General features: G+C 67.1%; 55 protein-coding genes, 1 tRNA gene and 1 pseudogene (1 of these 57 cut by a window edge). 28 read left to right on the plus strand and 29 right to left on the minus strand.

What is annotated here, in order from left to right; genetic code table 11:
• Nucleotides 1–218, plus strand: a pseudogene (locus tag FPZ61_RS10530) (transposase); the annotation flags it as partial.
• Here FPZ61_RS10530 and FPZ61_RS10535 read toward each other — a convergent pair.
• The 7 genes from FPZ61_RS10535 to acpP all read right to left on the minus strand — a co-directional run bounded on the left by FPZ61_RS10535 (nt 201) and on the right by acpP (nt 6,570).
• Nucleotides 201–455, minus strand: coding sequence for a leucine zipper domain-containing protein (locus FPZ61_RS10535; protein ID WP_255441541.1), 255 nt, complete (start codon nt 453–455; stop codon nt 201–203). The pseudogene FPZ61_RS10530 and the gene FPZ61_RS10535 sit on opposite strands and share 18 nt — an antisense overlap.
• 79 nt (nt 456–534) lie before the next feature.
• Nucleotides 535–732 carry a GtrA family protein gene (locus FPZ61_RS15910; RefSeq protein ID WP_185466510.1) on the minus strand — a complete coding sequence of 66 codons (198 nt, stop codon included), beginning with the start codon at nt 730–732 and terminating at the stop codon, nt 535–537.
• The gene (locus tag FPZ61_RS10545) at nt 729–1,769 is read right to left on the minus strand and encodes a glycosyltransferase family 2 protein (RefSeq protein ID WP_221630024.1); all 1,041 of its coding nucleotides are present in this window, start codon (nt 1,767–1,769) and stop codon (nt 729–731) included. The genes FPZ61_RS15910 and FPZ61_RS10545 overlap by 4 nt, the downstream gene beginning before the upstream one ends.
• Before the next feature lie 88 nt (nt 1,770–1,857).
• Nucleotides 1,858–2,958: a glycosyltransferase family 2 protein gene (locus FPZ61_RS10550; protein ID WP_185474824.1), complete on the minus strand. Its 1,101-nt coding sequence runs from the start codon at nt 2,956–2,958 to the stop codon at nt 1,858–1,860.
• A gap of 35 nt (nt 2,959–2,993) precedes the next feature.
• Nucleotides 2,994–5,006, minus strand: coding sequence for a transketolase (tkt, locus tag FPZ61_RS10555; protein ID WP_185466513.1), 2,013 nt, complete (start codon nt 5,004–5,006; stop codon nt 2,994–2,996).
• Nucleotides 5,007–5,071: 65 nt separating this feature from the next.
• Entirely contained in the window at nt 5,072–6,319 is a 1,248-nt protein-coding gene (gene fabF / locus FPZ61_RS10560; protein WP_185466515.1) for a beta-ketoacyl-ACP synthase II, read from the minus strand.
• A gap of 8 nt (nt 6,320–6,327) precedes the next feature.
• Nucleotides 6,328–6,570 carry an acyl carrier protein gene (gene acpP / locus FPZ61_RS10565; protein ID WP_006172464.1) on the minus strand — a complete coding sequence of 81 codons (243 nt, stop codon included), beginning with the start codon at nt 6,568–6,570 and terminating at the stop codon, nt 6,328–6,330.
• A 149-nt stretch (nt 6,571–6,719) separates the two neighbouring features.
• On the opposite strand from acpP, the gene psaC reads away from it, so the two are divergent.
• The 4 genes from psaC (at nt 6,720) to FPZ61_RS10585 (ending at nt 11,441) form a co-directional block, all read left to right on the plus strand.
• Nucleotides 6,720–6,965, plus strand: coding sequence for a photosystem I iron-sulfur center protein PsaC (gene psaC, locus FPZ61_RS10570; protein ID WP_011934551.1), 246 nt, complete (start codon nt 6,720–6,722; stop codon nt 6,963–6,965).
• Between the two features lie 148 nt (nt 6,966–7,113).
• Entirely contained in the window at nt 7,114–9,039 is a 1,926-nt protein-coding gene (gene glmS, locus FPZ61_RS10575; protein ID WP_185466517.1) for a glutamine--fructose-6-phosphate transaminase (isomerizing), read from the plus strand.
• Nucleotides 9,040–9,068: 29 nt separating this feature from the next.
• Nucleotides 9,069–10,331 (plus strand): hemolysin family protein, encoded by a 1,263-nt coding sequence (locus FPZ61_RS10580; RefSeq protein WP_185466519.1) that lies wholly within the window; start codon nt 9,069–9,071, stop codon nt 10,329–10,331.
• A 102-nt stretch (nt 10,332–10,433) separates the two neighbouring features.
• Nucleotides 10,434–11,441 carry a Gfo/Idh/MocA family protein gene (locus FPZ61_RS10585; protein ID WP_185466521.1) on the plus strand — a complete coding sequence of 336 codons (1,008 nt, stop codon included), beginning with the start codon at nt 10,434–10,436 and terminating at the stop codon, nt 11,439–11,441.
• Here FPZ61_RS10585 and FPZ61_RS10590 read toward each other — a convergent pair.
• Nucleotides 11,402–14,716: a glycoside hydrolase family 15 protein gene (locus FPZ61_RS10590; RefSeq protein ID WP_185466523.1), complete on the minus strand. Its 3,315-nt coding sequence runs from the start codon at nt 14,714–14,716 to the stop codon at nt 11,402–11,404. The genes FPZ61_RS10585 and FPZ61_RS10590 overlap by 40 nt on opposite strands.
• Nucleotides 14,717–14,810: 94 nt before the next feature.
• Between FPZ61_RS10590 and FPZ61_RS10595 the strand changes: the two genes are divergently transcribed.
• Nucleotides 14,811–15,542: a WecB/TagA/CpsF family glycosyltransferase gene (locus FPZ61_RS10595; RefSeq protein WP_185466526.1), complete on the plus strand. Its 732-nt coding sequence runs from the start codon at nt 14,811–14,813 to the stop codon at nt 15,540–15,542.
• Between the two features lie 25 nt (nt 15,543–15,567).
• Here FPZ61_RS10595 and FPZ61_RS10600 read toward each other — a convergent pair whose 3' ends face one another.
• Nucleotides 15,568–15,720 (minus strand): photosystem II reaction center protein K, encoded by a 153-nt coding sequence (locus tag FPZ61_RS10600; RefSeq protein ID WP_185466528.1) that lies wholly within the window; start codon nt 15,718–15,720, stop codon nt 15,568–15,570.
• 34 nt (nt 15,721–15,754) lie between these two features.
• Nucleotides 15,755–16,900 carry a tRNA guanosine(34) transglycosylase Tgt gene (gene tgt / locus FPZ61_RS10605; RefSeq protein ID WP_185466530.1) on the minus strand — a complete coding sequence of 382 codons (1,146 nt, stop codon included), beginning with the start codon at nt 16,898–16,900 and terminating at the stop codon, nt 15,755–15,757.
• A 53-nt stretch (nt 16,901–16,953) separates the two neighbouring features.
• On the opposite strand from tgt, the gene cobS reads away from it, so the two are divergent.
• Nucleotides 16,954–17,733 carry an adenosylcobinamide-GDP ribazoletransferase gene (cobS, locus tag FPZ61_RS10610; protein ID WP_185466532.1) on the plus strand — a complete coding sequence of 260 codons (780 nt, stop codon included), beginning with the start codon at nt 16,954–16,956 and terminating at the stop codon, nt 17,731–17,733.
• Here the strand turns inward: cobS and FPZ61_RS10615 are convergent.
• Nucleotides 17,730–18,845, minus strand: coding sequence for a sensor histidine kinase KdpD (locus FPZ61_RS10615; protein ID WP_185466534.1), 1,116 nt, complete (start codon nt 18,843–18,845; stop codon nt 17,730–17,732). The genes cobS and FPZ61_RS10615 overlap by 4 nt on opposite strands.
• 403 nt (nt 18,846–19,248) lie before the next feature.
• Here FPZ61_RS10615 and FPZ61_RS10620 point away from each other — a divergent pair, with 403 nt between their 5' ends.
• Nucleotides 19,249–19,620 carry a DUF3155 domain-containing protein gene (locus FPZ61_RS10620; RefSeq protein ID WP_185466536.1) on the plus strand — a complete coding sequence of 124 codons (372 nt, stop codon included), beginning with the start codon at nt 19,249–19,251 and terminating at the stop codon, nt 19,618–19,620.
• Between the two features lie 64 nt (nt 19,621–19,684).
• Here FPZ61_RS10620 and FPZ61_RS10625 read toward each other — a convergent pair whose 3' ends face one another.
• The gene (locus tag FPZ61_RS10625) at nt 19,685–20,290 is read right to left on the minus strand and encodes an alpha/beta hydrolase (RefSeq protein WP_185466538.1); all 606 of its coding nucleotides are present in this window, start codon (nt 20,288–20,290) and stop codon (nt 19,685–19,687) included.
• Nucleotides 20,291–20,418: 128 nt separating this feature from the next.
• Between FPZ61_RS10625 and purH the strand changes: the two genes are divergently transcribed.
• Together purH and FPZ61_RS10635 are read left to right on the plus strand one after the other, a co-directional pair.
• Entirely contained in the window at nt 20,419–21,972 is a 1,554-nt protein-coding gene (purH, locus tag FPZ61_RS10630) for a bifunctional phosphoribosylaminoimidazolecarboxamide formyltransferase/IMP cyclohydrolase (protein ID WP_185466540.1), read from the plus strand.
• Between the two features lie 79 nt (nt 21,973–22,051).
• The gene (locus tag FPZ61_RS10635) at nt 22,052–22,510 is read left to right on the plus strand and encodes a DUF4079 domain-containing protein (protein WP_185466542.1); all 459 of its coding nucleotides are present in this window, start codon (nt 22,052–22,054) and stop codon (nt 22,508–22,510) included.
• 34 nt (nt 22,511–22,544) lie between these two features.
• On the opposite strand, the gene FPZ61_RS10640 is transcribed toward FPZ61_RS10635, so the two are convergent.
• The 4 genes from FPZ61_RS10640 to sfsA all read right to left on the minus strand — a co-directional run bounded on the left by FPZ61_RS10640 (nt 22,545) and on the right by sfsA (nt 27,109).
• Nucleotides 22,545–23,165, minus strand: a complete 621-nt coding sequence (locus tag FPZ61_RS10640) for a DUF1997 domain-containing protein (protein ID WP_185466631.1) — start codon at nt 23,163–23,165, stop codon at nt 22,545–22,547.
• A 224-nt stretch (nt 23,166–23,389) separates the two neighbouring features.
• The gene (locus tag FPZ61_RS10645; protein WP_185466544.1) at nt 23,390–24,586 is read right to left on the minus strand and encodes a 4-hydroxy-3-methylbut-2-enyl diphosphate reductase; all 1,197 of its coding nucleotides are present in this window, start codon (nt 24,584–24,586) and stop codon (nt 23,390–23,392) included.
• A gap of 125 nt (nt 24,587–24,711) precedes the next feature.
• Nucleotides 24,712–26,169 carry an ammonium transporter gene (locus FPZ61_RS10650; RefSeq protein WP_185466546.1) on the minus strand — a complete coding sequence of 486 codons (1,458 nt, stop codon included), beginning with the start codon at nt 26,167–26,169 and terminating at the stop codon, nt 24,712–24,714.
• A 106-nt stretch (nt 26,170–26,275) separates the two neighbouring features.
• Nucleotides 26,276–27,109 (minus strand): DNA/RNA nuclease SfsA, encoded by an 834-nt coding sequence (gene sfsA, locus FPZ61_RS10655; RefSeq protein WP_185466548.1) that lies wholly within the window; start codon nt 27,107–27,109, stop codon nt 26,276–26,278.
• A 71-nt stretch (nt 27,110–27,180) separates the two neighbouring features.
• Between sfsA and murJ the strand changes: the two genes are divergently transcribed.
• The gene (murJ, locus tag FPZ61_RS10660; protein WP_185466550.1) at nt 27,181–28,794 is read left to right on the plus strand and encodes a murein biosynthesis integral membrane protein MurJ; all 1,614 of its coding nucleotides are present in this window, start codon (nt 27,181–27,183) and stop codon (nt 28,792–28,794) included.
• Here the strand turns inward: murJ and FPZ61_RS10665 are convergent.
• The 3 genes from FPZ61_RS10665 to FPZ61_RS10675 form a co-directional block, all read right to left on the minus strand.
• Entirely contained in the window at nt 28,778–29,044 is a 267-nt protein-coding gene (locus FPZ61_RS10665) for a cytochrome-c oxidase (protein ID WP_185466551.1), read from the minus strand. The genes murJ and FPZ61_RS10665 overlap by 17 nt on opposite strands.
• 80 nt (nt 29,045–29,124) lie before the next feature.
• Nucleotides 29,125–29,415 (minus strand): DUF3181 family protein, encoded by a 291-nt coding sequence (locus FPZ61_RS10670; RefSeq protein ID WP_185466553.1) that lies wholly within the window; start codon nt 29,413–29,415, stop codon nt 29,125–29,127.
• A gap of 15 nt (nt 29,416–29,430) precedes the next feature.
• A complete protein-coding gene (locus FPZ61_RS10675) occupies nt 29,431–29,688 on the minus strand; it encodes a hypothetical protein (RefSeq protein WP_185474825.1) in 258 nt (85 codons plus the stop codon).
• 97 nt (nt 29,689–29,785) lie between these two features.
• On the opposite strand from FPZ61_RS10675, the gene FPZ61_RS10680 reads away from it, so the two are divergent.
• From FPZ61_RS10680 to FPZ61_RS10705, 6 genes are all read left to right on the plus strand, one after another.
• Nucleotides 29,786–29,859, plus strand: a tRNA-Arg gene (locus tag FPZ61_RS10680).
• Nucleotides 29,860–30,010: 151 nt separating this feature from the next.
• A complete protein-coding gene (glyA, locus tag FPZ61_RS10685) occupies nt 30,011–31,300 on the plus strand; it encodes a serine hydroxymethyltransferase (RefSeq protein WP_304623098.1) in 1,290 nt (429 codons plus the stop codon).
• Between the two features lie 143 nt (nt 31,301–31,443).
• On the plus strand, nt 31,444–32,604 hold the full coding sequence (locus FPZ61_RS10690; protein WP_185466633.1) for an MraY family glycosyltransferase: 1,161 nt from the start codon (nt 31,444–31,446) through the stop codon (nt 32,602–32,604).
• Nucleotides 32,579–33,925, plus strand: coding sequence for a competence/damage-inducible protein A (locus FPZ61_RS10695; RefSeq protein WP_185466557.1), 1,347 nt, complete (start codon nt 32,579–32,581; stop codon nt 33,923–33,925). Before FPZ61_RS10690 ends, FPZ61_RS10695 begins: the two co-directional genes overlap by 26 nt.
• Before the next feature lie 29 nt (nt 33,926–33,954).
• Nucleotides 33,955–35,430 (plus strand): 3-isopropylmalate dehydratase large subunit, encoded by a 1,476-nt coding sequence (gene leuC / locus FPZ61_RS10700; RefSeq protein WP_370593426.1) that lies wholly within the window; start codon nt 33,955–33,957, stop codon nt 35,428–35,430.
• Nucleotides 35,427–36,071 (plus strand): 3-isopropylmalate dehydratase small subunit 2, encoded by a 645-nt coding sequence (locus FPZ61_RS10705; protein WP_185466560.1) that lies wholly within the window; start codon nt 35,427–35,429, stop codon nt 36,069–36,071. The genes leuC and FPZ61_RS10705 overlap by 4 nt, the downstream gene beginning before the upstream one ends.
• Nucleotides 36,072–36,074: 3 nt before the next feature.
• Here the strand turns inward: FPZ61_RS10705 and FPZ61_RS10710 are convergent, their stop codons facing one another.
• Nucleotides 36,075–39,329: a DUF3769 domain-containing protein gene (locus FPZ61_RS10710; protein WP_370594285.1), complete on the minus strand. Its 3,255-nt coding sequence runs from the start codon at nt 39,327–39,329 to the stop codon at nt 36,075–36,077.
• Nucleotides 39,330–39,430: 101 nt separating this feature from the next.
• A complete protein-coding gene (locus FPZ61_RS10715; protein ID WP_006172424.1) occupies nt 39,431–39,550 on the minus strand; it encodes a photosystem II reaction center protein I in 120 nt (39 codons plus the stop codon).
• 101 nt (nt 39,551–39,651) lie between these two features.
• Between FPZ61_RS10715 and FPZ61_RS10720 the strand changes: the two genes are divergently transcribed.
• The gene (locus FPZ61_RS10720; RefSeq protein WP_185474826.1) at nt 39,652–42,651 is read left to right on the plus strand and encodes an alpha-mannosidase; all 3,000 of its coding nucleotides are present in this window, start codon (nt 39,652–39,654) and stop codon (nt 42,649–42,651) included.
• Here the strand turns inward: FPZ61_RS10720 and psbN are convergent.
• Nucleotides 42,620–42,760 carry a photosystem II reaction center protein PsbN gene (gene psbN, locus FPZ61_RS10725; protein WP_006172418.1) on the minus strand — a complete coding sequence of 47 codons (141 nt, stop codon included), beginning with the start codon at nt 42,758–42,760 and terminating at the stop codon, nt 42,620–42,622. The two genes, FPZ61_RS10720 and psbN, sit on opposite strands and share 32 nt — an antisense overlap.
• 190 nt (nt 42,761–42,950) lie before the next feature.
• On the opposite strand from psbN, the gene psbH reads away from it, so the two are divergent.
• Genes psbH through FPZ61_RS10745 form a run of 4 tightly spaced genes read left to right on the plus strand, consistent with a single transcriptional unit; the run spans nt 42,951 to nt 44,383 of the window.
• Nucleotides 42,951–43,151: a photosystem II reaction center phosphoprotein PsbH gene (gene psbH / locus FPZ61_RS10730; RefSeq protein ID WP_006172417.1), complete on the plus strand. Its 201-nt coding sequence runs from the start codon at nt 42,951–42,953 to the stop codon at nt 43,149–43,151.
• A gap of 50 nt (nt 43,152–43,201) precedes the next feature.
• A complete protein-coding gene (locus FPZ61_RS10735) occupies nt 43,202–43,465 on the plus strand; it encodes a TatA/E family twin arginine-targeting protein translocase (protein ID WP_185466566.1) in 264 nt (87 codons plus the stop codon).
• Between the two features lie 9 nt (nt 43,466–43,474).
• Nucleotides 43,475–44,089, plus strand: coding sequence for an aminoacyl-tRNA hydrolase (pth, locus tag FPZ61_RS10740; RefSeq protein WP_185466634.1), 615 nt, complete (start codon nt 43,475–43,477; stop codon nt 44,087–44,089).
• Nucleotides 44,090–44,125: 36 nt separating this feature from the next.
• A complete protein-coding gene (locus tag FPZ61_RS10745; RefSeq protein ID WP_185466568.1) occupies nt 44,126–44,383 on the plus strand; it encodes a DUF3146 family protein in 258 nt (85 codons plus the stop codon).
• Here FPZ61_RS10745 and FPZ61_RS10750 read toward each other — a convergent pair.
• The 3 genes from FPZ61_RS10750 to ntcA are packed head-to-tail and all read right to left on the minus strand — an operon-like array spanning nt 44,380 to nt 46,841.
• Nucleotides 44,380–44,829, minus strand: a complete 450-nt coding sequence (locus FPZ61_RS10750; protein WP_185466570.1) for a resolvase — start codon at nt 44,827–44,829, stop codon at nt 44,380–44,382. The two genes, FPZ61_RS10745 and FPZ61_RS10750, sit on opposite strands and share 4 nt — an antisense overlap.
• Nucleotides 44,826–46,067 (minus strand): DUF3084 domain-containing protein, encoded by a 1,242-nt coding sequence (locus FPZ61_RS10755; protein ID WP_185466572.1) that lies wholly within the window; start codon nt 46,065–46,067, stop codon nt 44,826–44,828. The genes FPZ61_RS10750 and FPZ61_RS10755 overlap by 4 nt, the downstream gene beginning before the upstream one ends.
• Nucleotides 46,068–46,112: 45 nt before the next feature.
• The gene (gene ntcA / locus FPZ61_RS10760) at nt 46,113–46,841 is read right to left on the minus strand and encodes a global nitrogen regulator NtcA (protein WP_185466574.1); all 729 of its coding nucleotides are present in this window, start codon (nt 46,839–46,841) and stop codon (nt 46,113–46,115) included.
• Between the two features lie 207 nt (nt 46,842–47,048).
• Here ntcA and FPZ61_RS10765 point away from each other — a divergent pair, with 207 nt between their 5' ends.
• Both FPZ61_RS10765 and dcd read left to right on the plus strand, forming a co-directional pair.
• The gene (locus FPZ61_RS10765) at nt 47,049–47,645 is read left to right on the plus strand and encodes a cob(I)yrinic acid a,c-diamide adenosyltransferase (RefSeq protein ID WP_185466635.1); all 597 of its coding nucleotides are present in this window, start codon (nt 47,049–47,051) and stop codon (nt 47,643–47,645) included.
• Nucleotides 47,639–48,232, plus strand: a complete 594-nt coding sequence (gene dcd / locus FPZ61_RS10770; protein ID WP_185466576.1) for a dCTP deaminase — start codon at nt 47,639–47,641, stop codon at nt 48,230–48,232. Before FPZ61_RS10765 ends, dcd begins: the two co-directional genes overlap by 7 nt.
• A gap of 24 nt (nt 48,233–48,256) precedes the next feature.
• Here dcd and FPZ61_RS10775 read toward each other — a convergent pair whose 3' ends face one another.
• From FPZ61_RS10775 to FPZ61_RS10785, 3 genes are read right to left on the minus strand one after another with little or no spacing between them, the layout of a single operon-like run.
• Entirely contained in the window at nt 48,257–48,610 is a 354-nt protein-coding gene (locus FPZ61_RS10775; protein ID WP_185466577.1) for a hypothetical protein, read from the minus strand.
• 36 nt (nt 48,611–48,646) lie between these two features.
• Entirely contained in the window at nt 48,647–49,369 is a 723-nt protein-coding gene (thyX, locus tag FPZ61_RS10780; RefSeq protein WP_185466579.1) for an FAD-dependent thymidylate synthase, read from the minus strand.
• A 32-nt stretch (nt 49,370–49,401) separates the two neighbouring features.
• Nucleotides 49,402–49,983: a thioredoxin domain-containing protein gene (locus tag FPZ61_RS10785; RefSeq protein WP_185466581.1), complete on the minus strand. Its 582-nt coding sequence runs from the start codon at nt 49,981–49,983 to the stop codon at nt 49,402–49,404.
• A gap of 86 nt (nt 49,984–50,069) precedes the next feature.
• Between FPZ61_RS10785 and FPZ61_RS10790 the strand changes: the two genes are divergently transcribed.
• Complete coding sequence (locus tag FPZ61_RS10790) at nt 50,070–50,483, plus strand: NIL domain-containing protein (protein WP_185466583.1); 414 nt, start codon at nt 50,070–50,072, stop codon at nt 50,481–50,483.
• Nucleotides 50,480–50,992: a hypothetical protein gene (locus FPZ61_RS10795; RefSeq protein WP_185466585.1), complete on the plus strand. Its 513-nt coding sequence runs from the start codon at nt 50,480–50,482 to the stop codon at nt 50,990–50,992. The genes FPZ61_RS10790 and FPZ61_RS10795 overlap by 4 nt, the downstream gene beginning before the upstream one ends.
• 13 nt (nt 50,993–51,005) lie before the next feature.
• Here the strand turns inward: FPZ61_RS10795 and FPZ61_RS10800 are convergent, their stop codons facing one another.
• Entirely contained in the window at nt 51,006–53,075 is a 2,070-nt protein-coding gene (locus tag FPZ61_RS10800) for a lytic transglycosylase domain-containing protein (protein WP_185466587.1), read from the minus strand.
• On the opposite strand from FPZ61_RS10800, the gene FPZ61_RS10805 reads away from it, so the two are divergent.
• Both FPZ61_RS10805 and glmM read left to right on the plus strand, forming a co-directional pair.
• Nucleotides 53,074–53,292, plus strand: a complete 219-nt coding sequence (locus FPZ61_RS10805; protein WP_185466589.1) for a hypothetical protein — start codon at nt 53,074–53,076, stop codon at nt 53,290–53,292. The two genes, FPZ61_RS10800 and FPZ61_RS10805, sit on opposite strands and share 2 nt — an antisense overlap.
• Before the next feature lie 56 nt (nt 53,293–53,348).
• A protein-coding gene (gene glmM / locus FPZ61_RS10810) for a phosphoglucosamine mutase (RefSeq protein ID WP_185466636.1) crosses the window boundary here: on the plus strand, nt 53,349–54,553 show its 5' portion. Its footprint extends 205 nt past the window's final position; only the first 1,205 of its 1,410 coding nucleotides appear in the window; it begins with the start codon at nt 53,349–53,351; its stop codon lies off the right edge, out of view.

Raw genomic sequence — 54,553 nt, forward strand, 5'->3', positions numbered from 1 at the left:
CCGAGCCCCAGCTCAGGGCCAAGACGCTGCTGGAGCGGCTGATCGATCACAACCCGGAGCGCTACAGCCCACGCCACCTGCGCACCCTGCAGCGGCGCCTGCGCGGTTACCGGCTGCAATGGATCGAGAACGAGATGGCCGCTCTGGCGGTGGCCGGGCCTCCAAGCCTGCAGGAAGGTGAAAGCGTGCAGAAGCCAGTGTTACCAGGCGTCAATTGAAATGGGTAACAAGTTGTTGATGCAAAGCGACCGGACAACTTCATTGTCGGCGAACAGTCGATCCGCCAGTGCCGCCAAACCGCCTGAACGGAATCGTGCCAGCCACTTGCGGGCGGTGCGTTCACTGATGCCGTGATCCGCAGCCAGATGAACGTGGCTCCTGCCCTCATCGAGATGCTGCCGGATCAGGCGTTCCTGACCAATCGGTGTCAGGCGGGCATTGGGGTGTGTATGCATGGTCTGAGGTCCAGGGCTGTTGGGTCGCACCACAACCCTGTCGGCCTCACACCCTGTCAGCCGGAACAACCTGGTGGCACTACACACCTAGCCGGTCTTTGAATGACAGCGCCTGTTGACCGAAGAACGAACAGATAAATGCAATCAGGAAGCCAGAGAAATTGGCAACGCTGTCGCCTACATTAAGGCTGATGAGTGCTGCAAGAATAGTGGCATGGATCCCGGTAGCGAACAGGCCTACCGCGCTGAATCTGCCCAGCCGTGAAAAGGTATTCAAGTCTCAAAAATATCGCTCACGATGAACCATGGTCGCCGTTTTGACTCCATGTAGGTGCGTCCAAGATACTCTCCAATGATCCCGATTCCGATCAACTGGAGCCCGCCAAGAAGGGTGACAGCTGCGAACAGGGAAGTGTAGCCAGGCGTTTCAATTCCAAAGAGAAGCGCCCTCACGACCGAAGTCATTCCAACGAAAAAGGCTGCAATGGTTACGATAAGGCCGACATAGCTCCAGATTCTCAATGGTGCTGTTGAGAAGCTGAAGATTCCGTCCAAGGCGTAGTTCCAGAGTTTCCATTGGTTCCATTTCCCTTTGCCGGCAGAGCGTTCCTGTCTTTTGTAATAAATCTCTTTTCTCCGAAAGCCTGCCCAGGCAAAGAAGCCTTTTGAGAACCTCACCCGTTCTTCGCAAGCCAGGATCGCAGTGACCACCTTTCGATCCAGAAGCCTAAAATCACTGGCGTTCAGTTGAATGTCAAGCTTGGAGAGTGAGAGAAATATCCGATAGAAGGATTTAGCGGTGAATCGTTTGATCCAGTTATCGTTGGAGCGATCACTTCTGACCGCGCTGACGATCTCATAGCCATCGAGCCACGAGGCAATCATGTCTGGAAACACCTCAGGTGGATCTTGTAAGTCAGCATCAATGGTGATGCATGCATCACCTGAACAATAGTGCAGTCCTGCCAGCAGTGCCGACTCTTTGCCGAAGTTTCGAGAGAAGCAGATGATCTTCCCGGAGGCCCAGTCTTGGCTTTGAATCAGGATCCTTTTTGCGCTTTCGACAGTCTGATCCTTGCTGCCATCATCAATGATGATAATTTCGAATTTCAGATTCGGTCTTGACTCGAGAGTGTATCTGGCCTGCTTGCGGATCTCTTTGAACAGAGTCTCTAGGCAATCTTCCTCGTTGAAGCATGGAATCACCAGGGAAATCGATGGGTTTTGCTGACTGCTTTGGGGCATGGAGTGCTCAATCCCAGCCTGACTTGTTCTGTCGGCAAAAGTGCTCATGATCTCCAGAAGGGCGTTCATGCCTCTTGCAATTTTCATGTTAACGCATCAGTGTGGCCCTGTCTGATGCCTTCATGGTGTGGAGCCTGATCACGTTGGGGTGATCCCTCTAAGGCGTGTTCCACACGAATCGCGAAGACGCCGCGTAATTCCAGACAAACACCACGAGGATGCCGGCCAGTTGGGCCAGGAAAGTGTTGCGGGAGACCAGGTTGTAGAAGCTGGAGGCCACACCCACGTTGGCCAGGACCGGCAGGGAGGCCACCAGCAGGAACTTGAGCAGGCCCTTCAGCAGCGCCGTTCCCTGCTGCCGCTGGAAGCGGAATGTGAGGGCATTGTTGATCAGATAGTTGGAGCTCGCGGCCACCACCACCGCGATCGGCAGGGCCTGTTTGAAGGCCAGCCCCGTTCCGCCCATCAATGCCTGTCCCGCCAGCATCTGAACCGCCACACCGCTGAGCCCCACAAGGGCGAAGCTGATGGCGCGCCGGGGAATCGAGCGCAGCAGAAGGGTGTGCAGGATCGAGACCCCCAGATCCCAGACGATCGCCAGATCCAGCTTGGAATCCCCAGCCACCCGGGCCTGGAAGCGCAGGGGAATTTCACTCACCCGCAGGGACCCGCGGCAGATCGAGAGCAGCTCGTAGAGAAACTTGAATCCATTCACATCCACCCGTCGCACATAGGGCAACGCGGCATCGGGCCGGAGGGCAAAGAAGCCGCTCATGTAGTCGGTCAGCCTGCGGTAGCTGGGCAGGCTGAAGCGGGCGATCGTGTTCGCCCAGGTGGAGTTGCGGGTGCGTTTCACACTCAGGCCATGAATGGCGGCGTCGGGGTGGAAGCGGCTGCCCACCACAAGATCGCTTCCCGTGCTCAGCAGGGCCTCCACCGCTGCCTCCACGGCGGCCGGCTCGTGCTGGCCATCGCAGTCCATCACCACGATCAGATCGCCTGTGGCATCGAGAATGCCTTCCTTGATGGCACTGGCGAGGCCAGCGCGCCCCACCCGGCGGATCAGGCGCACTCCTGATTGGCCATGGGCCAGCCGCTTGATCAGATTGGCTGTGCCATCCGCCGAGTCATCGTCGACAAAGAGGACTTCGAGATCGAAGCGCTGCTGCAGCGGCAGCAGTTCCTCCAGGATCCTGCCGACGTTCTGCCGTTCGTTGTAGGTCGGCAGAACGATCGACAGGCGTTCCGGTGCGCTCATCGCCCCTGGGGCCAGGGTGGCTGAAGGGGTGCGGCTCAGAGCGCCTTGGCCTTGGCGACCACGTTCTCCACGGTGAAACCGAACTTCTCCAGGCAGAGAGCGCCAGGAGCCGAGGCGCCGAAGCGGTCGACGGAAACTGTGTCACCGTCGAGGCCGACGTACTTGTGCCAGCCGAAGGACCCGGAGGCCTCCACCACCAGACGCTTGCGCACCGCGGCCGGCAGCACCGACTCGCGGTAGGCGGGGGCCTGCTCTTCGAACAGCTCCACGCAGGGCATCGAGACCACACGCACGTTGTGGCCTTCGCTGCTCAACACCTTCGCAGCTTTGACGCAGAGATCCAGTTCGGTGCCGGAGCCGATCAGGATCAGGTCGGGGCTGCCGTTGCTGTCTTCGAGGATGTAACCACCCTTGGCCACATGCTCGGGAGTGGAGCTGGGCTGGTTGACCATCGCCTGGCGGCTGAGGGCCAGCACCGTGGGTCGTTTGCGGTTGGTCACGGCCACCTGGTAGGCGCCACTGGTTTCGTTGCCATCGCCAGGGCGGATCACCAGCAGGTTGGGGATCGAGCGCAGCGAAGCCAGAGTTTCCACAGGCTGGTGGGTGGGTCCGTCTTCACCGAGGCCGATCGAGTCGTGGGTGAGCACGTAGATCACACCCAGCTCGGAGAGGGCCGAGAGGCGCATGGCGCCCACCATGTAGCCGGCGAACACCAGGAAGGTGCCGCCGTAGGGGATCAGGCCGCTGTCGTGATAGGCGATGCCATTGAGAACCGCCGCCATGGCGTGCTCGCGCACCCCGAAGTGCAGGTAGCGGTTGGCTTCGCTGCCCTTCTGAAAACTCTTCTCGCCCTTGATGTCGGTGAGGTTGGAGTGGGTGAGGTCGGCGGAGCCGCCGATCAGCTCTGGCAGGTCGGGGCCGATCGCATTGAGCACGTTGTAGGAGTACTGGCGGGTGGCCAGGCCCTTGTCCTCGGAGGTGAAACGGGGCAGATTCCGGTCCCAGCCCTGCGGCAGCTCACCGCGCAGCATCCGCTCGAATTCAGCCGCTTCCGCGGGGTGCTGGCTTCGGTAGGCGGCCAGGCTGTTGTTCCACTCGGCTTCCAGTGCCGCCCCGCGCTCGCGCGCCTTGCGCCAATGCTCATAGGCCTCCTCGGGCACCTCGAACGGTCCGTAGCTCCAACCCAGCGACTTGCGGGTGAGATCGGCTTCCTCGGCGCCCAGGGCCGCGCCGTGCACACCGGCGGTGTCGGCTTTGTTGGGGGAGCCGTAGCCGATGGTGGTGGTGACCTTGATCAGGCTGGGCCTGTCGGTGACGGCCTTCGCCGCTTCGATCGCCCTCCCGATCGCCTCGATGTCGGTGTTGCCATCGGCCACGTGCTGCACGTGCCAGCCGTAGGCCTCATAGCGCTTGAGCACATCCTCGGTGAACGACACCTTGGTGTTGCCGTCGATCGTGATGTGGTTGTCGTCGTAGAGGGCGATCAGCTTGCCCAGACCCAGGTGACCGGCCAGGGAGGCGGCTTCCCCGGAGATGCCCTCCTGGTGGCAGCCGTCGCCCATGATCACGTAGGTGTGGTGATCGACCAGGGAGACGTCGGGGCGGTTGAATTTCGCGGCCAGATGGGCCTCGGCGATCGCCAGACCAACGGCGTTGGAGATTCCCTGACCAAGGGGCCCGGTGGTGACTTCAACCCCGGGGGTTTCGAAGGTTTCGGGGTGGCCGGGAGTCTTGGAGCCCCACTGGCGGAACTGCTGGATGTCCTCGATCGAGACGCTGTCGTACCCGCTCAGGTGAAGCAGCGCATAGAGCAGCATGCAGCCGTGGCCGGCGGACAGCACGAAGCGGTCGCGGTTGAACCACTTGGGGTTGGCCGGGTTGTGGCGCAGGTGCTTGTCCCACAGGGCATAGGCCATCGGTGCCGCGCCCATCGGCAGGCCGGGGTGCCCCGAGTTGGACTTGTTGATCGCGTCGATCGCCAGGAAGCGAATGCTGTTGACGCAGAGGTTGTCGACGGACAGGGTGTCCACTGTGGGGGCGGCGACCATGGTTGGGGATAGGGGTTGGGAGAGTGAGGCGTTCCGGGCGGCGGATGGCTGGTGGTACCAGGCCCTCAGCGCATCCGACGGAAAGCGAGGCAGACGTTGTGACCGCCAAACCCGAACGAATTCGAGAGCACGACGTTCAGTTTCTGTTCCCGTGCCTGATTGGGCACGACATCCAGATCACAGGCCGGATCCGGATTTTGGTAATTGATGGTAGGTGGTACGAGGTTGTGGCCTATCGCCAGGACGGCGGCCACCGCCTCGATTCCGCCGCTCCCTCCCAGCAGGTGACCGGTCATCGACTTGGTGGAACTGACGGGGATGTGATGGGCGTGCTCGCCCAGGGCCGCCTTGATCGCCGCAGTTTCGTTGCTGTCGTTGGCCTGGGTGCTGGTGCCGTGGGCATTGACGTAGTCGACCTGCTCGGGTTCCAGTCCCGCATCGACCATCGCCAGCCGCATCGCTTCGGCGCCGCCGAGGCCCCCTGGGGTTGGTGATGTGATGTGGTGGGCGTCGCAGGTCATGCCGTAGCCCACCACCTCGGCCAGGATCTCGACGCCGCGGGCGCTGGCGTTCTCCAGGCTTTCCAGCACAAGAATCCCTGAGCCCTCGCCGATCACGAAGCCATTGCGCTCCGCATCGAAGGGGCGGCTGGCGGTGGCGGGGTCGTCGTTGCGAAAGGACAGAGCCTTGGCACTGGCGAAGCCCGCGACCCCAAGGGGTGTGATCGCCGATTCAGCTCCACCGCAGACCATGGCGTCGGCCAGGCCGAGCTGAATCAGGCGGAAGGCATCGCCGATGGCGTTGGATCCCGCTGCACAGGCCGTGGCCACCGCGCTGCTGGGACCCTTGGCACCGAGGGCGATGGCGGTCAGCCCGGCCGCCATGTTCGGGATCATCATCGGAACGCAGAACGGGCTGACCCGGTCAGGACCCCGTTCGGCGAGCACATGGGCCTGACTTTCCATCATCAGCAGACCGCCCACGCCGGAGCCGATGGCCACACCGATGCGGTGCTGGGTGCTCTCGTCGAAGACAAGCCGCGCCTGATTCACCGCCTGCTTGGAGGCCACCACACCGAATTGGCAGAAACGGTCCCAGCGCTTGGTCTCCTTGCGATCCAGCATTCCGCTCGGATCGAAATCCTTCACTTCGGCCGCGAACCTGCAGGCATGCCGTGAGGCATCGAAGAGGGTGATCGGTGCCACCCCGTTTCTGCCGAGCCGCAACCCCTCCCAGTACTGGGAGACGTCGTTGCCGATCGGTGTGACCGCGCCGAGGCCCGTGACCACGACACGGCGGAGACCCTCCACCATCGACACCCTCAGGCCTGCTTGTCCAGGATGTACTTCACGGCGTCACCCACGGTGGTGATTCCTTCGGCCGACTCGTCGGGAATCTCGATGTCGAAGGCCTCTTCCAGGGCCATGACCAGTTCCACCGTGTCGAGCGAGTCGGCACCCAGATCATTCTGGAAGTTCGACTCGGGCTTCACTTCAGCGGCATCGACGCTGAGCTGCTCGGCAACGATCGAACGGACTTTCTCGAAGATCGCTTCCTGTGACATGGCCGGTGTGTGGGAGGCCGCATCCTACGGGTCCGCCCTGAGCCGACCCCCGGCCCGTATGAAAAAGGATGACGGCATGGGGCCCGTGCCGGTGGGCTCCCGAACCGTTTGAGTACTTTGACCGGACGCCGTTCGCTTTCCGGCCGGGCATGTCCCATTCCGTCAAGATCTACGACACCTGCATCGGCTGCACCCAGTGCGTCCGTGCCTGCCCTCTCGACGTGCTCGAGATGGTTCCCTGGGACGGCTGCAAAGCTGGCCAGATCGCCTCATCGCCCCGAACCGAAGACTGTGTGGGTTGCAAGCGCTGCGAAACCGCTTGTCCCACTGATTTCCTCAGCATCCGTGTCTATCTCGGAGATGAAACCACCCGGAGCATGGGTCTGGCCTACTGAGGCCATCCCCCTGTTTCTCACCCTGAGCCCGGCCCTGCCGGGCTTTTTCATGGCCCGACCTCTGGCTCAGGCCTTCCGCTGCAGTGCCAGCAGGGTTTGCGGGCGGGCGGTGATCCTTTAGAAACAGCCGAAGTCCGGCCCCTCAGCCATGTGCGGCATCGTTGCGGTCATCGGCTCCCGTGAGGCGGCCCCCCTGCTGCTGGAAGGTCTGCGCCAGCTCGAGTATCGCGGCTACGACTCCGCGGGCATCGCCACCGTCCAGGCGCCTGGCGCCGGCAGCGGCATGTCATCCGGTCACCTCACCTGCCTGAGGGCCGAAGGCAAGCTCATCAATCTCACAGCCCGCTACGACGCGCTGGGAGCCGTGGGCCACTGCGGCATCGGCCACACCCGCTGGGCCACCCACGGCAAGCCGGAGGAGCGCAACGCCCACCCCCATCTCGATGGCAGCGGCGGCCTTGCCGTGGTTCAGAACGGCATCATCGAGAACCACCGCCCCCTGCGTGAGGCGCTGCAGTCCGAGGGGGTTCAGTTCCGCTCGGACACCGACACCGAGGTGATTCCCCACCTGATCGCCCGCCGGCTGATGGAGTTGCGCCAGGCCGGGGCTGAGGCCTCGCCCCAGCTGTTGCTCCAGGCGGTGCAGGAGGTGCTTCCACAGCTGCACGGGGCTTATGCCCTGGCCGTGATCTGGGCGGAGATCCCCGGAGCGGTGGTGGTGGCCCGCCGTCAGGCGCCGCTGGTGATCGGTCTGGGCGAGGGGGAATTCCTCTGCGCCAGTGATACGCCTGCCCTGGCGGGCTTCACGCGCACCATCCTTCCTCTTGAAGATGGCGAAACGGCCCTGCTCACCCCTCTGGGCATCGAGCTCTACGGGGCGGAAGGCGAGCGGGTGCAGCGCTCCCCCAGCTTGCTGCAGGGCACCGAGCACGTGGCGGACAAGCGCAGCTTCCGCCATTTCATGCACAAGGAGATTCATGAGCAGCCCGAGACGGCCGCGCTCTGGGTCGCCCGCCATCTGCCCACCCAGTCGATCGGCGCCCCCGGCACCCCTTCCCTGGTGGCCCTGCCTCTGCAGGATCAGCTGTTCGAGGGGGTGGAGCGGATCCAGATTCTGGCCTGCGGCACCAGCCGCCATGCGGCCCTGGTGGGGGCCTACCTGCTGGAGCAGCTGGCCGGTCTGCCCACGGCGGTGCATTACGCCAGTGAATTCCGCTATGCGCCGCCGCCCCTGGTGCCCCACACCCTCACCATCGGTGTGACCCAGTCGGGCGAGACCGCCGATACTCTCGCGGCCCTGCAGATGGAGCAGCAGCGGCGGGAGCTGATCGCCGATCCGGCTTTTGCCCCGAGGTTGCTGGGAATCACCAACCGGCAGGAAAGCTCCCTCGGTCGGCTGGTGCCCCACCTGCTGGACATCGGCGCCGGAATCGAGGTGGGCGTTGCTGCCACCAAGACTTTCCTCGGCCAGCTGCTCGCCTTCTACGGCCTGGCCCTGTCCTTCGCCGAGCGCCGCTCCAGCCGCTCCCCCGCGCAGTTGCTCGAGCTCGTGGCCGGACTGCGGGCCCTTCCTGCTCAGCTGCAGACGCTGCTCGAGGAGCAGGATCTGCTCTGCGCCGAGCTGGCCCACCAGTTTGCCGACACCCAGGATGTGATCTTCCTGGGACGGGGCATCAACGTCCCGATCGCCCTCGAAGGCGCCCTGAAGCTCAAGGAGATCAGTTACATCCACGCGGAGGGCTATCCGGCCGGTGAGATGAAGCACGGGCCCATCGCCCTGCTCGACGCACGGGTGCCTGTGGTGTCGATCGCGGTGCCAGGCAGCGTGTTCGACAAGGTGCTCTCCAATGCCCAGGAGGCCAAGGCCCGGGATGCGCGGCTGATCGGCGTGGCTCCCCGGGGACCCGACACGGAGATCTTCGATGTGCTGCTGCCGGTGCCGGAGGTGGATGAACTGCTCAGCCCTCTGTTGACGGTGATTCCGATGCAGTTGCTGAGCTATCACATCGCTGCCCACCGTGGCCTCGATGTGGATCAGCCCCGCAATCTGGCCAAGAGCGTCACCGTGGAGTGAACCTCAACCCGCTCGCTGTTCTTCTTCCGATGCGCCTGCTCGTTCTGCTGGTGGCCCTGCTGGCGTTGCTGGCCTTTTTTGCGGCCAGCGAGTTCGCCCTGATTCACCTGCGCCCCAGCCGGGTCAAGGTGCTCGCGGCCGATGGCCACCCCGGTGCACTTTCGGTGGAGCGACTGCAGCAGCGCCTGCGGCGGGTGCTGGTCGCCACCCAGCTGGGGGCGGCCCTGGCCCTGGTGGCCCTCGGCTGGGCCGGTCGCGGCCTGGCGGTGCGGTTCGATCCGATGGCGGAGCGCCTCTGGGTCGATGTGCTGGTGTTCCTGGCTCTGGTGGCCCTGGCCACGGTGCTGGGCGGTGTGGCCCCCAAGGCCTGGGTGCTCCACCGACCGGAGCGATCAGCCCTGCAGCTGGCGCCGCTGCTGGAGTGGGTGATCCGCACCCTCTTTCCCCTGCTGGTTCTGGTTGAGCGCTGTGCCAATGGCCTGTTGCGTCTCCTGGGCCTGCCCCGCAACTGGGACGAGCTGGTGCCTGCCCTCTCCGCCGGCGAGCTGGAAACACTGATCGAATCGAACAGCGTCACCGGTCTGCTGCCGGATGAACGCAGCATCCTCGAAGGGGTCTTTTCCCTGCGGGACACCCAGGTGCGTGAGGTGATGGTGCCCCGCTCCGGCATGGTCACCCTTCCCCTGGAGGTGACCTTCGCCGAGATGATGGAAGCCGTGCACGCCACTGCCCACGCCCGCTTCCCCGTCATCGGCCAGTCGCTCGATGATGTCCGGGGCGTGCTCGACCTGCGCCGCCTGGCCGAGCCGATCGCCCATGGGCTGCTGCAGGGCGACACGCCCCTGGCCCCCTACATCACACCGGTGGCACGGGTGCAGGAAACCGTGTCCCTGGCGGTGCTGCTGCCGTTGATCCGCAGTGGTCAGCCCCTGCTGGTGGTGGTGGATGAACACGGCGGCACCGAAGGTCTGGTCACTGTGGCCGATCTCACCAGCGAGATCGTCGGCGATGAGGACGATCTGGTCACGACCCGCCAGAACCTGCAGCGGCTTCAGGACGACACCTGGCTGGTGGCAGGGGATCTGGAAATTTTCGAGCTCAACCGCCAGCTGGACCTCTCCCTGCCGGAGGCCGACGGCCACCACACCCTGGCCGGCTTCATGCTCGAGCGGTTGCAGCACATTCCCGCACCCGGCGAGAGCCTGCGCTGGAAAGGGCATCAGTTCGAGATCAGCGCCATGGACGGCCCCCGCATCGAGCGGGTTCAGATCACCCGACGCGGCTCCGACTAGGACGGCTCAGCCTCCGGGCTGGAGCCGCCGGAGCGGGTGATCATTGATAATGCCTGCACTGGAGCGGCGGGAGTTCACGTTGGCGGGTGTGCTGGTGCGGCGATGAGCAGCGATCCCATCACCCCGGTCAAGGTGGGGGTCATCGGCATCGGCAACATGGGCTGGCACCACGCCAGGGTCCTGAGTCTGCTCAGGGATGCCGAGCTGGTGGGAGTGGCCGATCCAGATCAGCGCCGCGGCCAGCTGGCTGTTGAGCAGTTCGGTTGCCGCTGGTTTGAGAACTTCGACGACCTGCTCCCCGAGGTGGAGGCGGTCTGTATCGCCGTACCCACCCTGCTGCACCACCGGGTGGGCATGGCCTGCCTCCAGGCCGGGCTGCACGTGCTGATCGAGAAGCCGATCGCCGCCAGCCAGGAGGAGGCCAGCGAACTGATCCAGGCCGCCGAACAGGCCAGCCGGCAGCTCCAGGTGGGCCATATCGAGCGCTTCAACCCCGCCTTCCGCGAGCTGCTCAAGGTGGTGGCGAACGAGGAGGTGGTGGTGCTCGAAGCGCGCCGTCACAGCCCCCATGCCGATCGCGCCAACGACGTGTCTGTGGTGCTTGACCTGATGATTCACGACATCGACCTGGTGCTCGAACTCGCCGGTGCTCCCGTGGTGCGGCTCGCGGCGGCGGGCGGCCGCAGCGCGGAAGGCCCGATTGATTACGTCAATGCCACCCTCGGCTTCAGCAATGGTGTGGTCGCCAGCCTCACGGCCAGCAAGATGGCCCACCGCAAGATCCGCAGCCTCAGCGCCCACTGTCGCGCCAGCCTGGTGGAAACCGACTTCCTCAACCGCCGGCTCCATGTCCATCGCCGCGCCCATGAGTGGGTGTCGGCCGACCACGGCGAGCTGCTCTACCGCAACGACGGTTTCATCGAAGAGGTGAGCACCACCTCGATCGAGCCGCTCTATGCCGAGCTGGAGCATTTTCTGCTCTGCCTGCGCGGCCGGGAAGTGCCCGCCGTCGACGGGCAGCAGGCCTCCAGAGCGCTGATGCTGGCCAACCTGATCGAACTGGCGGTGGATCAGCCCTCGCTCTGCATGGCCCTCGAGGCACCGATCTGAGCCCCGACCTCCACGGTCTCCACGGTTTCGGTGAGGTCACGCAGGGCCATGATCTGCCAGCGGCGGCAGCTGGCCGGTGAGGAGGTGTAGAAGAGATCCCAGGCTGCCGCTTTGTGCTTGGCGTAATCCTCGCCGGCCAGTTCAGGGTGGGACAGCTGCCAGCCCACCCTCACCGCGTGGCCGATCACCACGTCAAGGGGCAGGTAGTCGTCGAAGCGCACCTGGGGGTTGGCCCCCACGAACACGACGAGGGAGAGGAGGGTCTCGGTGCAGAGCTGGCGGTATTCCGGCGCCTCGATCTTGCTGAGCAGGTGATCCACCAGGGCCGCGAAGTTGCGCTCTCCGGGCGTCTTCTCCGAGAGCAGGGGTTCGCTCTCCAGGCGGTTGCGACGCTCCAGCTTGTCGCCGATCACCAGGCCGCGGCAATGGTGGAGCAGGTCCCAGATGCCGGCGTAGAAATCGCGGGGCACCCGCTGCAGGGCCCCCAGACGCTGGCGGTGCTGCATCCATCCACAGCCACTTCCCAGCGGCAGGTCGTCGAGGGGATCGGGCACCTCCCAGCGCACGCGCCCGCTCAGATGAAGCTGTTCCTTGCGGCGCAGGGACTCGCGAGCATGATCCACATCCTCCAGCACCGAGCGCAGGCGCCGCCGGATGGCGTGGGGCGGCAGATCACAGAGCGATTCGAAGGCAGCGTCGGCGGTGAGATCCAGTTCAGCCGCCAGTTCACCGGTGAGCAGAAGCAGCAGCTGTCCCAGCTGGATCGTCAGACTGCCGCTGAGCAAAGTCGGCTCGGAGCGGGCCAGGCCGTCAAGGGCCAGCAGCAGTTCCTGCTGCAGCATCCACTCCCGGCCGTCCTCTCCGCTGAAGCGGCGGATCATGGCGCCGATCATCGCGCTGCCCTGGGGTTGGCTGATCAGCGATTCGTGGGTGTAGTTGCGGCCCACTGCCAGCTGTTTCTGGCGCACCAGAAGATCGGTGAGGGCATCTTCCAGCTGGGGATGCACCAGTTGCATCAGGCCGGCGCAGCGCCTCACCACGTTCCAGTCGCCCTCCACCAGGCCCCGGCGGTAGATCTCCTCCACCAACGCCTGAAGCTTCAACGGCCCTGCGCTCTCTGGACCCTGCAGGATCGCGCTCTGGCCCAGCCGCTGGACCAGCTGTTCCAGCACCTCCGCCTGCTCGGGCAGGGAGGTGCTGCGCCAGAGCAGATCCGCCAGAGCGGGAATGGCAATGTCCTCCAGTTCCTGTTCCTGCTGGATCGTCAGCGGCTTCTGGCTGGTGCTGCTGCGCAGCACCGGGGCCGCCGGCTGGCTGAGCCTCGGCGGGGCATGTCCCGGGGGTGGTGGCAGCTCTTCCCAGCAGACCTGATCGATCAGGCCCTCGAGGCGATCAAGCTGAACCGGGACTCCTTCCACCGTTCCGCTGCGAAGGGTTTCACCCAGGCGGATCAGGGCGGCGGGATCCCGCTGGAAAGGGCTGGCTGCCAGGGGGATCATCAGCAGGGGCAGGCCATCGCCCCGCCATTGCCTCTGCAGCAGCCTCAGTTCACTGGTTACCGCGTCGACCAGTTGCTCCGGGTCGTCCGCCAGGTAGAAGGTTCCCTCTTCCAGCACCGAGGGCAGAAAGGCCATCACCTCCTCGCCGCTGCCATCCGGCCCTCTGCCGGCGGGGCTGCGGTACAGCAGGGCTGTGGCCATGGTCTCCATCCGCACCGGCGGGTAGCCACTCAGACCGAGCCTGGTGTTGGCGCCCACCGAAGCCATGCGGTGTCCAAGCTCCCTGGAGCTGGCCACCCGCAACGGTCCGTGCGGATCGGTCACCGGCAGACCCGCCTGTTCCAGTGCAGCGGCGATGGCATCGTTTTCAGGCACGAGGGCAACGAGCACCCGCTCGGCCCCGAGGGCAGCCGGCAGGCGCCGGCCGCAAGGATCGATGTCCTCCGGGCTGAGCAGACCGTTGAGCAGCAGATCCCCCAGCCAGGTCAGACTCTGGGTCCAGAGCAGGGGGACATTCTCATTGGCGATCCGCGCCTGGGTGCCGGGATGGCGCCGCTCCGCTTCGATGGCATCGGCCGGCACCAGGTAGAGCTCGGGCAGCTCGGGCACTCCATCGATCTCCACGCTCACCGCTTCCAGGCGCCGCCGCCAGTGCCAGGCCTCGCCCCAGCGTTCCTCACAGCAGGCCGTGACCAGCTCATAGGCGAAGAACAGGGGCCATTCACATTCGATGCCCTCGAACTGAGCCAGTTCCTCGGGCTCGTAGTGCAGGCGTTCGTGGTCCTCCACCAGGGTCTGGTGCCCGTCGCGGCGAAAACGCTTGTAGCCGTAGGCGCCGCCCAGGTCACGGCGGATCTTGCGGCGTGTGCGCTCCACCAGCTCGGGGTCCTCCACGGCCCAGGCGGGGTAGCCGATCACCGAGAGACAGGCGCTGTCCACCTCCTTGCTGGCCGACTCCCGCGGCAGCAGGGCCTTGAGGGCCCGCCTCAGCCGCACGATCGCCGGGTGGGGGATGTGCAGGCAGCAGCTGCCGTCGCCGTGGGGGCCGTAGAGGTCGAGGCCCTCGAGGGCCTCCAGGGCCGCCTTGACCAGGCCGATGGAGCTGGCGTTGCGTTCCGGTTCTCCATGGTTGCCTTTGTCGCCCCGCTCCCAGATGCCGTAATCGGCAATGCGATAGGCCCTGGCCACGTAGTAGATGAGGTTCTGCAGGAAATCCCGCTCATGGCTGCTCTGTACCACCACCAGCCCGGCCCGGGTCAGCTGGGCCAGCTGGAGCAGATAGAGGGCCGTGGCGTCGAGCTGGAGGTGTCCCCAGCCGTCATCGGGCACCACCGGATTGCCCGTGCTGGTGTCGAATTTGGCGTGGATGGCGTCGAGTCGGTCGAGGCTGTGCTTGAAGCGCTCCACCTTGGCGGCCTGGCGCAGCATGGCCGTGAGCAGGCCACGCATCAGTTGCAGCACCCGCTGGTTCAGCTCATGGCTTCGGGTGCACGGGCCATTCAGGCGGCGGTGAGCCTGGGCCAGACCCCAGACGCACTGAATCGAGTAGACGCAATCCCGCACCCAGGCATCGCCGTAGTTGCCGTGCACCGTGTTGGCGGTGCTGGCAGGCAGCAGTCCGGTGATCGGGTGCTGACGCGCCAGCACCACCCGCTCGATCTGCTCATCGAGATGATGAAGCAGGTTACGGGCGTCCTCGTCGCTGAGCTGGAGCGGTCCCAGCTGCTCCCGCAGGGGTGGCTCCACGCTTGCGTCGCTCGTCCACTCGCTCGTCATCGTCGGCCTGGCTGCGAGGTTGATGGAGGAATCTGCGCTGCAGATGGGTACTCTCCCTAGATTCTCCCCTGCGGTCCGATTGGACCTGGCCGTGATGGTGACCGAAACTCAGGCTCCCGGGGGACTGCGCTCAAAGGTGCTCAGTCTGCCGGTCGACGTCTGCAGGGATGTGGCCGATGCCGCCCTGGCGCTCCATGCTCTCGGCGGCGGTCAGATCGTCACCCTCAACGCCGAGATGACGATGGCGGCGCTGGAGGATCCCGCCCTCGGGGATGTGATTCGTGCAGCCGAACTGGTCATCCCTGATGGTGCCGGGGTGGTCTGGGCTTTGCGGCGGCAGGGACATCGGGTGAGACGCAGCCCCGGCATCGAGCTGGCCGATCGGCTGCTGGTGGAGGCGGCCGATCGGGGTTGGCGGGTGGCCCTGGTGGGGGCGTCTCCGGCGGTGATGGAGCGCCTGCGGGAGCGCCTGCTGCAGCGGCTGCCGGCACTCAGGCTCGTTGCCACGGTCCACGGCTATCAGCCCGCTGAGGCCTGGGCGGGGCTGGAGGAGGCGTTGCAGGCCAGCCAGCCGGATCTGGTGCTGGCTGCGCTGGGAGTCCCCCGCCAGGAGACCTGGATCCAGCGGCTGCATCAGGGCCAGGGCGGGCTCTGGATGGGGGTGGGGGGCAGCTTCGACGTCTGGGCCGGGACGAAAAAAAGAGCTCCCAGCTGGATGGGAGCCCTGCAGATCGAATGGTTGTACCGCCTGATCCAGGAACCCAGCCGCTGGCGACGGATGCTTGCACTGCCCGCTTTCGCCTGGGCGGTGCTGCGGGAAGGCTGAGATCCGGAGGCTTGGGTTCAGAGGCTCAGCGGAAGCCGACAGAGGCCTGCCAGACGAAGGCCAGCAGCAGGAAGAACAGGGGGATGATCGGCAGGACATCGACCAGGGGACCGAAGGCCTGGTAGGCCTCAGGCAGCTCGGCCAGGGTGATGGCGGTGATCAGTGTGGAGAAGACCATCCCTGAAGGGCAAAATCGTTCGTTGGGCTGGACGCTACCACGTGTGAGCGGCCGGGGAGCCGGGCTCCCAGGGAGTGAAATCCTCTGCAAAGCAGCCGTCGGTGATTGCCCTGCCCATGGCCGTGCTGAAACGAATCAGCTGGGTGAGATTGTGCAGACTCAGCAGGATCCGGCCCAGCATTTCACCGCTGCGGATCAGGTGGTGCAGGTAGGCCCGGCTGTGACCGGCGCAGGCCTCACAGGCACAGCTTGGATCGAGTGGGCTGTGGTCGTGGCGGAAGCGGGCGTTGCGCAGGTTCCAGCGTTCGCCCGCCACCAGGGCGGTGCCGTGCCGGCCCAGCCGGGTGGGCAACACACAGTCGAAGAGGTCGACGCCCTGAGCCACGGCGATGGCCATCTCCCGCAGGCTGCCGACCCCCATCAGGTACCGGGGGCGATCCCTGGGCAGCAGCGGAGCCACCTGACGCACGATCCGGTGCATCGCCTCCATGGGTTCCCCCACGCTCACGCCGCCGATGGCGATGCCGGGCAGATCCATGGCGCTCACCGTCCGCGCCGCCTGCTCGCGCAGGTTGGGGTAGGTGCCCCCCTGAACGATGCCGAACAGCGCCTGGTCGCTGCGCGTATGGCTGGCCATGCAGCGCTCGAGCCAGGAGTGAGTGCGCCGGCAGGCCTCGGCCACATCGTTTTCGCTGGCGGGATAGGGCGGACACTGATCGAAGGCCATGGCGACGTCAGCCCCGAGCGCCATCTGGATCTGCATCGAACGCTCGGGTGTGAGGCTGATGCGTGAGCCGTCCCTCGGCGAGCGGAACACCACCCCCTCGTCGCTGATGGTGTTGATATCCCCGAGGCTGAACACCTGGAATCCACCCGAATCGGTCAGCAGAGGCCCTTGCCAGCCCATGAACCGGTGCAGCCCGCCCGCTTCGGCCACGATGGCCTCACCCGGCTGGAGGTGCAGGTGATAGGTGTTGGCCAGCACCATCTGGGCGCCGGTGGCCGCCAACTGGGCTGGTGTCACCCCCTTGACGGTGCCCAGTGTGCCCACGGGCATGAAGCGGGGCGTGTTGATGAAGCCGTGGGGGGTGTGAAACAGACCGCAGCGGGCCTGGGTTCTGGGGCAGTGGGCGGTGGTTTCGAACCGAAAAGGGCTGGCCGCTGTGCTGGAGCGGGTCACGGCGGCGGGAACGGTTCGGCAACGAAGCTAGAGGTTGCTCAGGGAGAGGGCCGATGAGACCTCTGGCGGCGCCCCCCTGGCTGCGTGATCTGGCCGGGGCCTGGATCTTCTACACCGTCTTGCCTGCCTGGCCCCAGCCCCAGCCACGCTTCGAGCGGATTGCCCGATTCGCCCCCTGGATCGGTCTCTTGCAGGGCTTGCTGCAGGGTCTGCTCTGGTGCTGGGCGGAACCCTGGTTACCGTCCGGCGCGCGGGTGGCCCTCGTGCTGGCCCTGGGCCTCTGGCTCACGGGCGGGATCCATGCCGATGGGGCGATGGACACGGCAGATGGCCTGGCCGCCGGAGAGCGGGCCCTCGAGGCGATGGACGACAGTCGGATCGGGGCCAGCGGGGTGCTGGCGCTGGTGCAGGTGCTGTTGCTGCGCGGGGCGGCGCTGCTCACCATGGCGGAGCTCAACCTCGGCCCCCTGGTGGCTCTCGCCCTGGTCTGGGCTGGAGTGTGGGGCCGCATCGCTCCGTTGCTGGCGATGCAGCACTTCCCCTACCTGCGCCCGGCCGGCACGGCCGCCTTCCACAAGCGGCACTGGCTTGGCCTCGGCCGAGAGCTCAGGCCATCACTGCTGTTGCTGGTGCCCCTCACCCTGGTGGGGGCGTCGATGGGTTGGCCCTGGCAAGGCTGGCTGGGCCTCCTGCCGGCATGGCTGGTGCCCCACCGACTGGGCCGTCGCCTGGGGGGGCACAGCGGTGACACCTACGGCGCCTGCGTGGAGTGGGTGGAGACCCTGACACTGTTGCTGCTGGCCCTGACCGTGCTCGTGTCTGGGGTCGGCTAAGCGCTGGGGGGAAGCTCGAGCAGGAAGGCGTTCCCGGAGTCGGGCAGGTCGCTGGCGACGAGGCTCGGGGGGCAGAGCAGGCTGAGCTCGCCGCCGAGGCTGCGGGCCAGATCTCTGGCCAGGGCCAGACCCAGGCCACTTCCGGGCAGGGCCTTGCCCCGCTCCCCCCGGATGCCCCGCGCGAAGATGGCCTCCCGTTCTTCTGGGGCGATCGCCACGCCGTCGTCCCAGACCGTGAGACGGGGGCGGCCGTTCGGGGCCAGTGTGCTGTGCAGGCCCACGCTGCTGCCCTCGGGGCTGTAGCGGAAGGCATTCTCCAGCAGGTTGGCCAGAATTTCGGCTACCGCGGCGCTGTCGCCCCGCCAGCCGGGCAGGGATTGTGGGCCCAGCCAGGGGCGCCCCTGCAGGGCAGCTGTGGCGGCGGCTCGCTGGAGCAGCGGTTCCACCCGTTCTCCCAACGGCGTGGCGTCGTCTGTTCTCAGGGACGGCGGCAGCAGCAGGGGGCCTGCCGCCAACAGCCCCGGTTGGATCGCGGCGGAATCCGTGAGCCCGTCGATCGCTTCGATGTAGCGGTGGAGCTGTTGCCCCTCCACCAGCAGGTTGTCGACCAGGGCGCTCTTCTCAGGATCTCCCTCCAGCCGTCGTTTGAGCAGCTGGGCGAAGGTGCGCAATGCGGCCAGTGGGTTGCGCATCTGGTGCACCAACAGGCGCAACTGCTGCTGTTGCCGCTCCAGCTGCTGGGCCAGCTGCTGGTGCTCCAGATCCAGGAGCAGCGCCTCCGTGAGGCCCTGGGCCACGGCCTGGAGGCGTGGATGCAGGCTGGGTGGCCAGGTGGTCCCCGCCAGCTCGACCCTCAGGGCGCCCAGCAGGCTGCTCTGATGGCGGAGGGGGAGCCAGCGGCGCTGCTCGCTGGGAAGCAGGAGGCTTCGGTCCTCATCGACGGCCGGCAGGACCCTGCGTTGTTGAGGCCAGTGGCCCATGGGCACGAGGGCTGGTTTGCCGTCGTCGCGTGGAATCGCCAGGTACACCACCAGGCTGCGGACGTCGCTGCGGTCAGAAAACTGCTCAAGCTGCAACTGCAGCAGGGTCAGAAAACGCGGCGACACCTGCATCGGGGACGGGCCGGGGGAGGCTGCGAAAAAAGTTCCGGGAACTGCGGTTGAAATCCGAGAATTAGCCTTAAGATTTACGTATCGACCACTACTTCGCGGTCCGCGAGCGGACCACCAGGAGGATGGGCGGTCGCGTCGGTTGCACTTTCCTGCAAACGAGGCTACAGCAGAGGGAGACCCGTTCCTCCTCTGTTCGGAGGCCCCCCTGAGGTGCCTCCGGGCTGCTTCCTGTCTGGCGATTCTTGGTGCAGCTGGCCGCAGCAGCTCCAGGACTTCCGCTCCCGGTAGCCAGATGTCTGGACGTGCCTGCGCTTCCCTCTGAAGCGCTCAGTCGGTTTGTCTCGTCCACCGAGACCTGCCCATCCTTCCCATCCCTCTCCATCTCCCCCTCGGGAGTTGTTTCATGTCCAAGAAGCGCAAGCGGATCAGTCGCCGTCGTCTCGCCGGTCAGCGCGTGCTCGCCCACGTGCCCACCCATCACCTTGAAACCGGACAGCACAAGCCGGTCACCGCGGCTCGCCGCTACATCGCCGAAACCGGCCTTGAGGCGCCCGCCCTGCTCAACGTCCGCCGCAACGAGCACACCACCGATCGCTTCTTCTGGGGTGAGAAGGGCCTGTTCAGCGCCCAGTACGCCGAGGAGAACCACTTTCTCTTTCCCTCCCTCCGCCTGATCGTCGATCAGATCGGTGAAGACAGTCTCTTCGCCGGCCTCGAAGCCAACGGCTCCGACGACTGGGAGGAGATGGAAGAGTACGAGTACGCCTTCGTCTGAGCCTTCCGCTCCCCGGACGGACCCGATCAACCCCCGCGGATCCTGGGATTCGACGGGGGTTTGTTCATCTTGAGGGTGTTGGCCAGTGCTGCTCCATGAAGCTGCGCAGGGCGGGAAACAGGGCCGTGTCGATGGTGTGCTCCCCTGGAAATCCCAGCAGCTGGCTGTCCCCACCTGCGTTCCGCCAGAGGCGCTGCAGCTCCTCGCTGGCGGCATAGGGCACCACTGGGTCCGCGCGGCCATGGGTGAGCAGGATCGGAGGCAAGGGAGCGCGCGGGTTCCAGCCGGGATGGGGATAGCCGCTGCAGCAGATCACGCCTGCCACAGGCAGGTCGCTGGCCACATCCAGGGCCATGGCAGCTCCCTGGGAGAAGCCGAGCACAACGGTCCGCTCCAGGGGCAGGCTCTCCGCCAGGGCCTCGAGCCGCAGCTTCAGCAGCTGCCGTGCCCCTGCCAGTCCTGGCCACTCGGGCTGCTGCAGGTCGTACCACTGGCGACCCACTCCACAGGGATGGGGTTCGGGGGCGCGCAGGCTCACCACACCCGTGCGACGGCCGGCCAGTTCCTCCCCCAGATCGAGCAGGTCATCGGCATCGGCGCCCCAGCCATGCAGCAACACCAGCCGCTGCTCGGCGTCGGCGGGTCCGCGGATCAGAAGGTCGTCCGTCATGGAGCTGGGTCCTGGTTCAGGGGGGTTCCGGCGGCAGGGCCGGAGCTGGGGACATGGTGCTGGGTGCCCGGGGCCGTTGGGGTGAGGCCGCTGCGTAAGTTGTGGCCAGCACGCTCTCACGACACCCCATGGCCCCCACTGCCCTGCTGAGCGTGTCGGACAAGCAGGGCGTGGTGGAACTCGCCACGGCCCTGCACCACCGGCATGGCTACAGCCTCCTATCCAGTGGTGGCACTGCCGCCGCCCTGGCTGCCGCCGGCCTGCCCGTGACCCGTGTGGCCGACCACACCGGAGCGCCCGAGATGCTCGGCGGCAGGGTCAAGACCCTGCATCCACGCATCCACGGCGGCATCCTCGCCCGCCGGGAGGATCCGGCCCACAGGGCCGATCTTGAGGCCCAGGCGATCACCCCCATCGATGTGGTGGTGGTGAACCTCTATCCCTTTCGCGAAACGGTGGCTGATCCCTCCGTCACCTGGGACAAGGCGGTGGAGACGATCGACATCGGTGGTCCGGCCATGGTGCGGGCCGCCGCCAAGAACCACGCCGATGTGGCGGTGCTCACCGATCCCAGCCAGTACGGCGACTTCCTCGCGGCCCTGGCGGCCGATCGGGTCGATGCCGGCCTGCGCCGCCAGCTCGCCCTGGAGGCGTTCCGCCACACCGCCGGCTACGACAGTGCCATCAGTGCCTGGCTGGAGGAGCGACTGGAGCCCTCCGCGGCGGGGCAGGCGGCACCACTGAGGCTGGAGTTGCCCTTGCGCCAGTCCCTGCGCTATGGCGAGAACCCCCACCAGCAGGCCGCCTGGTACAGCGAACCCGGAGCGGGCTGGGGCGGGGCCCGGCAGCTGCAGGGCAAGGAGCTCAGCTTCAACAACCTGCTCGATCTCGATGCCGCCCTGGCCACCGTCCGGGAGTTCGGCTATGGCGCCGATGTCCCACCAGCAGCTGTGGTGGTCAAGCACACCAACCCCTGCGGGGTGGCCGTGGGCAGTAGCGCCACCGAGGCTCTGCAGCGGGCCCTGGCGGCGGATTCCGTCTCGGCCTTCGGCGGGATCGTGGCCCTCAATACAGGGGTGGATGGCCCCAGCGCCGAGCAGCTCACCAGTCTGTTTCTGGAGTGTGTCGTGGCGCCTGGTTACAGCGAGGAGGCCCTGGCCCGTCTGGGAGCCAAGACCAACCTGAGGCTGCTGGAGCTGGCGCCTGAGGCCGCCGAGCGGGCACCCCGCCGCCAGTTACGGACCGTGCTGGGTGGCCTGCTGGACCAGGACCTCGACGATTGTCCGGCCAGCGAAGCCGACTGGCAGATCGTCACCCAGCGGGCGCCCAGCCCGGCTGAGCTCGATGATCTGCGCTTCGCCTGGCGTCTGGTGCGCCATGTCCGCTCCAATGCGATCGTGGTCGCCCGGGGCGGGGTCAGCCTGGGGATCGGTGCCGGTCAGATGAACCGGGTGGGCTCCGCCCGGCTGGCCCTCGAGGCGGCCGGCGAGGGCAGCCGGGGGGCGGTGCTCGCCAGTGATGGCTTCTTCCCCTTCGGCGACACCGTGCGCCTGGCGGCGGCCCATGGCATCACCGCCGTGATCCAGCCGGGCGGCAGCCTGCGGGATGGGGAGTCGATCCAGGCCTGTGATCAGCTCGACCTGGCCATGGTCTGCACCGGCCGCCGACACTTCCTGCACTGAGCCGACGCTTGGCTGTGCTGAACGGCGCGGGGAGGGGTTCGAGCAGTAGTTTCGCTGCCAACGGCCTCACCCCGTGACCATGCCCGACGCCCTCGCCTTCAACCTCAATTTCCTGCACCCACTGCTGATGTGGGTGTTGCTGGCTCTCTCCGGCTATGCCCTGTTCCTGGGCATCAAGGCCAAGAAGACCCGCACCGCCGATCCGGAGCAGCGCAAGGAGCTGATCAAAGGCAAATTCGCTCAGCGCCACTTTCAGATCGGCTCGATCGTGCTGGCGGTGATGGTGCTGGGCAGCTTCGGCGGCATGGCCGTCACCTACATCAACAACGACAAGTTGTTCGTGAGCCCGCATCTGCTGGTGGGCATCGCCATGGTCAGCCTGATCGCCTTGGCTGCTTCCCTCTCTCCGCTGATGCTCAAGGGCAACCTGATCGCCCGCAAGGCGCACGTGGGCCTGAACATGACCCTGATGACCCTCTTCCTCTGGCAGGCGGTCACCGGAATGCAGATCCTCAACAAGATCTGGACCAACCGCTGAGGCCTGGTGCGGCTGAGGATCGCTCAGGCGGTCCTCAAAAGGGCGCCCGCCTGCGCGGCGGGCAGGTCAGCTCGTGGGTGGCGTGAAAGTCTTCCTGGACCTTCCAGGTGAGCTTGCGTGAGATCTGTCGCACGATCTGGCGCAGCAGATGGTCGCCGCTGGATTGCACCAGCTTGTCGGGAAGCAGACCGATCACCGCCGGCAGCCGGATCCAGACACAGAGGTCGAGTTCCCAGCGCACCTGGGTGAGAGAGCCCTCAGCGGCGCCGTCAAGGTCAGGATCCGCCTCCGCAGGGGCCTCCTCGAGCTGCAGGGCGGCATTGAATTCGACGTCGTAGATCTCCTGCAGGTTGGTGTCGGGATCATTCAGCGCCGCTGTGACGATCCGGTAGACCCCTTCGCTCTGGGGCAGGAGCTCCAGGCCGATGGTGGGCTCCACCTCGAAACCGAAATTGCCGAAGCGCCCCAGGGTCAGGGCGTAGCCATTGGGGCCGAGCGGTTGCACCGTCATCGGCGCCGCACAGCGTCGGAACCAACCGTCGTGGTGATCCAGGTAATCGGCCACGGTGCGGGACGGCGCCCGCATCTCCATCACATCGGCGAAGCGGCTGCTGTAGCGGTTAACCCGGAGATCATCGCTGTGCCGCAGGGGCATGCCTGCGGCAGGGGAGCCCTGGTCAGACTCGGGATCATGGGCAGGGGCCACAGCTGTCGAGGCGTCGCGGGACAGGGCGGTGCTCAAAACTGTTCGATCTCCTCGATGCCCGAGCGGGAACCCCGTGGTTGCGGGAGCCGATGAACCAATGTAACTGCGGGCTGAGCGGGCGATCGCAGCGCTTGTGACAGCAACGGTGCTGAAGGATCAGGGCTTCTCGGCGCTCAGCTGCCGCAGAGTTCCATCAGGTGGCGGATCACGTCCTCCACCACCCGGTCAGGCGTGGAGGCGCCGGAGGTGATACCCACCCGCAGGGGACCTTCCGGCAGGAAGGGCGCCACCAGCTCCAGATCGCCCCCCAGGGGCATGTGCTCGATGCGGTTGCCCGGCCCGATTCGCTCGGGGGTGTCGATGTGGAAGGAGCGGATGCCGCGGCTGATGGCGATCTCCTGCAGGTGTGTGGTGTTCGAAGAGTTGTAGCCGCCGATGACCACCATCAGATCGAGCGGTTCATCCACCAGGGAGAACATGGCGTCCTGCCGCTCCTGGGTGGCGTCGCAGATGGTGTTGAAGGCCAGGAAGTGGTCGTTGAGCTCGGCAGGGCCGTAGCGCTGCAGCATGGTGCGCTCGAACAACCGGCCGATTTCCTCGGTTTCGCTCTTGAGCATCGTGGTCTGGTTCGCCACCCCGACACGAACCAGGTCGAGGTCGGGATCGAAGCCGGGCGAGGAGGCTTTGGCGAAATGAGACATGAAGGCCTGGCGATCACCCTTGCCCAGGATGTAGTCGCAGACCATCTGGGCCTCGGCCAGATCCAGAACCACCAGGTAAGTGCCGGCGAAGGAGCTGGTGGCGAGGGTTTCCTCGTGCTTCACCTTCCCGTGGATGATCGAGCTGAAGGCGTGCTTCTTGTGCTTCTCCACGGTGTTCCACACCTTCGACACCCAGGGGCAGGTGGTGTCGACGATGTGGCAGCCCCGCTCGTTCAGCAGCTGCATCTCCTGCACAGTGGCGCCGAAGGCCGGCAGGATCACCACGTCACCGGTCCCCACCTCGGAAAAGTCCTTCACTCCCTCCTCAACACGGATGAAGCGCACATTCATGTCGCGCAGGTGGGCGTTCACCGAGGGGTTGTGGATGATTTCGTTGGTGATCCAGATCCGCTCACTGGGGTAGTGACGTCGGGTTTCGTAGGCCATGGCCACGGCCCGCTCCACCCCCCAGCAGAACCCGAAGGCCTCAGCGAGACGAACGGTCAGGCGGCCATGCCGCAGCTCGTATCCATTCTCCCGGATCGTGGCGATCAGTTCGCTCTGGTAGGCCTGCTCCAGGCTGACCGCCACCTGCTCGCCGAGGCCGAAGCCGCGGCGGTTGTAGCGCTCGGAGTGGTGCAGCGAGCGTTTGAAGGCGCGGGTATCCATGGCGTCGCCGCAGGGCAGGCAGGTGCCGACTCTATGGGCTGGTGCCCATCGACGGGCGAAAAAAAGCCCCGGTCGAAACCGGGGCCAGAGGTGACCGTGGGGTCGGAATTGAAAGAGCTGAGGGGTCAGTTTGCCGTGGAGGCGAAGTCGGGGTAGGCCTCCATGCCGTGCTCGGAGATGTCGAGACCTTCGATCTCTTCCTGCTCGCTGACACGGATGCCCCCGAAGAGGGAACCGATGATCGACCAGAGGATCAGCGATGACACGGCAGCAAAGATGCCGTAAGCCAGAACCCCAACGATCTGGTAGCCAAACTGGCCTAAGCCATGGCCATAGAACAGACCTTTGTCCTGGTTGAACAGGCCAACGGCCAGGGTTCCCCACATGCCACAGGTGCCGTGTACCGAAAAGGCGCCTACAGGATCATCGATGTTCATCGAATCGAGAATCGCCACGGAGAAGACCACCAGACCACCACCGATGAAGCCGGCGACCCAGGAACCCGCCATGGAGAAGCCATCACAACCGGCGGTGACGCTCACCAGACCGGCAAGGATGCCGTTGATGGTCATGGTGAGATCAGGCTTGCTGCCGCGGATCTGGGAAACCAGAGTCCCTGAGATGGCACCACCGGCTGCACCGAGGGTGGTGGTGACAGCCACGTAGGGAACGGTCTCGTCCATCGCCAACACCGAACCGGGGTTGAAGCCATACCAGCCGATCCACAGAATCAGGCAGCCGAGGGTGGCCAGGGCCATGCTGTGGCCAGGCAGGGCCTGGGTCTTGCCACCGACGAATTTCCCGATCCGGGGGCCGAGAAGAATGGCGCCGACCAGGCCGGCCCAGGCACCGAAGGAGTGAACGATCGAGGAGCCGGCAAAGTCAATGAAGCCGCCGTTCTCACCACCGAGGGTGGAGAGCCAGCCTCCATTCCACTGCCAGGATCCGGAGATGGGATAGAGGAAGCCCACCAGCACCAGGGAGAACACCACGAACTCACCGAACTTGATCCGCTCAGCAACAAGACCGGAAACGATCGTTGCGGCGGTGGCGGCGAAGGCGACCTGGAAGAAGAAATCGACAGTCGGAACAAGTGAGGCTTCCGTGACCATGTCCGGGGTTACCGCTGGGTCGAAGAAGAGGCCCTTGAAGAACAGCCAGCCATCAACAACGGCATCGCCATACATGATGGAATACCCGACGAACCAGTAAGCCGTTGCGGCAAGCGCAAAAACAATCAGGTTCTTGAGAAGGATGTTGACGGCATTCTTCTGGCGACACATTCCTGATTCCACCATGGCGAAGCCCGCGTTCATGAAAACGACGAGGATCGCTGCGATGAAGATGAAAAGGTTGTTGATCAGAAAGGCTGGTGTCAGGTCAGGCAGCTCGGCGGCCCTGGCTGAGAGCGTGAATACGCCAAGGCCGAATAGGGCCAGGGGCACACAGGCCAGCCAGGTGAGCGTGCGGGGATTGGAGAGCCCACGGATGCTGCGGAGCAGCAGTTCGGGAGCCTCAAGCAAACTCGCCTCCTGGAGACGCCGCGGCCGGCGTCGCCCAGGGGCGTGAGGAGCAACTGTCATGGAGCGGAACGTCGCACAGAATTTTGCGGAAAGTGATGGATCACGCCCGGAAGCGTTCCTACAGGGCAAAAGTGCGCGAAGTGGAACCAACCGCTGGTGGCATCCGCTACAAAATTCCCGATCCGTTCACGCAGGGATGGGCCTCGGGCTCCTGAGGCACCAGTTCCGCCACGCCGATCCAGGTCACGGCCTCGGCGCTGAAGCGGTAGCGCAGAGGTAGCACCTCCACTCCCGCTGCCAGGGCCTGCCGGAACAGCTCGCCGTAGCGGGGATCGGCCGAATCCCCGGGCGCGAAGCGCGTGACGTCGGCGCGGCTGAGGCAGGGAACCAGCAGGCCCCTGGCTTCGGGGCCAACCGCCATCAGCTCGCGCAGGTGCTTCTGTCCCCTCTCGGTGACCGTATCCGGGAACAGGGCCAGATCCCCCCGGCTCCAGGTGGTGTTCTTGACCTCCAGGTAGATCGGCCGCGGATCGGTGGCCTCGGCTGCAGGGCTCAGGAGCAGATCGATCCGACTGCGACGGCCTTGGCCGTAGGCCACCTCGGCACGGATCGAGCCGATCGGTCCCAGCCATGGCTTCAGGCAGCCCGCTTCGATCGTGGCCCTCACCAGCCTGTTGGGCAGGGCCGTGTTCACCCCCACCCAGCAGGGCTCACCGTCGCTGCCGGGCACCAGGGCCTGCTCCCAGGTCCAGGCCAGCTTGCGTTCCGGTCTGGGGTCGTGGCGCAGGCGCACCCGCCCGCCCGGGTGGAGAACCCCGGTCATGGGACCGGTGTTGGGGCAATGGGCCGTCACCACCTGGCCATCGGGCAGTTCCACATCCGCCAGGAAGCGCTTGTACCGCCGCAGCAGCACGCCCTCCACCAGGTTCTGCAGCGGCAGGATCTGCGTTCCGTCGGCCTGGGCACCGGCACGGCCGTGGCTGTTCTGGGGGACCGGCATCGATTCAGGGGCTGGCCTTGGGCGGCAGGGTGGAGAATCCCACGGTGGATGGGGGCCGACGGCCTGACCGGATGGCGAAATCCCTGCGGCGCATCGCCCTGATCGTGGCGGTGGCGACCGGCCTGAGCAAGGTGGCGGGTCTGCTGCGCCAGCAGGTGATCGCCGCCGCCTTCGGGGTGGGGGCCGCCTACGACGCGTACAACTATGCCTATGTGCTGCCGGGATTCCTGCTGATCCTGCTGGGAGGCATCAACGGGCCCTTTCACAGCGCCATGGTCAGCGTGCTGGCCCGCCGCCCCCGCCAAGAGGGCGCCCACGTGCTGGCGGCCATCAACACGCTTGTGGGCGTGGGCCTGCTGGTGGTGACGGTGCTGCTGCTCGTTGCCGCTGATCCCCTGATCACCCTGGTGGGGCCTGGGCTGGATGCGGAGCGCCATGCCATCGCCGTGGTGCAGCTGCGCTGGATGGCGCCGATGGCCCTGTTCGCCGGGCTGATCGGCCTGGGCTTCGGGGCTCTCAATGCGGCCGATGTCTTCTGGCTGCCTTCGGTGAGCCCACTGGTGTCGAGCGTGGCGATGATCGCCGGCATCGGCCTGCTCTGGTTTCAGCTGGGTGCCGCGATTGCTCTGCCGGCCACGGCGGTGCTGGGGGGGATCGTGCTGGCGGCCTCCACCACCCTGGGGGCTGTGTTGCAGTGGCTGATCCAGTTACCGGCCCTGGCGAAGCAGGGCCTGCATCGCTTCCAGCTGGTGTGGGACTGGCAGCACCCGGGCGTGCGTGAGGTGCTGCAGGTGATGGGCCCGGCCACCCTCTCCTCGGGGATGCTGCAGATCAACGTCTTCACCGACCTGTTCTTCGCCTCCGGCATCGTCGGGGCCGCCGCTGGCCTGGGCTACGCGAACCTGCTGGTGCAGACGCCCCTCGGCCTGCTCTCCAACGCGTTGCTGGTGCCGCTGCTGCCGGTCTTCGCCCGACTCACGGCCCCGGCGGATCGCCCGGCCCTGGTGGACAGGATCCGCCAGGGCCTGATGCTCTCCACCGCCAGCATGATGCCGCTGGGGGCCCTGTTCGTGGCCCTGGCCGTTCCGATCGTGGCTGTGGTCTACGAGCGGGGGGCGTTCGATAGGGGAGCGGCGCTGCTGGTGGCCAGCCTGCTGATGGCCTACGGCGTGGGCATGCCGGCCTATCTGGGTCGGGACGTGCTCGTGCGGGTGTTCTACGCCCTTGGGGACGGCACGACGCCGTTCCGTTTCTCCATGGCCGGCATCGGCTTCAACGTGATCTTCGACTGGGTGCTGGTGGGCGGTCCCAGCCCCTGGGGGCTTCAGCTGCCTGGGCTCAACTTCGGGGCTCCAGGCCTGGTGCTGGCCACAGTGGGGGTCAACCTGCTCACCTGTGCCGGCTTGCTGCTGGCCCTGCAGCGACGTCTGGGACGCCTGCCCCTGAGGGTCTGGGGCCGCGACAGTCTGCTGCTGCTGCTGGCGGCCGTGGCCGGGGGGCTGGCCGCCTGGGCGCTCTCAGGACTTGTGGCCTGGCCGGACGGGCTGCTGGGCCAACTGCTGCAGTGCGGTCTGAGTGCCGGACTGGGACTGGGTCTCTACGGGCTGCTGGCGAGCTGGGCGGGTGTGCCGGAGGCCCGAGATCTGGCCCGACAGATGGCTGGCCGTCTCAGTCGGGGTTCGTGATGGTCACCCGTCGCTCCTCGCGCACCTGCACCGGGATCTCCAGGTGACTGCGTCCCAGCATCTGAGGGCCATCCACCGAGAAGATCCGCGCCTCGATGCCGAAGTCCCGAAAGGCGTTCTCCAGTTCCTGAATCAATGCCTTCTCCACCTGGGCCTCGGCGTCGACGACCTTGCCGATCAGGCGACCTCCCAGCGGGCCGATGCGCTGCCTGACCACCTCACGGGCATTGGTGACCTCGATGACCAGCATCCAACGCCTGCAACGGGTTTGACCTTATCCGCAGGTCAACGCCAAGGCCGGCACTGTCGTGCTTCTTCAGCCGGGCCGGCTCAGCGACCCACGTTCTCCAGCACGTCCTCGAGATCCCGCAACTGCCCTGGGGGCAGCAGGCGGGCCAGGGGCAGGCGGCCTGAGCCTCCACCGATCGGCACCTGCACCGCCTCGAGGGCCTGGCGGGCGCAGACCCCAGGCCCCTGATCGAGCCGGGCGGAGCATTCGATCGCCAGGGTCATCGCCAGACCCGCGTCACCCAGGTAGAGATGCCAGCCGGCCACCTGGATGTAGAGGCGATCCGCCAGGGCCAGGCTCAGCTCCTCGAGTTCGCTTGCCGTCAGGCTCACGGGGGTGGTGTGCGCTCAGCCTTCACCTTGCTCCAGCCCGTTGGCCTGTGGTCGCAACCGCAACACGATGATGAGGTGCAGCAGCCAGCCAGCCCCCCAGGCCAGAGTCAGCCAGCTCAGATGCTGCCAGGGATGGCGCAGCCGCTGCACGAACCAAAGACCACTGTTTACGGCAGCGAACAGGCCGCCATGGAGGCAGAGGTTCACGATCCGCTCGTAGTGGCGGTAGGTGGGATCGGAGGTGTCGGCGGGGCCGTACCAGCGGATCGGCATGGGGGAGGGGAGACGCAGCGTCTGCGGTGGCTGGCCCGATTGTGCCCGGACGACAGTTGACGGATGGCCCCCCCGTGCGGTGAGAATGAAACCGCAGGCGCTTGTAGCTCAGCGGATTAGAGCATCTGACTACGGATCAGAGGGTCGGGAGTTCGAATCTCTCCAGGCGCGCTTGTCAACCGTCCGTACAGGGCGGTTTTTTTTGGCAATTCATCCCCCCGGCTCCCCCCTGGTGATGCCCCTGCCGGCCAGGACACCCGGGCCAGCGGGCGCGCCGGGGTGATTTCTTACGATGCACTTCTCGCGCCTTTTCGTCGACGCCATGGTGGATGCCACCGGTACGCCCCTGAACCAGTCCCTGGCGGCCGGTGACCCAGCCATCGCCGCCCTGATCGGCCGGGAACTGGAGCGACAGCAGAGTCACCTCGAGCTGATTGCCAGCGAGAATTTCACCTCCAGGGCCGTGATGGAGGCCCAGGGGTCGGTGCTCACCAACAAGTACGCCGAAGGCCTGCCCCACAAGCGCTACTACGGAGGCTGCGAGCACGTCGACGCGATCGAGGAGCTGGCGATCGCCCGGGCCCGGCAGCTGTTCGGTGCCGCCTGGGCGAATGTGCAGCCCCACAGCGGCGCCCAGGCCAACTTCGCGGTGTTCCTGGCCCTGCTTCAGCCCGGCGACACGATCCTGGGCATGGACCTCTCCCATGGCGGCCATCTCACCCATGGCTCACCGGTGAATGTCTCTGGCAAGTGGTTCAAGGCCGTCCATTACGGCGTCGATCCCCACACCCACCAGCTCGACTACGACGCCATCCGGGCTCTGGCGGAGCAGCACCGCCCCAGGCTGATCATCTGCGGCTACTCCGCCTATCCCCGCACGATTGATTTCGCGGCCTTCCGCTCGATCGCCGATTCCGTTGATGCCTTCCTGCTGGCCGACATGGCCCACATCGCCGGCCTGGTGGCGACGGGAGCCCACCCCAGCCCCATCCCCCATTGCCATGTGGTCACCACCACCACCCACAAGACCCTGCGCGGCCCCCGCGGCGGCCTCATCCTCTGCAATGACGCAGAGTTCGGCAAGCGCTTCGACAAGGCCGTCTTCCCCGGCAGCCAGGGGGGGCCCCTGGAGCATGTGGTGGCGGCAAAGGCGGTGGCCTTCGGCGAGGCCCTGCAGCCGGCCTTCAGGGCCTACAGCCAGCAGGTGATCCGCAATGCCCAGGCCCTGGCCGCTCGGATCCAGGAGCGCGGCATCGCCGTGGTTTCCGGCGGCACCGACAATCACCTGGTGCTGCTCGATCTGCGCTCAATCGGCCTCACCGGCAAGGTGGCCGACCTTCTGGTGAGTGAGGTGAACATCACGGCCAACAAGAACACCGTGCCGTTCGACCCTGAATCGCCCTTCGTCACCAGTGGCCTGCGCCTCGGCACAGCCGCCCTCACCACCCGTGGCTTTGATGCCGAGGATTTCATTGAGGTGGCCGATGTGATCGCTGATCGCCTGCTCCATCCCGACGACAGCGTCATCGAGCTGCGCTGCCGTGAGCGGGTGCGTGCGCTCTGTCAGCGCCATCCGCTCTACGCACCCAGCCGCATACCCCTGCCCGCCTGACCCCGGCTGCCTAAGCTTCCTACTCGATCCGGTCCTTGCATGGCTCGCCCCGCGACGTTGCCACCAGCGTTGCCCAGCCCAGGGCCGTGCTCCCTTTTCAGGCTGCTGGCCGACCCTGGAGCCCCGATGCGGGGCCGAGGGGCGTGACGATGGCCTCCAGCCCGCTGGCCGCGGCCCTGCTGACCTTTGTGATCGCCGCCCTGCTCACGGCGCTGATCGTGCCACTGGTGCGCTGGATGGGGCTCCGCTACGGCCTGTTCGATCCACCCGATTCGCGCAAACAGCACGACATCCCGATGGTGCGGCTGGGAGGCATCGGCATGGTGGTTGGTTTTTCCCTGGCCCTGGCGATCACCTGGGCCCTGGGAGGGTTCGGCACCGTGGCTCCCGACCGGGATCAGCTGATCTGGACCACCCTGGCCGGCGCACTCTGTTATTTCGTGATCGGTCTGGCCGATGACCTCTTCGCCCTGCCGCCCCTGCCGCGCCTTGCCGGCCAGGTAGCCGTGGCCGTGGTGGTCTGGAGTGAGGGCGTACGGATCGGAGCAATCGATCTGCCGCTGGGCCTGTTCGGCCTGCCGTCCCTGGCCTTCCCCCTGCCCGATGGGCTCAGCCTGCTGGCCACGGTGATCTGGTTGGTGGGCATCACCAACGCCATCAACTGGATCGATGGACTCGATGGACTGGCCGCCGGCGTCGGTGGCATTGCCGCCGTCGGGCTGCTCTCGGTGAGTTTCAGCCTGCAGCAGAGCGCAGCCGGTCTGCTGGCGGCCTCCCTGGCCGGAGCCTGCCTCGGCTTCCTCCGCCACAATTTCAATCCCGCCCGCATCTTCATGGGCGATGGCGGGTCCTATTTCCTCGGCTTCGCCCTGGCGGCGATCAGCATCGTCGGCCCGGCCAAGGGCCTCACCACCGTCAGCCTGCTGTTCCCGCTGCTGATCCTGTCGCTGCCCCTGGCCGACATGTCGGCGGTGATCATGGGCCGTCTCAGCGAAGGTCATTCCCCCTTCTATCCCGACCGTCGCCACCTTCATCACCGCCTGCTACGGGCCGGCTTCAGCCATCGCCGCACGGTCCTGCTGATCTATGCCTTCACCCAGTGGCTGGCTGCCCTGGCCCTGGTGGCGGCCAACGTGGAAATGCGCTTCCTCTGGCTGGCCCTGGCCACCGCCGTGCTGATCGGAGCGGTGCTGGGATCCCGTCGCCAGCGCCACCTGCTGAGTGATCCCACCACCGGCTCAACCACCTCCACCGACTCCTCCCCGTCATTTCCCTGTGATGTCGGCCGTGACCCCCAGCCCTGAGATCGGGCCCCGCCACGGAGGCGACGTCCAGGGCCGCGAAACCCGCTGCACAGAAATCCTCTGCGTCGGCACGGAGCTGCTGCTGGGCAACATCCTCAATGGCAATGCCCGCTGGCTGGCGGAGCAGCTGGCCGGCCTTGGCCTGCCCCACTACCGCCAGACGGTGGTAGGGGACAACCGTGAGCGCCTGATCGCCGAGGTGCGGGAGGCCTCCCGCCGCTGCCGTGTGCTCATCTGCACAGGCGGCCTCGGTCCCACCCCCGATGACCTCACCACCGAGGCCCTGGCCGCCGCCTTCGACACTCCGCTCCAGGAGCGCCCCGAGGTGTGGGGCGACATCCAGACCAAATTCGCCGCCCTGGATCGGACCCCGTCGCCGAGCAACCGCAAGCAGGCCCTCCTACCGGTGGGGGCAGAGCTGTTGCCCAACCCGGTGGGCACGGCTCCCGGCATGATCTGGACCCCCAGGCCCGGTTTCACCCTGCTCACCTTCCCGGGGGTGCCCGCCGAGCTGCGGGCGATGTGGGCCGCCACGGCGGCGCCCTGGCTGAGGGGTCAGGGGCTTGTGGAGGGTGTGTTCTCCAGCCGGATCCTGCGCTTCTGGGGCGCCGGGGAATCACTCCTGGCCGAGCAGGTGGCCGACCTGCTGGAGCTGGAGAACCCCACCGTGGCCCCCTACGCCGGCACCGGCGAGGTGAAACTGCGGATCACGGCCCAGGCACCCACGCTCCAGCAGGCCGAGCAGCTTCTTGCCCCAGTGGAAGCCGAGCTGATCCAGCGGCTGGGGTCCTGGTTCTACGGGATCGATGACGACAGCCAGGCCTCTCTCTGCCTGGAGCTGTTGCGGCGGCGGGCGGAGACACTGGCGGTGGCGGAATCGTGCACGGGCGGGGGGCTGGGTGCGGCACTGACGGCGGTGCCCGGGGCTTCAGATGTGTTCCTCGGCGGGGTGATCGCCTACGCCAACGTCGTCAAGCAGCAGTTGCTGGAGGTGCCTGCCGCCATGCTCGAAGCCCATGGGGCCGTGAGCGATCCGGTCGCGATTGCCATGGCCGAAGGGGCGCGGCGGGTCACGGGCAGCACCTGGGCCCTGGCCCTGACCGGCGTGGCCGGCCCCGGTGGTGGCAGCCCCGGCAAGCCGGTGGGGTTGGTCCACATCGCCCTGGCGGGCCCCGGGGGCAGCACCAGTGAGGGGGTGCGTTTCGGTGGAGGCCGCAGCCGCGACTGGATTCAGACGGTCAGCGTCGGCGAAGCCCTCAACCGCCTCAGGCGTCGTCTGCTGGCGGAGACTGAGGCGAAGGGCCTGGCCCTTGCGCCCTAGGTTGGTCCGTCTTGGGCATCGGAGGCACGGTGAGCGCCGGCACGCTGTACGATAAGGTCTGGGACCTGCACCGCGTGGCGGAGCTGCCTGGAGGGTCCACCCAACTGTTCATCGGTCTGCACCTGATTCATGAGGTGACCAGCCCCCAGGCCTTCGCGGCCCTGAAGGAGCTTGGACTGGGCGTGCGTCATCCCGAGCGCACCGTGGCCACGGTTGATCACATCGTGCCCACCACCTCCCAGGCGCGTCCCTTCGCCGACCCCCTCGCTGAGGAGATGCTCGCCACGCTGGAGCGCAACTGCGCTGAGCACGGCATCACCCTCCATGCCCTCGGCAGCGGCCGTCAGGGGATCGTGCACGTGATTGCACCGGAGCTGGGCCTGAGTCAGCCGGGAATGACGATCGCCTGCGGTGATTCCCACACCTCCACCCATGGAGCCTTCGGGGCGATCGCCTTCGGCATCGGCACCAGCCAGGTGCGCGATGTGCTCGCCAGCCAGAGCCTGGCGATGAACAAGCTGAAAGTGCGCCGGATTCTGGTGGAGGGCACTCTGCAGCCGGGGGTATTCGCCAAGGACCTGATCCTCCACGTGATCCGCAGCCTGGGGGTGAAGGGGGGTGTGGGATTCGCCTATGAATTCGCCGGATCCTGCATCGAGTCCCTCTCGATGGAGGAACGCATGACCCTGTGCAACATGGCGATCGAGGGGGGCGCCCGCTGCGGTTACGTCAACCCCGACGCCACCACCTTCGCTTACATCAAAGGCAGGCCCTTCGCCCCGGAGGGGGCGGCCTGGGATCGGGCGGTGACCTGGTGGAGTGCCCTGGCCAGCGGCCCTGACGCCCGTTTCGACGACGAGGTGCGTTTTGAGGCCGCCACGATCCCCCCCACCATCACCTGGGGGATCACACCGGGTCAGGGGATCGGGGTCGATGAAGCTGTGCCCACCCCCGAGCAGATGCCCGCGGAGGAGCGCCCGATCGCCGAGGAGGCCTACCACTACATGGGCCTGGCGCCGGGAGCTCCGATCCTGGGACTGCCGGTGGATGTCTGTTTCATCGGCAGCTGCACCAATGGCCGCCTGAGTGATCTGCGAGCGGCGGCGGCGGTGGCTCTTGGTCGCCATGTGGCCCCGGGCATCAAGGCTTTTGTGGTGCCCGGCTCCGAGCAGGTGGCCGCCCTGGCCGAGGCCGAGGGGCTTGACACCCTGTTCGAGAAGGCGGGCTTCGAATGGCGTGAACCCGGCTGCTCGATGTGCCTGGCGATGAACCCTGACCGGCTCGAGGGTCGCCAGATCAGCGCCAGCTCCAGCAACCGCAATTTCAAGGGCCGCCAGGGCTCAGCCTCCGGCCGTACCCTGCTGATGAGCCCGGCGATGGTGGCCGCGGCGGCCGTCACCGGCCAGGTGAGCGATGTGCGGGAGCTGCTGGAGAGCCACCCCGTGGCTGGGTCCGCTTCGGCCGAGCCTCGGCCCGTTGCCATCTCCCCATCCCCGTTGCCATGAGCGCTTCGCCCTTTCCCTTCGGCCCGATCCCTGAGGTCGCTGGCCGCATCGTCGTCGTCGCCGGCGACGACATCGACACGGACCGGATCATTCCGGCCCGTTTCCTGAAGTGCGTCACTTTCGAGGGGCTGGCCGAGGGGGCCTTCGCAGACGACCGCCTCGAGCTGGCCGGCTCCCACCCCTTCGATCGCCCCGAGCATCAGGGGGCCACGATCCTGGTGGTCAATCGAAATTTCGGCTGCGGCTCCAGCCGGGAGCATGCGCCCCAGGCCCTGATGCGCTGGGGAATCCGAGCCGTGGTGGGCGAGAGTTTCGCCGAGATCTTCTTCGGCAACTGCCTGGCTTTGGGGATCCCCTGCCTCAGCGCTGATCACGCCACGATCCTTGCGCTGCAGCAGCAGGCGCTCGCCGATCCTGCCGCCTGCTTTCTGCTCGATCTGGCTTCGGCGGAGATCCGCGGCCAGGCTCCTGCAGCGGGCCTGGAGCCAGCGCAGCGATGGGACCTCTCCATGGCGGCTGGTCCACAACAGATGTTGCTCAGCGGCCAGTGGAATGCCACCGGCCAGCTGCTCTCCCACGAGGAGGAGCTGCAGCGGACGGCAGCACGGTTGCCCTATCTGGCCACCTTCGCCCTGGGCTGAGGCTCAGAACGGGGTCCGCCGTCCTGTTGCCCCTCGGAGCTCCGGTCGGTAAGGGGCAAACGGAACCCCCGTGCCCTTGAAGCCGAAGTCGTTGAGGCGCACCCGCACACCGCCGATGCCCTCGTAGGGGCTGTAGAAAACGCTGAAGGCATAGGAACGGCGCTGCCAGCGCAGCTCCACATAGGACCCGGTCACTTCGCCGTAGTTCTCGGAAGCTGGATCGACGTTGATGCCAACCCCCCCGTCGAACAGAAGCGGACCGGCGATCTGCTGGGTGAGACCGATGCCCACCGTGCCCAGATCCACAGCGGCGTCGAAGCTGAAGGGGCTGAGGCCGTCACGGAGGGTGATGCCGCCGGTGATCGTGAGCTGGGTGAAATCAAAGAAGCGCTTGTTGAAGTGCCCCAGGGTGAGGGTGGGCCCCCCGGAGAACGAGAAGGTGTTCTGGTAGGACCCGTCGCCGAAGTAAGCCGCACTGCCCGAGAGATTGGTGCTCAGGGTCAGGCCAGGCACGATCGGCTCGGGGGAGTAGCGCAGGGCGCCCTCCGGGGTGGATGGCAGTGCCTTGCCTCGCCAAAGCCGGAGGGAGCTGTTCAGCGACCCCACTGCATTGGCCCGCCAGAGCTGGGCGAAATTTCTGGATTCCTCCCCGCTGTTGAGGAATTCGTTGCTCTGGTAGTTGCCAAGGCCCAACCGCCAGAAGTAGCGGTTGGTCAGCCGGCCCCAGTTCGGCAGGTTGTCGTCTTTCTCCAGTGAGGCGCCGTAAGCCGAGTAGACGTCCTGCTCACCGAGTGTTCCATTCCAGATCCGGAAGCGATAGGCCCCGAACAGACGGGCCGTGGTGTTGCCCACCAGGGGCAGGGTGATGTTGCGGTCCAACTGGCCCCAGCTGCGGGTGCCGTTGGCGATGTTCTCGGGATTGAAGGTGGAGACATCCAGATTCAGGCTGGCGTCGAAACCCAGCAGCGGCGTCTTCAGCCTGGCCTCCAGACCGAAGAGGTCCCCCAGGGTGTTGTCCTGGCTGACGGAGGGTCCACCGGCCTGGCCGCCAGGGCGGGGGTAGCTGTCGGTGGTGCCCTGGTAAGCGCGCTCGAGCATGAACTGGGGCTCCAGTTCCAGGGTTCCTTTCTCCCCGATCCGGATCGGCTTCAGGCGCCGGCCCACGTAGAGGCCGTCACGGTCGTCCTGATCAACTCCCAGAACCCAGCGGTTCTCCACTTCCTGTTGCTTGCGGATGCGGGTTCGTGAGCTGACGGGAATGGCGAAACGGTCTTCGAGGATCAGCCGATTGCGCTTGGAGGTGATCAGGAGGTCGCCGTTGGTGTCCTGGTTGACCACCACCTGATCCGCATCCATCCACGACTGGGAGGGCGTGAAGGGGTCGTTGCTGAAACTGGCGCGGTCGCTGCGCCAGCCATTGGGGGTGAGCACGATCCGGGCCGCCTGATAGCGCAGGTGGGTGAGGGTTCCCTGCACCGCCTGGCGGTTCTTCTCCGAGCGCAGGCGCCGCACCTGGCGCGGCGTTGCAGGGCCGAAGTCGCTGTTCTGATCGGAGGTCAGGTCGTCGTTGCCGCCCACTTGCCCGCGACGCTCGATCACCAGCCCTTCGCGCTTTCGTACGTCGGAGATCCTTTGCTCGATGGTGGCGGCGGCGGCGGCCCGGCGTTGCTCCTGCTCGCGCATGGCCCGGAACGAGGGCCGCTCGTCCTGGGGTGGGTCCGTGCTGTCGTCTGGGGTTGGTGTTTCTTGCTCCCGTACCGGTGCCTCGCCGCCCATGGCCACCTGTTCGAGGGCCTCCGGCAGGGAGCGGGGGAGATCCGGCGGCTCCGCTCCGCGGTTGGGACATCCTTTGGCCGGCCGCAGGCTGGCCTGGGGATCATCCGTGGGCTCCGGATCCCCTCCGAAGCGATAGCGCAGGCCGAGCAGGTAGGCGTTGCTGCCTTCCCGGACACCGTTGTAGGTGCCGAAGGCGCCGGAGCGGTGATGAATTCTGCCCACCATCGACCACTGGGGCGAGAAGGAGCCCTCGATCTCAAAACCGAGGTAGTTCAGAAACCGGGCCGACCTCTCCCGGTAGGTGTCTTCGTAGTTGCTGAGGTTGGTGTTGAGACTCACCCCCTGCACGAACCCCAGGCTGAGCCAGGGCTGCAGCCAGGCTCTCAGCCCGATGCCTGCGGTGAATTCGCCGAAGGTCTGTGCCGAGGTGGAGAGGTTGGCCACCTCGCTGGCGGTGAAGGGTCTTGTGTAGCGACCGCCCCTCTGGGCCGAGGCCCAGTGGCCGAGGGCATTGAAGTCCAGTTCCAGGGCGAACGGTCCGGATTTGATCAACCGCTTCTGCAGGCCGGCGCCCAGCACCCGCTCCGGGCGGAAGACGCCCTGGCCGAAGAAGGTCTGGCCGAAATCGGAGTGGAACATCTGTCCGCCCCAGAGGGTGGCGCTCCAGGGGTGGGGGTGCCAGTCGGGAATCTCCGGCAGCACCGTCGGGCAGGCGATCGGCGCGGGCTCAGGCAGCGGGATGGAGGGGGCCTGCTCGGGGTCGAGGTCCTCCAGGCTGGTCTCCAGATCGAGAACGCCGTAGACGTCCTCCATCTCCCCTTCCCCTTCGATCAGGCTGTAGCGGAGCATGCTGGCCTGCACGTACTGCTGGCCGCGCCAGAAGCGCACGCTGCCCGTGGCATAGAGGGTGCGGGTGGTGGTGTCGTACTCGAGACGATCCGCCATCAACCGGCCTCCGGCCAGAACCGCTTTGGCGTTGCCGGTGGCCACATAGCGGTTGATCACCAGGTCGAACCCCTGCTGATCAGCGCTGATCTCCAGTTCCTTGGGAGGAGTCTTGTCGGGGGAGTTCAGCCCGTCGTCGTCGCCGGCGGCCTCGGGCGTGGGCGGTTCGGCTGGACTCGCGCTCGGTTCGGGCTCGAGCTCAGCAGGGCTGGTCTCGACGGTGCCGGAGTCAGTCTCCAGCTCGTCGATCTTGAGCGAGTTGCTTTCCAGAGAGTTCGTCTCAATGCCTCTGCCGTCGGCGGACACGGGCCCGGATTCCGCCCCCGCACGGTCCTGCGGGGGTGGCGGGGTCTGAGCGGGTGCGCCCTGGTGCTGGGCTTCAGCAGCGAGCGGGTCGGTAGCGCCGGCTCCCGCTTCACTGACGATGGCTGGGGTGGACTCTGACTCCAGGGTCCTGGCCCGGCTCACCGCCGGTGTTGCCAGGGTTGCCGCGCCCACGAGTCCGATGGCCCATCGGATAAGCGTTGCTGAGGGCACCACGTCTCCAGGACCGCGGCCGATCCTGCCATGCCCTGGTTGGCGCGGGGGGCTCTCTCAGGTGGGTTGAGGCAGTGACCCCACCCGACCGGAGCGTGGATTCAGTCTTCGAGGTCTTTGCGGCTGGGGGTGCGGCTGGGATCACTGGCCAGAAAGCCGAAGACGAAGATGCCGATGAAGAAGAAAACGACCGAGTAAACGGAGATCTTGAGGGCGAGCATGAATCCGTCCGGCGGGTGACAGGGAGTGACAGGCGCCAGGTGGGGCCTGAACGACCCTTCGGCAGCCGCATCATCCTATGGGTCACTGACGGCCGGGATCGATGACGCAGGGCCTGGACCCCCAGCAACCCCCCGAGATTGAAACGTTTCGATCACGTTCGAGGCTCGATCTGCTCTCCGTCTGGCAGCGGCGTGGCCCTGATGGTTCCTGGCAGGGAGCCCTGGCCGACCCCTGGGCTCGGCTCCATCGCCCCGACTGGCATGCCCGCGGTCTGATCGCCTGGCCGCGGGGCGGGCTGACACAGCATCTGGTGCTGGAGCTGAGCTGTCCTCCCAACTGGCGGGGCCGGTCCCCGGCACGCGCCCGGTTGGCCTTGCGCTGGTGGGCCACCGCCGCCGAGCTGCGGGTCGATGGCCGCACGGTTCACCGTGGTGACCTGTTCGACAGCTCCTGCCGCTGGGCTCTTCCGCAGCACTGGTGGCAGGGGCAGCCCCTGCGCCTGGAGCTGGAGCTGCGCAGTCCACTGCACGACGACGGCGCCCTGATCCTCAGCGCGATCGAGGCGGAGCCCCTCGATCCGTCGGACCCTGATGGTCTGCTGACGGCCACACGGCTGGAGCTGGAGCAGCTGCGCCAGCCCTTCCAAGGTGTGGCCGGCAGCTTCCATCTGCTCGGCCACGCCCATCTGGACCTGGCCTGGCTCTGGCCGGTGGCCGACACCTGGCAGGCCGCTGAACGCACCTTCCGCTCAGCCCTCGATCTGATCGACCACCACCCCGACCTGCACTTCGGCCATTCCACCCCGGCGCTGTATGCCTGGCTGGAGCGGCACCGTCCCGCCCTGTTCGCGCGGATCCGCGCCGCGATGCGCGCCGGCCGCTGGGAGCCGCTCAACGGCCCCTGGGTGGAAGCCGATTGCGTGCTGGTCGGCACCGCCTCCCTCCTGCGGCAGTTTCAGGAAGGACAGGCCTACAGCCGCCGGACCTTCCCGGAGTGGGAGCATCAGCTGGCCTGGCTTCCCGACAGTTTCGGCTTCAGCGCCGGCCTGCCGGCGGTGGCGGCGGCCACGGGCGTGCGCTGGTTCTGCACCCACAAGCTGGCCTGGAACGCCACCACCCCCTTCCCCCACCGTTTGTTCCGCTGGCGCAGTCGCTGTGGCGCTGAGGTGCTGGCCCTGATGACCGCCCCCATCGGCACCGACGGGGATCCACTGGCCATGGAGCGCTACCGGCTGGCGTGGCAGGAGGCCACGGGAGACTCCACAGCTCTCTGGCTGCCGGGGGTCGGGGACCACGGTGGCGGACCCACCCGCGAAATGCTGGAGCAGCTGGATCTGTGGCGCAACAACGATGCCACCGCTCCGCAGCGGCACGGCAGCCTGCGCGACTACCTGCAGCGGCTTGAGCCCCTCAGCCGTCAGCTTCCAGTCTGGCGCGATGAGCTCTACCTGGAGCTGCATCGCGGTTGCGCCACCAGCCGCCCCGACCAGAAACGCCACAACCGCACCCTGGAGCGGTTGCTGCGCGAGGCCGACCTGGCCGGCGCCCTGCTCGGGGCCACGGGTGAGAGATCAGAGACCTCCGGCTGGACTGAGCTTCTCTTCCAGCAGTTCCACGACATCCTGCCGGGCACCTCCATTCCCGAGGTGTTCGAGCAGGCTGAACCCCAGTGGCGGGCGTCCCGCCGCCGGGCGTCCCGCTGTCGTGATCGATCGTTGCGCGCCTGGCTGGAGCCTGCTGGTGCTGGTGCCGTTGCTCAGGCTCAGGGGGGCTCCAGAGCGGTGGAGTCGTGGTGGTGGGCCCAGCTGCAGCCCCTGCCGGCGGCCCCCCTCACCCTGCGCTTTCCCGCGGGCCGCTGGAGCCTGGAGGAGCAGCCCCTGCCCTTTCAGCCCGTCGCATCGGGAGGTCACTGGGTGCAGCTGCCCTCCCCCGCCGGCGTGGCGGTGCTGCGGCTGCAGCGACACCGCTCCGGCTCCGGCCCGGACCCTCTGCCTGCCACCCACGAAAACTCGATCGAGAATCCGGTGCAACTGGAGACCCTCGCCGCCGGCGAGCGCTGGCGGCTGGGCAATGGCCTGATCTGGGCTCAGCTCGGTCCGCTGGGCCTCGAGCAACTCTGGGGGGGCGACCACAGCCCACAGCTGGCTGGACCGCTGCAGTGGCGGCGTTGGCTGGATCGGGGCGAGTTCTGGGATGCCTGGGATCTGGCCGACGATTACCGCCAGCACCCCCTGCCCCTCGACTGGGAACCTGGTCCGGCGCTGGCGGAAGTCGGTCCGCTCTGCTGCCGGCTGGTCTGGCGCGGCCGCTGCGGCGCCAGTGCCCTGCGCCTTGATCTGCAGCTGCGGGCCGGCTGCCCCTGGCTCGATCTCACCCTGCGGGTCGACTGGCGCCAGCGCCATGAATTGCTGCGGCTGGAGCTGCCCCTGCAGCATCCGGCCGTGCGCTGGGCCGCCGACACCGGTGCCGGTGTGATCGAGCGGGCCGCTGCGGCCACCAATGCGCGCGAAGCGAGCCGCTGGGAGGTGCCGGCGATCAGCTGGGTGGCGAGCCAGGCCGCCACCGGTGGATTGGCGGTGCTGCTCGATGGGCCGCAGGGGGGTTCAGCGTGTCCGGAGGCTCTGGGGGTGTCCCTGCTGCGCGGTCCGACCTGGCCGGATCCTGGCGCCGACAACGGAGCTCAGCGCCTGCGCCTGGCTCTGATGCCCTGCGGCGAGGGCTGGCGTCAGGCTGGTGTGGCGGCTGCGGCGGTCCGCTTCCGGGAGCCGTGCTGGCTGCGGCCGGCCTTCTCTGCGGGAGAAGTCATGCCTGGCTCAGTGCTGGAGCTGGGTCACCGCGATCTGCGTCTGATCTCCCTTGAGCGCGAAGGCGGTGACGGTCTGGCTCGGCTGACGGTGCAGAACCTCTCTCCCTGCCGTCACCAGCTGGAGCTGGGAGCCGACTGGCAGGTGCTGGAGCGCCTCGATGGGCTCGGGAATCCGCTCCCCTCTTCTGCCGGAGGGGAGGACGTTGCACCAGAGTCCGAAGGGCGCACCCGCGTGGGGCCTTGGCAACTGGCCAGCTGGCGGATCAGTCGTCGTGGTCGTCGAAGGGATCCGTGAGCTGTTTCGAGGGCGGCCCGAAGGCGGTGTAGACGCCGAAGCCGGTGAGGGCGAGGAGGGCCACCAGAACGGTGATCGCCACGGAGATGGCTGGGGAGGTTTCGCTCAAGGGTGGTGGTGGAGGGGGACAGACCGGAGAAGATCCGGGATGCGGCGGTGAGGGGGTTGTGCAGCGGAGCCATCGGCCGAAGCCCAACGGCGAACCGGACCGTCACAACTCTCGGCGAGGGCTGCGCCGGTGAACCCTCGCCCCTTACAGTAACGGCCCCATCCCATGTGCCAGAGAGGACACCACAGCCATGGCCCAACGCACCCGACTGGGAAATCTGCTGCGCCCCCTCAACTCCGAGTACGGCAAGGTTGTCCCCGGCTGGGGAACCACCCCGGTCATGGGCGTCTTCATGGCCTTGTTCCTGGTCTTTCTGCTGGTGATCCTGCAGCTCTACAACCGTTCGCTCCTTCTCGACGGCATCACCGTCAACTGGAACGGCATGGGCTGATCGGCGGTTCCCTCCCTCAACCGCTCCCCTCCACCTGAGACCCCCCCTCCATGAATTTCTTCGGGATCGGTCTTCCGGAGATGGCGGTGATCGCCGCCATTGGCCTGCTCGTCTTCGGACCGAAGCGTTTGCCTGAGCTGGGCCGCACCCTCGGCCGCACCCTCAAGGGGTTTCAGTCGGCCTCCAGCCAGTTCGAGCAGGAATTCCGCAAGGCCGTCGACACCGAAACGGTCTCCGCCACCAGCCTTGAGTCTGAAGCCGGTGCTGCCGATGCCAGCGCCGGCGATCCCAACCCTCCGTCCCCGTCAAGCTGAGCGTTGTCTCTGCAACCCGCTGCCGACCTGCAGCTGCTTGTCGGGCTCGGCAATCCCGGCGAGAAGTACGCCCAGACCCGCCACAACGTGGGCTTCATGGCCCTGGATCAGCTCGCTCAGCAGGAAGGCGCCCAATTCCGGCAGAACGGCAAGCTGCAGGGGGCCATCGCCGAGATCGGCCATGGCCCCACTCGCCTGCGCCTGCTCAAGCCCAGCACCTACATGAATGAGAGTGGCCGCTCGATCCGGTCCACACTCAACTGGTTCGGACTCCGTCCCGATCAGATGCTGGTGCTGGTGGACGACATGGATCTTCCCCTGGGGCGCCTGCGTCTGCGCCGCTCCGGCAGTGCAGGTGGCCACAACGGCCTGCGCAGCACCATCAGTCATCTGGGCAGCCAGGACTTCGCCCGGCTGCGGATCGGCATCGGTGCCCCGGCCCAGGATCCCGCCCTGCGCAAAGCCCGTACGATTTCCCATGTGCTGGGTCGCTTCGAAACCGCTGAGCGGCCCTTGGTGCAGGAGGTGCTGGCCGAAGTGCTCGAGGGGGTCGGCCTCATCCGCACCCGGGGGTATGAGCGAGCCGGCACCCGTCTGAACAGTTTTCAGCCCACCCCTGCCTGACGCTGGAGGCGTCACTGTGCCCCATGCCCTGATCCCGTGAGCCGTCTGCCCGCCACCACCGCCCAGCTGCGGGTGCTGCATCAGAGCTTCAGCCATCAGCTGCTGGAGGGCGAGGTGGCTGCCGGTGGCTTCCACTGGACCTTTCGCTGGGCGTTCGGCCGGGGAGAACTGACGGTGGAGCCGTCCCTGGGCCGTGCCCTGATCCAGGATGCCCTGCTTCGTTTTCTGCTCCAGCTCGACTACCAGCTCGAGCCCGGTGGCGACTACGCCTTCACCGTGCGAGCCAAGTTCTAGGGCGGCGCCAGGGGGTGGTTCAGGAACCGCTCCAGCAGCAACTGGGCCACCACATCATCCCAGTCGCGGGGAGGTTGGCGCAGCCCCCTGGGCAACAACCGGCGCCAGCCCGTGGCTGGGTGGAGTTCCCAGAAGCGCTGGCGTGCCGCCAGGGTGGTCCCATGCTCCTCCACCAGCAGCACCGGCAGTGGCCATTGGTCGAGCCGCCGTTTCCAGCTGTTGCTGCCGGTGCCATTGCCGAGGATCACCGCCACCACGTCCCCCTGCTCCAGCCAACCTTTCAGCCGGCCCCAGGCCTGCTCGGGCGACATCACCGCGGCTTCGAGCACCTGGTGCCGCAGCTTGTCGGTGCGCACCAGTCCACACTTGCTGAGACCCGGATCGAGCCCGGCCAGAGCGCCCTCGCCCGGCAGATCGGCTGAATTCTGGTGAACCGAGCGGATCATGGCCGCCCCGGGCCCAGCCGTTCCTGCCGTGGTTCGCTGGGGACCGCGGCCAGGCGGAGCTCGAGCACCAGAGGGTCAGGGGTTTCCGCGTCGCGGAGTGCCACAGCCTCCAGGGTCACGGTCTGCCCGAGGGGCCGCTCACTCAGTTCTCGCCCCAGCCGGTTGAAGGTGGCCACATCGAACTGGACCCCATCGGCGATCGAGCCCTGGCGCTGGGCCTTCGCAAAGGAGGCCGCCAGCAGCAGATTGAGGCGGCTGTGCACCTGTTCGCTGGAGCGCTCATTGCCCTCCAGCACCGTGGACGCCATCAGATCGCCCTGGCGCAGCACCTGGCGGTTGGGCCTGAGGTCGGGGAATCCCAGCACCTGGTCTTCGCCGCGCAGCACGTTGGCAGCCGAGAGGATGCTCACCACCCAGGGTCCTCCCCGGGAGATGCGGGCTTCGAGCGTGGCGATGTCCTGCCGCGGTACCAGCAGGATCTGCCGGTTGGGCTCTTCCCCGGGCAGAACCCGCTGGAAGGCATTCAGATTGGCCTGACGCAGCAGCGCCACGACCGCTTCCCTGGCCTCGGCCCCGTTGCGGGGCTTCACCTTGGCCGTGGCCAGGGGCTGACCGCTGCTGAGCACCACGTCGCCGCGGCGCAGGGCGATCAGTTTCTCCTCCAGTCCCTTGAGCTCGGCCTCACCGGCACTGATCAGGCCGCGCACCCGGGCCAGTTCCGTCTCGGTCCTGTGGATGTCCTGGTCCCTGGCGCGGATGTCCTGGTTAAGTCGATTGCGCTGGGCCAGCAGTTGCTGTCGCTGGGTCTGCAGGGGCTTCAGTTCCCCGCGCAGCCGGCGCGCCTGGATCTCGGCGGCCGTGAGCTGACGGCGGGTCTGCTCCCGATCGCGGCGGGCCCGCTTCAGGGCCGCCTCCACCCGGGCCTGCTCCTGCTTGCTCAGGCGGAGATTTTTCTCACTGCGGCGCAGGGTGGTGCGGCTCTCGAGCAGCCGTGCCTGCAGGGCGTCGAGTTCGAACAGCCCGACGCGCAACCGTTCGCTCACCGCCAGCATCAGGCCGAGGGAGGCGGCACTGATCAGGCTGCCCGTGAGCACGGTGATCAGCACGGCCGTGTTGCGCGGCCGCAGGTTGAACAGACTGAGCCTGGCCTTGCCGACCCGGCTCCCGAGCCGGTCGCCCAGGGTGGCCAGCACCCCTCCGAGGGCCAGGAGCGCCAGAATCAGCAGCCAGCCGGACACAGCGCCGTGCGTGTGGTCCCAGTATCAGTGGCGGTGGCAACCGGCTCAGCTGAAACGCTTGGCGAGGGCGACCGGATCGAAGACCGTGATCTTCTTGCGATCGATCTGCACCAGCCCTGACTGGCGCAGATCGCCCAGCAGGCGGGTGATCGTGACCCGGGTTGATCCGATCGCCTCCGCAATCGCCTGATGGGAGAGGCGCAGGTCGATTGTGATGCCTTCGCTGCCAGGCACACCGAAATCCCGGCAGAGCACCAGCAGAAAACTCACCAGCCGCGACGACATGTCCCTGTGGGTGAGGGTCTCGATCATCGTTTCGGTCTGCAGGATCCGGGAGGAGAGGCCCTGCAGCAGCAGCAGCCCCACGCTCGAGTCCTGCTCGATGGCCCTCCGCACCGAGCCGGCCGGGGCGGCCACCAGCTCGACCCGGGTGAAGGCCACCGCGTGGTAGAAGCGATCGGACCGCTGACCGGTGAGCAGAGAGAGCACCCCGAACAGGCTGTTTTCCCGCAGCAGGGCCACGGTGATCTCCTCGCCCGATTCATAGACCCGCGAGAGGCGGACCGCTCCGCGACGCAGCAGGTAGACCCGCTCGGCCGGATCACCTGGGAAGAAGATCGTTTTGCCCCGCTCCACGGTTTCGATCACGCAGCCGCTCAGCCCGCGCATCACATCCAGAAGGGTGTGGGCGCCGTTGGCGGCTGCGGCCAGCCCGACGGGAGCCGGTGTCGAAGGGCCGCCGGTTCGGCTGAATCCGCGCATCGCGCCAACCATGTTTCGGCGGAGCAGGTGTGAGACGGACGGTAAGGATCGCCAGTGGCACGCCTTGTAGTGACCGACACTTATCAACAGTATCAACGCAGGCCCGGCGGGAGCGGAGCTCGGAGAGTGGTACGGACGTTCGCACTAGGGATGGTGGCGAAGTCTTGCTGGCGGCGCGGACGCCGCTACATTCAGGACCGCGCTTCCCTTGGGGTGTTGATGACGGCCAGCCTGCGCAACGCCTCCCATGAGTCGCGCCATCCCCTGCGCGCCGTGCCGGCCTCCCGGCCGGTGCCGCCGCCCCGCCCCCGGGCAGCGCTGGCCAGGCCCGAAGGCCTTCTTCAGGTGCACACAGCCCCCTTCCGCGGCAGTTTCGGAGGGGTGTTCAGCCAGGCCCTGCGCACAGCCGGGCTGGGCAGTCGGGTGCTGATCAGCCAGTTCCTCAAGGGTGGGGTCGACCAGGGGCCTGGCCGCAGCCTCAGCCTCTGCGGCCGCCTGCAGTGGTTGCGCCCGGCCGTGGCCTCCTGTCTCACCGAGCCTGCCGACCGGGAGCAGGTGTCGGTGCGCGCCGCCGTGGAGGAGGTGTGGGCCTTCAGCCGTGATCAGCTGATGGAGGCGGCGGTGGATCTGATGGTTCTCGACGAACTTGGACTGGCGATCGAGCTGGGGTACCTCCCAGGGGGGGAGGTGATCAGCACCCTTGAGCAACGACCGGCCCACCTGGATGTGATCCTCACGGGTCCGGCCATCCCCCTCGAGCTGCTGGGCATGGCCGATCAGGTCACCCAGCTGCGGCGCGGGGGTGCCCCATGCTGAAGAACGACCGCTGGATCAATGCCAGGGCTGTTGAAGGGATGATCGAGCCCTTCCAACCTGACCTGGTGAGGCACCTGGCTCCGGACACCGCCTCACGGCCGGTGCTGAGTTTCGGCTGTTCCTCCTACGGCTACGACCTGCGCCTCTCGCCTCGGGAATTCCTGATCTTCCGGCACGTGCCTGGCACGGTGATGAACCCCAAGCGGTTCAACCCGGACAACCTGGAGCCCGCGCCACTCCACCACGACGACGACGGTGATTTCTTCATCCTGCCAGCCCATTCCTATGGACTCGGCGTCGCTCTGGAGAAACTGAAAGTCCCCCCTACGATCACCGTGATCTGTCTGGGCAAGAGCACCTATGCCCGGCTGGGCATCATCGTGAACACCACGCCGGCCGAGGCCGGCTGGCAGGGCCACCTTACCCTCGAGTTCAGCAACTCATCCGGGGCTGACTGCCGCATCTATGCGAATGAAGGCATCACCCAGCTGCTGTTCTTCGAAGGAGATCCCTGCGAAACCACCTATCAGGATCGTGCCGGTAAATATCAGCATCAGCCGGAGCGCGTCACTCTGGCCAAGGTCTGAATCACTGGAGGGGCCAGCTCGGGTTCAGGGCAGCCCCATGGCCCGGCGCACCTGACCGATGCAGGGCAGTCCGCTCGGGCAGAGACGAATCACCCGTCCATTGACCACAAACAGGGTCTCGCTCTCCTGCAGGGCAGAGCCTCTCCTCGCATGGGGACCTCGTGCGCCCGGCGCTGAGAGCATGCCGAAGGAATCGCTGCCGCCGCCTGCTCCAGGAGTGAGCATCCGGCCTTCGACGGATCTGAGCAGGTTGGTGTATCCCGGAGCAGAGGCCCCTTGCAGGGTTCCCTGAATGGCGGCCGCTCCCGCTGCATCGATCAGCGTCTGGCCGTGCGCGGCCGGGGCGATCAGCAGCAGGAGCAGCAGCAGCGGCGGCATCGATGGGCTTGCAGAGGGTCTTGCAGGCACAGGTGGTCAGGGGGCCAGGCGCGCTTTGTGCAGCCGGGAACGGCCATACCAGGTGGCGATCTGCGGAGCCCACGACTCCAGGTGGGGCCAGATCAGATCACAGAGCTGGCGGATCTCCAGTTGTGCATCCAGCTTGGCGCGCAGATCGAGAAAATGCAGCAGTGCGCGCAGGCTGAAGCTCGCCACGAAGTGCTGGCGGTAGTCGAAAGGGAGGATGCCGCGGGCGTGTTCCTCGGCGAAGCCGGCCGCCAGTAGATCCCGATACCGCTCTGCCGCCTTCCGGCAGAGGTCGAGGTCGAGGGCTCGCTGCTCGGCTGTGTACTCGTATTTCTTGCCCTGGCGATCACTGTAGGACCCCACCGGGCGCAGGTAGAACACCTCCTCCAGCTCCAGGTCTCCGTTGGCGGCGCGGCAGATGCGATCGCCGGTGTAGCGCATCGACTGCACATCGAAACTCACCCCGACGCGGTGGGTGCGGGCCTGCTGCATCACCGAGTGGGGAAACCAGCCCACGTTGAGCACGATCTGGGCATGCTCCAGAGGTCCGTAGTGGCCGCGCTCGCCCGAGAGCAGCCGCTTCACGCAGATCTCACCCGCCGTGCGTTCGTCGGGCCAGTCGGCCCGGTCGGCGGCAACGAATCCCTCGCTGTAGTCCTGATGCATGGCGGCATAGACGCACTGCTGGGGGTTGGGGGTGGCAGCGATCAGCTCGACCCGGAAACGGTCCATGGGGCAGCGGGCAGGGGTGGATGGCGGTGGTTTCAACCGTGGCTGCGGGGACCGGCCTGGGCCGGGGTGGTCTGGCTCGGGGTCTGGGCCTCGCCGCCCGCCAGGGGCGAGAGGCTGCCGACGCCCGCCAGCAGCGGCAGGGGCGTCTCCTCGATCAGGGCAGTCATGATCGCAGCCAGTTCGGGCCGGCTGCGGGCCCCGAGGGAGCGCCCGATCGAGCTGCCGCTGCGATCAAACAGCTCCAGCTGGGGGATGCCGTTCACCCCGTAGCGATCGATTTCAGGACTCCAGCGCGGATTGTCCACATTCAGCAGCACCACATTGAGCTCGCCGTGGTGCTCACTCTCCAGGGCCGCCATCGCCGGAGCCATCGAGCGGCAGGCTTCACACCAGTCGGCGTAGAACTCCACGATCGAGGGGCGACCACTGGAGAGGGCCAGGGGCAGCTCAGGCGAACGACGGGCCAGCTGCTCCAGTGGTGCCTGGGGCTGCAGTCCCCCGCGCAACCAGAACAGCAGCAGCGCCAGGGCGGCGGCGACGGCAGCCAGCACCATTCTCTCGCGGCGACCCAGGGGGGAGGGACCGGCTGGAGCCGCTGGGTCGGGCTGGGTCATCGTGGTGATCGAGGGGCCTGAACCACGGGCACTCTGGCAGTTCTGTGTCAGGAGCTCGATAGCATGACCCAACACTCCTGGCTGCGGTGAAGCGTCGCCTCACCATCCACTTCCCGCGCGAAACGGTGCATCACCCGATCACCTACCGCCTGGCTGTGGATTTCGACATAGCCGCCAAGATTCTGCGGGCCCAGATCGCCCCCAACCAGAGCGGCACCATGGTGGTGGAGCTCTCAGGTGACATCGATGAGCTCGATGCGGCCGAGCAGTGGCTCGAGGATCTCGGGCTGGGTCTTGATCGCGCCCCGGGAGAGATCCGTATCGACCGCAGCCGCTGCGTCGATTGCGGCATCTGCGCCAGCGTCTGCCCCAGCGGTGCCCTTCGCAGTCGACCGCCGGCCTGGCGGCTGGAATTCACAGCCCAGCACTGTCTGGTCTGCGAGCAATGCATCCCCAGCTGCCCCCTGGACGCGATCGATCTGGTGCTGGAGGCCCGATGACCAGGGTGATCGGCAGCATCCTGCGCCTCGCCCTGCTGCCCCTGCGGGCGCCGTTCCTGCTCGTGCTCCTGCTGGTGAGCATCTATCTCGGCGTTGACTGGGTGGTGAATGCTCCGGTCCAGGACCTGGTCAATCCCGAACAGAATCCTGTCTATGGGCTGTACTGGACGGTCGCCTGCCTGCAGGCGACCGTTGTGGTGGTGGTGGCGTCGGTCCCCGACCTGCTCCTGCGTCAGCTTTCGATGCTGATGGCTGCAAGCCGGGTGATCACCCTGATCGTCAGCCTGCTCCTGGTCACTGTCGGGGGCCTCTACCTGCTCCACCTCAGTGCCCTCTCCGACGTGCTGATCCTGGCCACGGCTGTGCTGCTGGCCCGCCTGGATCTGACACGCATCAGGGTGGTGCCCTCGCCGCTGTTCACGGCTTTTTTCCTCTCCGGGTACGTGATGCTCGGTGTCTGGATCGGCCGGCTCTTGCAGCTGGGGGGTCTGCTGGGACAAGCGGCCTGACGCTGAGGCCCGTTCAGCAGCTCCGCCTTGGCCGTTCCTGGTAGCCCCACAGATTGCCGAGCACCTTCTTCACGTAGAGGCGGGTCTCGGGGTAAGGAATCGCCTCCACCCAGAGTTCGGGGCTGGCCTGGAGCCTGCCGTCCTGCCAGTCGGCCACCGCGCCCGGCCCGGCGTTGTAGCTGGCGATTGCCAGAAAGGGGTTGTCTTTCCAAAGGGCGAGCATCTGGTTGAGGTACGCCGCCCCCAGCTCCGCATTGAAGGCAGGCTCGCGCAGCTGATCCTTGCTGACCACCCCCCCGGCCAGCTCCGCGGCCGTGGCCGGCATCAGTTGCAGCAGGCCGATGGCCCCCGCCACCGATCCCACCCCGGGGGTGAAGCGTGATTCCTGTCTGGCCACGGCCAGCAGCAGGGTCGGATCCAGCCCGTGGCGGGCCGCGGCCGTGCTGAAGGCCTCGCCGTGACGGATCGGCAGCAGGGCCCGCTCCAGGGGCAGCTTGGCCTGGCAGTCGCCACCGGTCCAGCGCAGGCTCGCCTGCTCCAGCTGGCCCAGGCCGGTCCAGTCGTCCCCGACCCCCTGCCGCAGCCGCCCCTCCAGCATCAGCTCCTCGGGCGAGGTGAGGGTTGCCGAGGGGCGCTCCTGACGCCATTGCTCCCAGGCTTCCAGGTGGAGAGCCAGGCGCCAGAGCCGGTCGAGATCAGGCTGGCCGCTGTTCAGGGGCTGCCAGGGCTCTGCCGCCAGGGCGATCGGGCCGGCGGCGCGCAGCCGGAGTTCAGGTTGTTCGCCCAGCTGGACCCGGCTGCGCCAGGCGTAGTAGCTCCAGGGCAGACGCCGCAGCACAGCATCCCAGCTGCGCCGGGCCGCGGACGGCTGGCCCAGCTGGCGCTGGGCCATGCCACGCCAGAACAGATGTCGGGCGGCCAGCGGCGGCGGCAGAGCGGTGGCGGGCAGGGCCTCCAGCAGGGCCAGGGCCTGCTCGGCCTCTCCCTTGAGCAGGGCGGCCCGGGTCAGGTCCCACTGCAGGTCCCAGCTGGCGGGATCCCGTGGCCAGCGCTGCAGCACCGGACGCCAGTCTCCGCCGGCATCGAGCACCAACCGCGCCTGCGCAGGCGCACTCAGCCGCAGGGGTTCAGGCAGCTCGCTCAGCTCGGCTGGGGTGACCGTGGGAGCGGGGGTCTGGGCCAGCAGTCGCACGGCCTCGAGAGCCTCTGGCCGCTGGCTTCGCTCTCGGCTCAGGGCCAGCAGGCGCGCCGCCCCGGCCCTGGCCTCGGAGGGACCACCCCGCAGCAGGGCCCGGCCGATCTCCAGCTCCTGGGGGGGCTCCCCCCGAGTGGAACCCAGGCAGCTCAGGGCTCGGCGCCCATCCCCGACCCTGGCCAGCCCCGCGGCAAGGGTCCCCCGCTGGACGGCACTCAGAGCCGTGGCGGGCTTTGCGCAGATCTGGCGCAGGCGTGCGTCGGCACCGGGCCAGCGGGGCCCCCAGCGGGCCAGGTGCAGGGCTCCCTGCTGGCGCTGGCTGGCCTGTGGACCAAGTTCCAGGGCCGCGGCCAGGGCCGCCGGGTGGGCCGGGAAACGGCGCAGCAGCTCCAGACGCTGGGGCGGGTCTTCACGGCCGAGGGCGTAGAGGGCATCGGCGCTGGGAGGCGCCATGGGAAAGCGCTCCAGCAGCTCGCGCCACTGGAGAGTGGCGGCGAGCCCCTGGGCTTCGCGGGCGAGGGCCGCGCGCTTGAGCGCCACCGCCGCCAGCGGGCCCGGCCCCCAGCCCTGCCCCCGCAGCAGCCGCCTCTGGTCTGAAGGGTCCTCGCTGCTGCTGGCCGGCAGCAGCAGCAGACCGGCTTCCCGGCGCCGCTCGGGATCGGGATCCCAGCGGCGGATCCTCTCCAGGTCGAGGGCAGGGGTGTCAGGGGTGGGCAGGGGCCGTTGTTGCAGCAGCAGTCGCCCCAGCAGCAACAAGGCCCCGCTGCCGATCACGGTGAGGGCCAGGGTCAGAGGGCCGCGGCGACCGGCAGGGGAAGGGTTGGGCAAGGTCAGGCAGCAGCGCGCCGGTACGGCTTTGGCATTCTGGGGTTCCCGTCTGCCGGTCATGCCCGCGCCACCTCCCTGGCTCCGCCGGTGGACCACCCTCCCCGGTGCGGCCGGGAGGGTCAGAGCCCTGGTGGTGCTTGGCCTGGTCCTGGGCGTGGTTCTGCTCAGGCCGCTGTGGCCCTTGCTCTGGCTACCGGGTTGGCTGGTGGGCGGTCTGCTGCTCTGGGCCGTCCTCGAGCTGCTGCGCTGGGCCTGGTGGCCGAGGCGCTGGCGTTGAGGCCCAGGGGTGCTGCTGCTGATCCGCTTAGCCTGGTTCCCTTCCTTTCTCGCCAGATGCTGGAGCCAGCTTCTTCCCCGATCGGAGCCCCCCTCGGGGAGGGTTGCACCGGCTTCGGCACCGATGGCATCAGGGGGCAGGTGGGGAGCCTGATCACGCCCCTTCTGGCCCTTCAGATGGGCTACTGGTGCGGTCGGGTGCTTCCTCCCGAGCGCCCGGTGCTGATCGGCATGGACTCCCGCAACAGCGGCCCGATGCTGGCCGCTGCCCTCACCGCCGGCCTGACCGCCGCCGGACGGGAGGTGTGGAACCTGGGCCTCTGCCCCACCCCCGCGGTGCCCGGCACGATCCGCCGGGTCGCGGCGGCCGGCGGCCTGATGGTCTCCGCCAGCCACAACCCTCCCGGCGACAACGGCATCAAGGTGTTCGGGCCTGGTGGCGCCAAGATCGACCGACCGCTGCAGGAGGCGATCGAAGCGGGCCTGCGCGGCGATCTCCCCGCCACGATCCAGGCCACTGGGCTGAGCGGCCCCCGTGGCTGTGGGCCGGCCTGCCAGCGGCCGGATCTGCTCGACGACTACCGCGCCGCCTTGCTCGCCAGTGTCGGTGGGGGGCGACTGGACGGCTGCCGCATCGTGCTCGACCTCTGCTGGGGGTCCGCCACAGCCTGTGGTGCCGCGGTGTTCAGCGCCCTCGGGGCGGATCTGACCGTGCTGCATGGGGATCCCGACGGGCAGCGGATCAACGTGTCGTGCGGCAGCACCCATCTGGAGGCCCTTCGCCAGGCGGTGCTGCAATCAGGTGCCCAGATGGGCTTCGCTTTCGACGGCGACGCCGATCGGATGATGGCGGTCGACGGCAAGGGTCGGGTCGTGGATGGCGATCAGGTGCTCTATCTCTGGGGCGGGGCCCTGCTGGAGACGGGCGACCTCCCCGGTCGGCTGCTGGTGGCCACCGTGATGTCGAACCTGGGCTTCGAGCGGGCCTGGCAGGCCAGGGGTGGCTTGCTGCAGCGCACCGACGTGGGCGATCAGCATGTGCACGCCGCCATGGAAGCCAGCGGAGCCGGACTGGGAGGAGAGCAGTCGGGTCACATCCTCTCGGCCCGGCACGGGATGAGCGGCGATGGTCTGCTCACCGCCTTGCAGGTGGCCACGCTGATCCACAACGGCGCCGGGTCCCTGGCCGACTGGATGGAAGCCAGTTTTCAGCCTTACCCCCAGGCCCTGGTCAACGTCACTGTGCCCGATCGGAGCCGGCG

It is taken from the genome of Synechococcus sp. BSA11S (genome assembly GCF_014224355.1).
Lineage (GTDB): Bacteria > Cyanobacteriota > Cyanobacteriia > PCC-6307 > Cyanobiaceae > Regnicoccus_A.

Coding starts and splice junctions, on each gene's coding strand:
- FPZ61_RS10535 (WP_255441541.1), bottom strand. CDS start 455: ATGCATACACACCCCAATGCCCGCCTGACACCGATTGGTCAGGAACGC.
- FPZ61_RS10545 (WP_221630024.1), bottom strand. CDS start 1,769: ATGAACGCCCTTCTGGAGATCATGAGCACTTTTGCCGACAGAACAAGT.
- FPZ61_RS10550 (WP_185474824.1), bottom strand. CDS start 2,958: ATGAGCGCACCGGAACGCCTGTCGATCGTTCTGCCGACCTACAACGAA.
- tkt (WP_185466513.1), bottom strand. CDS start 5,006: ATGGTCGCCGCCCCCACAGTGGACACCCTGTCCGTCGACAACCTCTGC.
- fabF (WP_185466515.1), bottom strand. CDS start 6,319: ATGGTGGAGGGTCTCCGCCGTGTCGTGGTCACGGGCCTCGGCGCGGTC.
- acpP (WP_006172464.1), bottom strand. CDS start 6,570: ATGTCACAGGAAGCGATCTTCGAGAAAGTCCGTTCGATCGTTGCCGAG.
- psaC (WP_011934551.1), top strand. CDS start 6,720: ATGTCCCATTCCGTCAAGATCTACGACACCTGCATCGGCTGCACCCAG.
- glmS (WP_185466517.1), top strand. CDS start 7,114: ATGTGCGGCATCGTTGCGGTCATCGGCTCCCGTGAGGCGGCCCCCCTG.
- FPZ61_RS10580 (WP_185466519.1), top strand. CDS start 9,069: ATGCGCCTGCTCGTTCTGCTGGTGGCCCTGCTGGCGTTGCTGGCCTTT.
- FPZ61_RS10585 (WP_185466521.1), top strand. CDS start 10,434: ATGAGCAGCGATCCCATCACCCCGGTCAAGGTGGGGGTCATCGGCATC.
- FPZ61_RS10590 (WP_185466523.1), bottom strand. CDS start 14,716: ATGACGAGCGAGTGGACGAGCGACGCAAGCGTGGAGCCACCCCTGCGG.
- FPZ61_RS10595 (WP_185466526.1), top strand. CDS start 14,811: ATGGTGACCGAAACTCAGGCTCCCGGGGGACTGCGCTCAAAGGTGCTC.
- FPZ61_RS10600 (WP_185466528.1), bottom strand. CDS start 15,720: ATGGTCTTCTCCACACTGATCACCGCCATCACCCTGGCCGAGCTGCCT.
- cobS (WP_185466532.1), top strand. CDS start 16,954: ATGAGACCTCTGGCGGCGCCCCCCTGGCTGCGTGATCTGGCCGGGGCC.
- FPZ61_RS10615 (WP_185466534.1), bottom strand. CDS start 18,845: ATGCAGGTGTCGCCGCGTTTTCTGACCCTGCTGCAGTTGCAGCTTGAG.
- FPZ61_RS10620 (WP_185466536.1), top strand. CDS start 19,249: ATGTCCAAGAAGCGCAAGCGGATCAGTCGCCGTCGTCTCGCCGGTCAG.
- FPZ61_RS10625 (WP_185466538.1), bottom strand. CDS start 20,290: ATGACGGACGACCTTCTGATCCGCGGACCCGCCGACGCCGAGCAGCGG.
- purH (WP_185466540.1), top strand. CDS start 20,419: ATGGCCCCCACTGCCCTGCTGAGCGTGTCGGACAAGCAGGGCGTGGTG.
- FPZ61_RS10635 (WP_185466542.1), top strand. CDS start 22,052: ATGCCCGACGCCCTCGCCTTCAACCTCAATTTCCTGCACCCACTGCTG.
- FPZ61_RS10640 (WP_185466631.1), bottom strand. CDS start 23,165: ATGCCCCTGCGGCACAGCGATGATCTCCGGGTTAACCGCTACAGCAGC.
- FPZ61_RS10645 (WP_185466544.1), bottom strand. CDS start 24,586: ATGGATACCCGCGCCTTCAAACGCTCGCTGCACCACTCCGAGCGCTAC.
- FPZ61_RS10650 (WP_185466546.1), bottom strand. CDS start 26,169: ATGACAGTTGCTCCTCACGCCCCTGGGCGACGCCGGCCGCGGCGTCTC.
- sfsA (WP_185466548.1), bottom strand. CDS start 27,109: ATGCCGGTCCCCCAGAACAGCCACGGCCGTGCCGGTGCCCAGGCCGAC.
- murJ (WP_185466550.1), top strand. CDS start 27,181: ATGGCGAAATCCCTGCGGCGCATCGCCCTGATCGTGGCGGTGGCGACC.
- FPZ61_RS10665 (WP_185466551.1), bottom strand. CDS start 29,044: ATGCTGGTCATCGAGGTCACCAATGCCCGTGAGGTGGTCAGGCAGCGC.
- FPZ61_RS10675 (WP_185474825.1), bottom strand. CDS start 29,688: ATGCCGATCCGCTGGTACGGCCCCGCCGACACCTCCGATCCCACCTAC.
- glyA (WP_304623098.1), top strand. CDS start 30,011: ATGGTGGATGCCACCGGTACGCCCCTGAACCAGTCCCTGGCGGCCGGT.
- FPZ61_RS10695 (WP_185466557.1), top strand. CDS start 32,579: ATGTCGGCCGTGACCCCCAGCCCTGAGATCGGGCCCCGCCACGGAGGC.
- FPZ61_RS10705 (WP_185466560.1), top strand. CDS start 35,427: ATGAGCGCTTCGCCCTTTCCCTTCGGCCCGATCCCTGAGGTCGCTGGC.
- FPZ61_RS10715 (WP_006172424.1), bottom strand. CDS start 39,550: ATGCTCGCCCTCAAGATCTCCGTTTACTCGGTCGTTTTCTTCTTCATC.
- FPZ61_RS10720 (WP_185474826.1), top strand. CDS start 39,652: ATGACGCAGGGCCTGGACCCCCAGCAACCCCCCGAGATTGAAACGTTT.
- psbH (WP_006172417.1), top strand. CDS start 42,951: ATGGCCCAACGCACCCGACTGGGAAATCTGCTGCGCCCCCTCAACTCC.
- FPZ61_RS10735 (WP_185466566.1), top strand. CDS start 43,202: ATGAATTTCTTCGGGATCGGTCTTCCGGAGATGGCGGTGATCGCCGCC.
- FPZ61_RS10750 (WP_185466570.1), bottom strand. CDS start 44,829: ATGATCCGCTCGGTTCACCAGAATTCAGCCGATCTGCCGGGCGAGGGC.
- ntcA (WP_185466574.1), bottom strand. CDS start 46,841: ATGGTTGGCGCGATGCGCGGATTCAGCCGAACCGGCGGCCCTTCGACA.
- FPZ61_RS10765 (WP_185466635.1), top strand. CDS start 47,049: ATGACGGCCAGCCTGCGCAACGCCTCCCATGAGTCGCGCCATCCCCTG.
- dcd (WP_185466576.1), top strand. CDS start 47,639: ATGCTGAAGAACGACCGCTGGATCAATGCCAGGGCTGTTGAAGGGATG.
- FPZ61_RS10775 (WP_185466577.1), bottom strand. CDS start 48,610: ATGCCGCCGCTGCTGCTGCTCCTGCTGCTGATCGCCCCGGCCGCGCAC.
- thyX (WP_185466579.1), bottom strand. CDS start 49,369: ATGGACCGTTTCCGGGTCGAGCTGATCGCTGCCACCCCCAACCCCCAG.
- FPZ61_RS10785 (WP_185466581.1), bottom strand. CDS start 49,983: ATGACCCAGCCCGACCCAGCGGCTCCAGCCGGTCCCTCCCCCCTGGGT.
- FPZ61_RS10795 (WP_185466585.1), top strand. CDS start 50,480: ATGACCAGGGTGATCGGCAGCATCCTGCGCCTCGCCCTGCTGCCCCTG.
- FPZ61_RS10805 (WP_185466589.1), top strand. CDS start 53,074: ATGCCCGCGCCACCTCCCTGGCTCCGCCGGTGGACCACCCTCCCCGGT.
- FPZ61_RS10800 (WP_185466587.1), bottom strand. CDS start 53,075: ATGACCGGCAGACGGGAACCCCAGAATGCCAAAGCCGTACCGGCGCGC.